Source organism: Collinsella sp. An271 (assembly GCF_002159695.1).
GTDB classification, from domain to species: Bacteria; Actinomycetota; Coriobacteriia; order Coriobacteriales; family Coriobacteriaceae; genus Collinsella; species Collinsella ihumii.
Genome location: NZ_NFJE01000008.1, coordinates 1 through 57,428 on the forward strand (window position 1 = coordinate 1; position 57,428 = coordinate 57,428).

The window sequence follows — 57,428 nt, forward strand, 5'->3', positions numbered from 1 at the left end:
GACTGCGGTGCGCGACCGCCGTTTGCGCTGACAACAACGATTGTCGCCCATCCCGCGGGCATCCGGGGAGGCTCCGACCGATCAGTTATCGGTCATATCTTCTAAGAGCTTTTACTGACCCCCTTTAGCGTGCCAAACGGTCCGTTTTGTGTCATCGGCGCCTCTCGCAAGACGCGGGGGCGCCTGTCGCGCGTTCCCACCGTGCGACAGGCAGATTCCGGGCCCCGTATACGCACGGTGGGGAAGCCGCACCGCAAAACCCCAGGAAAGAGGGTGCCAATATATTCTGAAAACGAATTTGGTATCAAATCGGGAGGTATGCAAGGAAAACGGCTATATCTGACAAGCCTGTGACCTGCGGTTTCTCCGTCCGGTTGATCCCGGAGGCCCCGGGAGGGGCCTCCGATTCGGCCCCAAGCCGTCTTTATTGCCCAAGAGTTGATACCAAATTCAAAACGGGTCTCTCACGTACCTTGATAAAACCTTTTATCAAGGTGCGGTTTCGCACGCGGGCGGATACGCGCACCCGCCATGGAACCGACCGCCACGAACGCAACCGATCAGCGTCTCCTTAGGGATATGCGCGAAATGTCGACGTTCCCACTTCGTCGGGATCGTCGGGCTACAATGGAGCGCGACGAATCCGCGTCTGCGAGGAGGCCCCATGCCCCATACCGTGCTGCCCGATATCCCCACCGGCGAGCTCAAAGAGCGCCTGTCGCGCGTGCGCTACGTGTTCACTGACCTCGACGGCACCATGCTCGCGCCTGGTTCCTGCGCGCTGGCAGATGCCGAGGGGAACCCGTGCATCGACTTCGTCGCCACGTTGCTGGAGCTCAAACGCGCCGGTATCGAGGTCATCCCGTGCTCGGGCCGCAATCGTTCCATGCTGCACGAGGACACGCGTCTGCTCGGTCTGAACTCCTACATCGGCGAGATGGGCGGCCTGCTCATGCTCGACCGCAGCGAAAACCGCTGGGAGTATTTCACCGCCGACATGCCCTTCAATCCTATCTGGGGCTACTCGCCGCATGAGTGCATCGAGGCGACGGGCATTCTCGACGAGTTCCAGAACCGCTGGCCAGGCCTGCTGGAATACCACAACGACATGTCGACCGGCTACAAGCACCGCGAGGTGACGGTGGGCATGCGCGGCGAGATTCCCGACGAGGACGCCTGCGACATCATTCGCCGCTCGGGCGCAGAGCTCGACTGGGGCGACAACGGCTACCTCAACTACATTTCCGCGCCCACCACGCTCAAGCTTCCCGAGGGCGTGAAGGGCCGCGCGTTCAACCTTATGCCGCAGGGCTTGAACAAGGGCCGCGGCATCGAGCGCTTCTGCGAGCTGCGCGGCATCGATCTGTCCGAGACCATGGCTATCGGCGACGCGACCTCGGACTTCCTCATGGCAGACTACTGCGATACGTTCTTTCTCGTCGAGAACGGCCTCAAGAACCCGACGGCCGAAGAGTTCCTGGCGACGCACGACAACGCGTTCGTGACGCGCGGCCGCATCGTCGACGGCTGGGTCCAGAGTATGCGCTGCCTGCTCGCGGCGCTCGCATAGGAGGGGATGCTCAGATGGCGGCTCAAGGAGACAACAGGCCTATCGGCGTTTTCGATTCCGGTATCGGCGGCCTGACGGTGGCGCGCTCGATCGCGACCTCGTTGCCGCACGAGTCCATCTACTATGTGGGCGACACCAAGCGCTGCCCCTATGGCGTGCGCTCGGAGAGCGAGGTGCGCTCATTCGTGCTGCAGGCCGGTCGCTGGCTTGCGGCCCACGACATCAAGATCATGATTATCGCGTGCAACACCGCCACGGCTGCCGGCCTCAAGATCGCGCAGCAGATGCTCCCGGTTCCGGTCATCGGCGTGATCGCCCCGGGCGCCCGCGCGGCGATCAACAGCACGCGAACGCGCAAGGTGGGCGTGCTGGCGACACCGCTCACGGTGCGCACGGGCGCCTATACGCGCGCCATCCGCGACCTAGATGCCGGCGTGTCCGTGTACGGCTGCCCCGCGCCGAGCTTCGTCGAGATTGTCGAGAACGAGCTGGCGACCGGCGCGCACCTGCAGGAGCGCTGGCTGCAAGACGGCGACGTGTTCGACACGCCGGAGAACCGCGAGGAGGTCGCGCGCACGCTCGGCCCCATCTTGGAGCCGGGCATCGGCATCGACACGGTCGTGTTGGGCTGCACGCATTTCCCGCTGCTCGTGAACCCGATTCGCCATGCGCTGGGCGAAGGCGTCCGCGTCGTGTCGTCGGCCGAGGAGACCACGCGCGAGCTGACCGACATCCTGGTCCGCCGCGAGCAGCTGGCGGAAGACAACGTAGTGCCCGAGCACCGCTTCGCGACCACGTCGGACAACATTGCGGAGTTCGCGGCGGCGGGCAGCTTCATCTTCGGCCAGCCGCTCAAGAGCATCGAGCACATCAGCCTGGATGAGCTTGACCGCTACTAACAGCAAGATAATGAGGAGTGCGAGAAACATGGACCACATGGAGATCAACCGCGTCGACGGGCGCGCTGCGGATAAGCTGCGTCCGGTCAAGCTGACGCGCGAGGTCATGAAGCATGCACAGGGGTCGTGCCTGGTGGAGTTCGGAGACACGCGCGTGCTGTGCGCCGCCACCATCGAGGAGGGGCTGCCCGCATGGCGCCGCGCGAGCCGACAGGGCTGGGTGACGGCCGAGTACGCCATGCTGCCCGCGGCCACCGGTCGCCGCAGCCCGCGCGAGCGCGCCAACCGCAAGGGCCGCTCCATGGAGATCGAGCGCCTGATCGGCCGCAGCCTGCGCACGGTCACGAACCTGCGCGCGCTCGGCGAGTACACCGTGACCGTGGACTGCGACGTTCTCCAGGCCGACGGCGGCACGCGCACGGCGAGCGTCACCGGCGCCTGGGTCGCGCTGCATGACGCCCTCATGGCGTGGGTTGAGGCGGGCAAGATCTCGCGCCTGCCGCTCACCGGCCAGGTGGCCGCCGTGTCCATGGGCGTGGTCGACGGGGCCGAGTTGCTCGACCTCAACTACATCGAGGATTCGCACGCCGAGGTGGACATGAACCTCGTGGCGACCGATACCGGCGAGATCGTCGAGATCCAGGGGACGGGCGAGCAGACGCCGTTCGACCGGGCGCGACTGGGCCGCCTGCTCGATCTGGGCGAGGCCGGCATCAAGCAGCTGATCGACCTGCAGAACCGGGTCACCGCGTTTCGCGACGAGGACTGACCGCACGCACACGGCATACCGAGGAGGATGACAGCAACATGGCGCTCGAGAAGATCGACATAGATGAACTGGATCCGGCGCGCACCATCGTGGTGGCGACCGGCAACATGCACAAGCTGACCGAGATCGAGGACATCCTGTCCCGCGTGCTGCCCGACGTGCGCTTCGTGGCGCTCGGCCAGCTGGGCGAGTTCGACGATCCGGAGGAGACCGGCACGACGTTTTTGGAGAACGCCCTCATCAAGGCGGAGGCGGCGGTGGAGCAGACCAGCTTTCCCGCCATCGCGGACGATTCGGGCCTCGTGGTCGACGCGCTGGACGGCGAGCCGGGCGTGTACTCGGCGCGCTACGCGGGCGTGCACGGCGACGACGCGGCAAACAACGCGAAGCTGCTCGAGAACCTGGCCGACGTCGCTGACGGCGAGCGCACGGCGCGCTTCGTGAGCGTCGTCGCCCTGATCGATACGGACGGCCTGGTCACCTACGGCGAGGGGACCTGCGAGGGTGTCGTGGGCCGCGAGGGTCGCGGCACGAACGGCTTCGGGTACGACCCGCTGTTTTTGCCGGACGACACGCCGGGCAAGACGATGGCCGAGCTCACGCCAGCCGAGAAGAACGCCATCAGCCACCGGTTCCATGCGCTCGAGGCCCTGTCCGCCAAGATCTCCGGCGAGGACGAATGAGGGCGGTCGTCCAGCGGGTGACGCGCGCGAGCGTGACCATCGAGGGCGAGCGCACCGCGTCGATCGGGCGCGGGTACCTCATCCTGCTCGGCGTGGGCGCGTCCGACACGCGCGCCGAGGCGGACAAGCTGTGGGGCAAGCTGCGCGGCCTGCGCATCAACGAGGACGCCGACGGCAAGACCAACCTCTCGCTTGCCGACGTGGACGGAGAGGTGCTCGTCGTCTCGCAGTTCACGCTGTACGCCAACTGCCGCCGCGGCCGTCGCCCATCGTTCACGGATGCGGCGGCGCCACAGCTGGCGCGCGAGCTCTACGAGTACTTCGTCGAGTTGGTCCGTGCCGATGTCGAGCATGTGGCGACGGGCACGTTTGCCGCGATGATGCAGGTCGAGCTCGTCAACGACGGTCCTTTCACCATCCTGCTCGATACCGACGATCTGTAGCGCGGTGCTGTATTGGGGGCGCGGCGCGCTCGGGAGGGGTAATGGCCCCGTCCGAACGCGTCGCGCCCCATTTGTCGCTTATTTGTCAAACCCTCCATATCTGCCGCGCTGACGTGCAATGTTGATGCGGGCTTGCTATACTCTGTCCGTTTGTTTGATATCTTGGGACAATTCTGTGCGTAGGCATCGCGCCCGCCTTTTGTCTCTGTAGGAGGCGTTATGGAAGAGCTGGAAGTCAATCACGTCGATGACATCCATGAGAAGTTGACCCAGATGATCGGCCAGCGCGTGAAGGTCAAGGCCAACATGGGCCGCACCCGCGTCGTCGAGCGCATGGGCACCATCAAGACGGTGCACCCTTCCGTCTTTATCGTCGAGGTCGATGAGCGCCGCGGCCGCAAGTCTCGTCAGTCCTACCAGTACGTCGACGTGTTGACGGGAACCGTCGAGCTGTTCGACCCCGAGACGAGCGAGCACCTGTTCACGCCGCTGGGAAATCAGCTCGAGGAGCATTAGACCATGGACGCCCCCTCCTTCATCATGGTGACGGCGCCCGCCAAGATCAACCTGTATCTGGGCGTCCATCCGCGCAAGGACGAGCGCGGCTACCATCGCGTGGACACGGTGATGACCGCGATCGATCTGGCCGACACGCTGGCGATCGCGCCGGCAGACGAGCTCATGGTCCGCACGGTCCCCGAAGCGGGCTTTCCCATGGAGGAGAACACGGCCTATAGAGCCGCCGTCGCGATGGGGGAGGCGTTCGGCCGCGAGCCGCGCTTCACGATCCTCATCGACAAGCACATCCCGATCAAAAGCGGGCTGGGCGGCCCGTCCACCGACGCGGCTGCGACCATCAAGGGGATCTGCCATCTGTGGAAGATCGACCCGGCTGACGAGCGGATCGACCGCGTCGCCCGCTCCATCGGCGCCGACGTGCCGTTTTTCCTCTATGGGCCGCCGGCGTACTTCACCGGGGCGGGCGATATCATGCGTGAGGTCTTCCGGCCGCTGACCGGAACGCCCGTCGCGCTGGTCAAGCCGCTCGACGGCGGCGTGTCGACGGGGGAGGCCTACGCGCATTTCGATGCGGACCCCCAGGATCTGCCCGAACTCGACCCGATGCTTGCGGCCATGCGCGAGCACAATGAGGCGTCGATCTTCGCGCATATCGGCAACAACCTCGCGCCGGCGGCGTGCGCCCTCATGCCCGAGATCGGAACCATCATGGCGTGGATGCGCGAGCAGCCCGGCGTGCGCGCGGTCGAGGTCTCGGGTTCCGGCGCCTCGGTGTTCGCGGTGTGCGATACCCAGATGGCGGCCGAGGCCATCGCGCTCTCCGCGCTCAACGAGCACGGATGGTGGGCCCAGGCGGCAAAAATGGAGAAGTCGGGGCCAAATATCGTTGTTGGGTAGATTTTCCCTAGCATTCGTTTTCGGAGTGTGGTAGGATAATCGAGCTTTCGGGTTGTGGCTCAGTTTGGTAGAGCACCGCGTTCGGGACGCGGGGGTCGCTGGTTCAAATCCAGTCAACCCGACCATTGCATGTGAGGACCGGGGCGAGAGATCGCTCCGGTCTTTTTTGTCGATAGGAGAGGCCCGTGGCCGCCTGCGCGCGGTTTCTCAGCTGCGCGATAAGGGCATGTCATATCCTTGTCAGACGTGTTTCGCGCTCGCGTGTAAAATATGGCGGTGTTGTTTGCGCCACATAGGCGCGGTATACTCTTTCGAGCTGGAAACGCCTTGTCTTGCGAGATGCGGCTTCCATCTCGACTGTACCTGAGTACCGTGGAAGGAAAAGTATGTTCCCTAAGGGTTTTGAGTGGGTTGTCATTCTGATCGTTGCCCTGCTGATCTTCGGCCCCAAGAATCTTCCGAAGCTCGGCGCCTCCCTGGGCAAGACGGTGAAGAACATCCGCGAGGGTATGTCCACCGAGGATGAGGCCACCGAGGAGGAGCCCGAGAGCGAGGAGGACAAGGAGATCCGCGAGCTCGAGGCCAAGCTTGCCGAGGCCAAGGAGGCCAAGGCCAAGAAGGATGAAAGCCCCATCGAGGAGGACTAGCTCAAACCCTGACAATCGGGGTGAGCGATGGCCGGCTGCCCCAGGGCATGCCGGTCATTTCCATGTTATGTGAGGATATCGGCCGCACCGGTGCTGCCGAGCAGACATAGACGAGGAGTTTGTGCGCATGGATGCAAGCGAGATCGTACTGACAGCCGATGGCCGCCAGAAGCTCATCGAGGAGCTTGAGTGGCGCGAGGGCGAGAAGAACAAGGAGATCATCGAGCACATCAAGGAAGCCCGCGCGTTCGGTGACCTTTCCGAGAACGCCGAGTACGATGCCGCCAAGGAGGAGCAGGCCAAAAACGCGGCCCGCATCGCCGAGATCCAGGCCATCCTCGCCAACGCGCGCGATGTCGCCGACGGCGATCACAACCTGATCGTCTCCATCGGCTGCACCGTCTCGCTGGTCGACGGCGACGGCGTCGCCACCGACGTCACGCTCGTGGGTACGACCGAGACCAACTCCCTGGAGCACAAGATCTCCAACGAGAGCCCCGTCGGCCGCGCCATCATCGGCCACGGCGCCGGCGAGACGGTGGAGGTCGTTCTTCCTTCCGGCAAGACCCGCATCTACACCATCACGAACATCACGCGCTAGGAATCACTGATCAATTGCTTTCGCACTCGGGCCTACGCGCCGGGTGCGAGATGGATTGAGCAGCGTTCTTTGGGCTCACGCGGACCCGCGCGCACCTGCCTGCTCGCTCCCTGGGACCGTGCGCCTCAGGGAGCGTTTCACGTTATATAAGAGGAGACACCATGGACCAAACCCAGGTTGATGCGGCTTCCACGCTCAACGACGAGCGTGCGCGCCGTCTGGCCGATCGCGCGGCGCTGTACGCTGCCGGCAAGAACCCGTATCCCGAGCACTCGGATGTCACCGATTACGTGGCTGACATCGAGAAGAACTACGCCGATCTGGCCGACGGCGAGGACACCGCCGATGTCGTGAAGATCGGCGGCCGCGTGGTCGCCAAGCGCGGCCAGGGCAAGATCATGTTCATCGTGCTGCGCGATCCCACCGGCGACATGCAGCTGTTCTGCCGCATCAACGACATGCCGGAAGACGCCTGGGAGCTGCTCGGCGAGCTCGACTTGGGCGACATCGTGGGCGCCGAGGGCGTCGTGGTCCGCACCAAGCGCGGCCAGCTCTCCGTGGCTCCGCGCAAGCTTACGCTGCTGTCCAAGGCCGTCCGCCCGCTGCCCGAGAAGTTCCATGGCCTGTCCGACAAGGAGACGCGTTATCGCCAGCGCTACGTCGACCTCATCGTGAACGCCGACGTCCGCGAGACCTTCGCCAAGCGCTCGCGCATCGTGTCGGCCTTCCGCCGCTACATGGAGGACAACGGCTACATGGAGGTCGAGACCCCCATCCTCCAGACCATCCAGGGCGGCGCGACGGCCAAGCCGTTCATCACGCACTTCAACGCGCTGAACCAGGAGAACTACCTGCGCATCGCCACCGAGCTGCATCTCAAGCGCCTGCTCGTGGGCGGCTACGAGCGCGTTTTCGAGCTCGGGCGCATCTTCCGCAACGAGGGCATGGACCTCACGCACAACCCCGAGTTCACCACCATGGAGGCCTATCGCGCCTACTCCGACCTCGAGGGCATGAAGGAGCTCGCCGAGGGCGTCATCAAGGCCGCGAACGCCGCCGTGAACGAGTCCGAGCAGATCGAGTACCAGGGCACGACCATCGACTTGTCCGGCACGTGGCCGAGCCGTCCCATGACCGAGATCGTCTCCGAGGTCATGGGCCGCGAGCTCACCCTTGACACGCCGATCGAGGAGCTGCGAGCCGCGGCGTCCGAGTGCGGTATCGAGGTCAACTCCGCGTGGGGCCCGGGCAAGCTCATCGCCGAGATCTACGACGAGAAGGGCGAGCCCTCCATCGTGAACCCCACGTTCGTGTGCGATTACCCGGTCGAGGTCAGCCCGCTCGCCAAGCGCCACGAGGACGATCCGCGCCTCACACACCGCTTCGAGCTCGTCATCGCCGGTCATGAGTACGCCAACGCGTTCTCCGAGCTGAACGACCCTGTCGACCAGGCGGAGCGCTTCCGCAAGCAGGTCGAGGAGAAGTTTGCCGGCGACGAGGAGGCCATGGAGTACGACGAGGACTATGTGCGCGCCCTCGAGTACGGCATGCCCCCGGCGGGCGGCATCGGAATCGGTATCGACCGCGTGGTCATGCTGCTCGCCAACCAGGCATCCATCCGCGACGTGCTGCTGTTCCCGCACATGAAGCCCGAGCGCGGTAGCGCCAACGGCGCGGCCGCAGCTCGCGCCAAGGAGGACGAGGAGGCTGCCCAGGCCGCAAGCGTCTATGCTCCCAACAAGGTCCCGACGATCGACTACAGCAAGGTCGCCGTGGAGCCGCTGTTCGCCGACTTCGTGGACTTCGACACGTTCTCCAAGTCCGATTTCCGCGCCGTCAAGGTGAAGGACTGCGTGGCCGTGCCCAAGAGCAAAAAGCTGCTCCAGTTCACGCTGGATGACGGCTCGGGTACCGACCGCACGATCCTGTCCGGCATCCGTGCCTACTACGAGCCGGAGGACCTCATCGGTCGCACGCTGGTCGCCATCACCAACCTGCCTCCGCGCAAGATGATGGGTATCGATTCGTGCGGCATGATCATCAGCGCCGTGCACAAGGAGGGCGACGAGGAGCGCCTGAACGTGCTGATGGTGGATGATTCGATTCCCGCCGGTGCGAAGCTGTACTAGGTTTCCTGCAGGCCCCGAGGGTTGCCCTCGGGGCCTTCTTTCTTTTCACGGTTGACGATGAGGATGCCCGCAGAGATCAGGGCGAGTGCCGCGAGCGTCTGCCGCCAGGGGAGGGTTGCGTTCTCGCCGAGCAGGGCGGCCGAGATGATGACGCCGAAGACCGGGTTCATGAACTCGTAGATGACGACGCGCGACGTGGGGTTGAACTTCAGCAGGATCGACCAGAGCGAGTAGGCGACGGCCGACACGCAGGCGAGGTAGACGAGCATGCCGATGCCGGCGGGGGTGAGTTGGGAAAGCTTGCCGCCGAGTGCTGCGCCCACCGCGGCGAGCACGGCACCGCCCAGGATGAACTGGGTGCCGGAGAGCGCGACGGGGTTCTCGCACTGGGAATAGATGCGGATGAGCGCTGCAGAAAACCCTGACGAGGCCGCAGCGATAAGGATGAAGCCCTCGCCAGTGAGCGTCATGGCGCCTTCGAGCGAGCCCGTGAGATTCACGAGCACCACGCCGGCAAAGCCGACGGCGCAGCCAACGATTTTGCGTGGGGTGAGTTGCTCCTGCCGGAAGATGAGGGCGGCGATGAGGATGGCGAGAAAGGTCGCCGATGCGTTCACGATCGAGCCCTTCACGCCCGAGGCGTTAGATACGCCGATGTAGAAAAACGCATACTGGACGATGGTCTGCGCGAGCGCCAGACACACGACCATGGGGGCAGAGCTGCGCTTGACGCGCACGAGCCTGCGCTCGGAGATCGAAGCTGCCGCAAGCGCGAGCACGCCGGCGAGCATGAAGCGCAGGCCGGCAAAGAAGAGCTCCGAGGGGACGTCGGCCGACGAGATGCCAAGCAGCGCATAACCGGTCTTGATGCAGGGGATGGCGCTTCCCCAGAGCGCACAGCAGACCAGGGCGAGCAGGCACACGCACCAGGTGCGGGTGAGGATGGGTTGTTCCTGCCGCTGCGGCTCCATGGGCGTCTCCTTGGGATTGGGGTAAAACGCACCCATGGTAGCGCGCGCTGCCCGACGCGGCAATGGCTCGCGAGGGAGCTGAAAAACCCCTGCCCTCCTTGCGGCACTGCACGTCCTTCATGCCTGAATGCGCCGGGCGAATCGCGTGGAGCAACAGACAGTCGATTGACGAGACGGCGATGTCGCCTGATGACAGATTCCGGTGAAGCATGTCGAGCACGGTGCCGCAAGGAGGGCAGGGGTTGGAGGGGGCGGGGCCCCGCGCGGTTGGGGTACCCCGCCCGGCAGATGTTAGGCGAGGTCCTCGCCGTTCGAGGCGATGACTTTCTTGTACCAGCCGAAGCTCTTCTTGCGGAAGCGCTTAAGCGAGCCGGTGTTGTCGTCGTTGCGGTCGACGTAGATGAAACCGTAGCGCTTCTTCATCTCACCGGTCGAGGCGGAGATAAGGTCGATCGGTCCCCACCAGAGGTAGCCCATCAGGTCGACCCCGTCGATCTCCGCCGCGTCCTTCATGGCCTTGATGTGCGAACGCAAAAAGTCGATGCGGTAGTCGTCGTCGACTGTGCGGTCCTCCTTCAGCGTGTCGACGCCGCCCAGACCGTTTTCCACGATGAACAGCGGCTTCTGGTAGCGGTCATACAGGTTGTCGAGCGCGTTGCGCAGGCCGACCGGGTCGATGGTCCAGCCCCAGTCGCTGACCGTGAGGTACGGGTTCTTGACCCCCAGGATCTCCTTCATGGGGGAGTCGGGGTCGACGAGCGGGGTGGTGGGGTCGGTCGAGACGGTGGTCGAGCGGTAGTAGCTGAAGCCGATGTAGTCGACGCACCCCTCGCGCAGGTCGCGCTCGTCCTGCTCGGTCATGCCGATGTCGATGCCCTCGCGCTCGTAGCGCTTGAGCTGGTAGCTCGGGTAGTACCCGCGCGCCTGCACGTCGGAGAAGAAGTAGCAGCGGTTCGCGAGCTCCCAAGCCTTGTGCACGTCCTCGGGCCGGCAACTGTAGGGATAGACCATACCCTGGCTGAAGGTGAGCATACAGCCGATCTGGTTTTGCGGGTCGATCTCGTGGCCCACCTTCACCGCACGTGAAGAGGCGACGAGCATGTGGTGCGCGGCACGCATGGTGACCTTGGGGTCGGAGGAGGCGAGGCCCGCGCCCAGCCATGCATTGGTGTTCATGACGTTGATCTCGTTGAACGTCATCCAGTAACGGACCTTGCCGCGATAGCGCTCGAACAGCGTCGTGGCATAGCGCACAAAGCAATCGATCGTTCTGCGGTCCGTCCAGCCGTTCCATTCGTTCACGAGCGCGAGCGGGGTCTCGTAGTGGCTGATGGTCACCACGGGCTCGATGCCGTGCTCGCGCAGGCAGTCGAAGACGCCGTCGTAGAATGCAAGGCCGGCCTCGCAGGGCTCTTCCTCCATACCGGTGGGGAAGATGCGGCTCCAGGAGACGGACAGGCGCAGGGCCTTGAAGCCCATCTCGGCCATGAGGGCGATATCCTCGCGATAGGTGTGGTAGAAATCGATGCCATCGTGGTTGGGATACCACTCGCCCTCGATGGGCGCGAAGGTGGAGCCTTGGGGCGGCTCGTGCAGGCCGCCGAAGAACTCGAGATGGCCGGGCTTGCCGTCGGGCCCCACATAGGTGAGGGTACGGCTGCGCTGGGCGGTGCCGCCGGTCATGACGTCGGCGATGGAGGGGCCGCGGCCGTCGGCGGTCCAGGCGCCCTCGAGCTGGTTGGCGGCGGTGGCGCCGCCCCAAAGGAAGTCATTGCGAAAAGACATGGGGTGCTCCTTGTCGGGCGGCATGCCGGCGGGCTGAACGTTTGGCCGGCATGCCGGAGTTTCGTGGGGACGAGCGAATGGGTCGGTGCTTTAGGCCTTCTTGGCCTGCGCGTCCTCATCGACGCCCAGGATGAACGAGACGATGAAGGCGACCGCGAACGCGATGGCGACCGTTGCGATGGCGATGACGATGTTCATCGGGTCGTCGCCTATGAAGGTCGGCAGCGCCGGGATGCCGGGGGTTGCGAAGGCATAGCGCTTGAGGTGCATGATGCCGGCGAACAGGCCGCCCACCGCGCCACCGATCATGCCGGCGATCAGCGGCTTGTGGAACTTGAAGACCACGCCGTAGAGGGCGGGCTCGGTGATGCCGCACAGGGCGGTGATACCGGTGGAGATGCTCATCTCGCGGTTCTTGGGGTTCTTCACGCGCAGGGCGGTGCCCAGGGTCGCGCCGGCGATGGCCATGTTGGAGGCGAGCATGCCCGGGCCGCAGACGGTCTCATAGCCCATAGCGGCGCGCTGGATGGTCTGGAGCGAGGGGAAGATGGCCAGGTGCATGCCGGCGAAGACGAGCAGCGGGCAGACGGCGCCGACGATGGTGGGCACGAGGATGGGTGCGTTGGTGTCGAGGAAGGACAGGATTGCAGCGAAGATGCCACCGATCCAGCTGCCGAGCGGGCCGATAACGATAAGGGCGACCGGCGCGGTGATACCGAGCGTCAGCAGGGGCTGCAGGACGGCTTTGACCACGTTGGGGGAGACCTTCTCGGCGAAGCGCTCGACAAACGACATGAACAGGATCGTGAGGATGATGGGCAGCACGCTCGAGGAGTAGTTGTAGAGGGTGACGGGGATGGAGAAGAAGCTTACTGGCTCGCCCGCGTTCACCAGGGCGGTCCAGTTGGGGTGCAGAAGCACGCCGCCGACGATGCCCGCGATGTAGGGGTTGCAGCCGAATTTGTTGGCGCTCGAGAAAGCGAGCAGAATCGGCAGGAAGTAGAAGACGGAGTCCGCGATGAAGTTCAGGATGTAGTACTCCTGCGAGTCCGAGGGCAGGCCGAACAGGCCCATGATGAGCAGGGCGGCCTTGACCATACCGCCAGCGGTGATCGCCGTGATGACCGGGGCGAAGATGCCGGTGACGGTGTCGAGCAGCATGCCGACGGAGAAGCCCTTCTTCTCGGGTTCGGCGGCGTCTGCGGCCTCGTCCTCGACGGGCGTGGGGTCGGCGACGCCGGCGCCCACGATCTGCTCGACCTCCTTGAAGACCTCGTTGACCTGTGGGCCGATGATGAGCTGGGTCTGCTCACCCACCTCGAGGGCGTCGAGGATGCCCTCGGTCTCCTTGGCGGCGGCAAGGTCGGCCTTGCTCTTGTCCTTCAGGCGGAAGCGCAACCGGGTGAAGCAATGCGTCACGGTCTCGACGTTTTCCTTCCCACCGACGAGACGCACGCATTCTTGTGCGAACGTAGTGTTGTCCATTGTTGCTCCAATTCGTCAGATGACCTGTCTGCCGCTCCCGGGTGCGGCTTTTTTCACACCTCGTATCCTACGGGGTGCGAGGGCGTCCGAAGGCGTCAGGGGGTTCCGTAAGCTGGAACTTGGTTCCATGGCGTGAAACCGCAGGCAAGAGACTTGTTATGACGAATTGGGCAAGAGAGGTCCCGATACGTTCGCGCGGCGAGCGGTCGGTTTTAGCGGGTGAGCGGAGCGGGGTAGCCGGCCGTCTCTGGATGATGCCGGTGCCAGTAGTGCATGACGATCGCGTTGGCGACGAGCTCCATGGCGAGGTTTCCGGCGGACAGGTCCCAGCCGAGCCCGCAGTCGATGATGGTGTCGATGGGGATAGTCGGCGGCAGGACCGCTTGCGAGGTGATCCAGCAGATCTTGCAGTGTTCGGGACGCTCGAAGGGGCCGATGTTGTCCATCACGCGGTGGAAGATGTTGCCGAATAGCGAGAAGACGATGAGAAGGGTATCAGAGTCCAGGCGGCTGAGGATTTCGCGCTGCTCTTTGCCGTAGGTGTAGGCCGTGATGACGCGGCCGGTGCCGAAGAGGTTGTGCTGGAGCATGCAGGCGATGTCTCCCGACTGCTGCCCACCCATGACGATGACGTGCTCGTATTCGTCAAGGTCGGCGGCGATCTGGGCGAGCACGGCATCGTCGACGTGCTCGGCGAGCTTCAGCGCGTTGCGTGCGACGCTCGCCGCGTAGTTCTCGAGCAACGTTCCGTCGGGGTTGGAGATCTCCGAGGCGGGGAGGTAGTACTTGGTCGCATACTGCCGCTGGAACCGGAGCACGTCGAGCTGGAACTGCCGGAACGTGTCGTAGCCGAGTTCCTTGCAGAACCGGTTGATCGAGCTTTTCGACACGTTGCAGGCGCGCGCCATCTCGGGCTCGGTCAGGTGGTCGATGCGCTCGAGGTTGCTTAGGGCCCACATGGCGATCTGATAGTTGGTCGTGTGGTAGGACGTGGTGTTGATCATGCCGAGCAGCGTGGTTCCGATATGGTTCACGTTCTACCTCCTACGTGCTATATTCCATCGTGCTGCTCAGTATAATCCCCCATGCGTTTCCATGCGGAGTGGGGGTTGTTTTCCGGTCGCCTTCCTGCTGTGGGCGGCGGATCCCACGGGTTTATGGTCGTTTGTAGCGTTCGGGTCCAGCGGGGTATCGGAAGATGAGCGCAGCGGGCATAACCGGCGCCCACTCTTCTCTTTGCTGAAGGGTAGAGGTTAATCGATGAGATCCAGGGCACGTAGCGACGGGCTCTCGATATGGCGGGCCACCTCGGTCGCTTGATCCATCAGCCAAGGTGATGCGTTGGAGCTCAGATGCGCCGCATCCAGCGCGTCGACGAGCATCTTGGCGACCTCTTCGATTCTGGCGACAGAGGCCGCCACATCGCCCCCGCGTACGAGAGCGGCGAGGTCTTCGAGATGCGCATGCGCCCGTGCGCCCACCTGTCCCAGATCGAGCAATTCCCTCGCCACCCATTTGTAAAACGGCCGGTATCGGCGGGCGAGGGCGTAGAGAACCCCGCAGACCGCCTCGTTGAAGCGGACGAGGGCCGACAGGGCGGCAAGGCTGTCGCCGCGCGCAGCCTGGCGCGGAAAATTGTATTGGCCCGCCTGCGCAGCGCGCGCAAGGTTGGAGGCGATGCGGTGCAGGCGCACGTCGTCGGGATAGTAGGCAAGCAGCTGCTTGCGGATGGCGGAAAACCGACCGCTTCCGTCGCAGAACACGCGGCCGTTGGTCGCTGCGGCGAGCATGGCCTCGCGCGCCTGTAGCCACCCGGTGGAGTCGTGAGGCATGCCGGATGGGAGGAAACGCTGGTAGAAGATCTCGATGTCGAAGACGCCGACGCGCGGCGGGGTTCCAGGAGGTGTGGCCGGGCGAGGCGCTATGCCTTCCATATACCGGCTTGCGACCATGTTATAGCGCCGCTGCAGCTCGCCTCCGAAGCGCTCCCAATCCGAACGCATGAGCCAGATGCAGCAGCCTGGTCCCCAGTCGTGATCGCGTGATATGGCGTCGTCGTAGCCCCAGCATTCTGAGCCCTCGCCCACGAGGCCCGCCGCGACACGGCGCCCAAGGCCGGCGAGCTCTCCTTCAAACAGCTCGGCTCGGTTGCGCTGCCAGAAGCGCTCGGCAAGGGCGAGCCCCGGTCCGGAGGCGCTCATCGCTCGAGTCCCGGGATGCGTCCATGCAGACTGCCCTCGGCGCCCTTGCTCGGGTGCGAGGCGAGCAGCTCGGGACCGAGGGCATCGCGTCCCGCTCTCAGGCGTTCGAGCAGTTCTGCCTTGTCGCGCGGCAGCCAGCCGGCCACAGGTACGGGGTTCGAGACGTGCAACCCGAAAAACAGACAGCCGTCGAGTTCGAGTCCCTCGAGGAACAAGATTTCCTCTTCAAGATACTGGCCGAGCGTGCACTCGGTGAAGCGCCCGGCGGCGACCTCGCGCTCCAAGCGGGAGCCCGGGTCGACGTGGAGCGGCGAGACGAACACAAGGGTCGGGTTCGTCTCGTTGACTAGGGCTGCGTTGGCGGTTGCATGCTCGGCGATTCGGTCGGGTCCGGCGGCGGCCGTGATAATGTTGGTGTTGAAGGGGAGGCCGGCGGCGGTGAGGCGCGCGAGCTCGCGCCGGGCCTTCTCGGCGGTGTGGCCCTTGTTCATGTAGGCCAGGACGTCGTCCAGCCCGGATTCGACTCCTATGTTGATTTCGGCATAGCCGGCCTGCGCGAGTGCGGCGAGCTCCCGGTCGGTCTTGTGTGCGATGTTGTCTACGCGCGCGTAGGCGCCGATGGATTCGACTTGTGGCAGATAGCGGTGAACGAGTTCGGAGATCTCAAGCAGCCGATCGCTGGAGAGGGCGAAGGCGTCGCCGCTGACGAGGAACACGCGGCGCGCATCGGGCCAGATGCGCGCCGCCTCGATCAGGTCCTCCTCGATCTCGGCGAGCGGCGATGCGGAAAACGGCGTGTCCAGGTACATGCTGCAGAACGTGCAGCGATTGTGGCTGCAGCCGCTCGTGGCCTGAAGGAGCAGCGAATTCGCCTCGTAAGGAGGGCGATAGGTTAATCCGGTGTAATGCATGTGTTCCCCCTTGGGATGTCGGCTACCCTTCGCCGAGTTCTCCTGCGCTCTTGTTCGGCAGACCCTTGAAATCGTGGGCTTTCTCTCCTAAAGTGAGTATGAAATGAATGTAGAACATTTGCAAGTAGTATGTTCTCGGGGCATTGCCCCGTCTGCGTAACGGAAGGAACACCGATGGACTACAGCAGCCTGTTCGCCGAGCTGCCAAAAGGCTCGCTTTCCGATATCATCGTCGACCGCATCACGAACGCCCTCATCTCGGGTGAGCTCAAGCCGGGCGATCGGATTCCCACCGAGACTGAGTTTGCGGAGAAGCTCGGTGTAGGCCGTAACGCTGTGCGTGAGGCAATCAAGGTGCTCGTCGCGTTCGGCGTGCTCGAGATTCGTCGCTCTGCGGGGACCTTTGTGGTCGACCACTACAAGACGAGTCTGCTGAACCCCATGATTTACGGTCTCATCCTGAGTGAGCACTCCATGAGCGAGCTGCTCGACGTGAAGATCGCGCTGTCGAATTCGGTCATGTATCTCGCCATGAAAGAGGCGTCGCCTGAGGACATCGCCCATCTGCGCGAGCTCGGCGAGACGTTCAGGACGGCGATGAACGATCCGGGGACCGACAACGAGGCGTGCTATCAAGCAAGCCTCGCATTCAACGAGTTCTTGGGGAGCATCACCCACAATCCCATGCTCGATCAGCTCGATAGTGTGGTACGCCGCATCGCCGCCTTTACGCGCCATGCGGCAATCGAGAAGTCTCGCGAGATCGGTGAACCCGACCTGCTTCCCGCAAACTACCTCAAGGAGGTCGACCTTATCGAGGAGGGCGGCCAGAGCAAGATCGCGGACTTTATGGACGAGCGCATGGAGCTCTGGAAGCGCCTGCTTCTGTAAACGCGCGACCTTGGCTGAGCGAGAGGGCGTCTGGGCGCATCATCTAATTACCGAAAGATGGTGTACCGAGACGCCCTTCTCTTATAGGACTGATACAATGGGCAGGAACATAGAACATAGGATGTAGGGAGAGACATCGTATGGCACGTTCCTCGCTTACGGGATCTTTGCGGACGAAGAACATATCCAAGATTATCATCGAGCGCGTTGCCACGAGCTTGGCGACCGGTGAGCTCCAACCGGGCGAACGCTTGCCCTCCGAGGAGGAGTTCGCCGCTCGCCTCGGGGTGGGGCGCAGCTCGGTGCGCGAGGCCATCAAGATTCTCGAGGCGTACGGCGTGGTTGAGATCAGGCGCGCCGACGGGACCTACATCGTCGACGAGTTCCATGGCGGGATGTTGAAGCCGCTGGTCTTCGGAATCCTTCTGCGGCGTGGCAACGGTCGAGACATGCTTGAATTGTGCGAGCGCGTGATCGGGCTCGCGGTGCCCGATATGGCGGCATCTCCCGATGCCTCAGCGATCGGTGCCGCGTTCTCAGAGTTGAAAGACGCCTCACTGAAGGCACCGGATGCGGTCGCTTCCGCTTTGACGCAGCTCGCATGCGCTTGTGCTCGCGGCGTCGCCAATCCGCTTCTGCGCGAACTCGTTTGCGAGGTCGTGCTGATCGCCTCCTATCAAAGCGCTGTCGCCATCGAGCGCATCTTCCAGGAAGATGGCCTCTCCACCATTTATCAGTATGGGCTGGAATTTGCGGAGTCCATCCTTATGGGCGATGAGAAGCTGGCAATGAGGGTGTTGCGGGACGGTGGCGCTCTGCTGCTTGCGGTTACCAAAGTCGATTAACACCTCTAAACACTGCATCTGACCTGTGATTTGACCGCTTACGGTCGGTGAACGGTCAATGTTCTATTGTTCTTGACTCAAATGTAGGACATTCTACAATGAACGTAGATTTAGGAAAGCGACTCGCTTTCAGTCGGATGCTTCGCGAAGGAGGAGCCATGGATCCCGAGAAGTACGTGGCGGAGTTCATCGAGCGCGCACGCGTGGCGCAAGCCGAGTTTGAGACCTATTCGCAGGAGGAGGTCGACCGCGCGGTCCGCGCGATCGGCAAGGCCGTGTTCGACGCGGCCGAGCCGCTTGCCAAGCTCGCCGTCGAGGAGACCCGTATGGGTCGCTATGAGGACAAGATCGCCAAGAACTCAGGTAAGACCAAGATCACCTGGGACCGTCTCAAGGGAGTGAAATCGCGCGGTATCATCGCACGCCATGAAGACGAGGGCATCGTCGAGGTAGCCAAGCCCATGGGCGTTATCGGCTGCATCCCGCCGACCACGAATCCGACCATGACACCGGCGCATAACGCCATGTGCGCTCTCAAGGGCGGAAACGCCCTGCTCATCAGCCCGCATCCGCGCGCCAAGAAGACGGGCGTGGAGACGGTGCGCATCATGCGCGAGGCGCTCGAGGCCATGGGCGCGCCTGCGGACCTCATCCAGATCATCCCCGATCCCACGCTCGAGATCTCGAGCCTCGTCATGAGCATGTGCGACTGTACGATCGCCACCGGCGGTCCCGGTATGGTCAAGGCAGTGTACTCCTCCGGCAAGCCCGCCTTCGGCGTGGGCGCCGGTAATGTCCAGACCATCGTCGACACCGATGCCGACCTCGAGCTTTCCGCCCAGCAGATCGTGCGCAGCCGTACCTACGACAACGGCGTGCTGTGCACCTGCGAGCAGTGCATCCACGTGCAGGAGGACATCTACGGCGAGATGGTTCGCCTGTTTCAGCAGGAGGGCGCCTTCTATATCAGCGAGCAGGCCGATGTCGACGCGCTGCGCGCCGCGCTGTTCCCCAACGGTGCCATCAACAAGGATGCGGTGGGCGCCTCCCCGCAGTTCATCGGCTCCCTTGCCGGTCTCGATGTGCCCGAGGACGCCAAGCTCCTCATGGTGAAGGTTGACGCCTACGGTGCCGACGAGCTTCTGTGCAAGGAGAAGCTCTGCCCGGTGATGTGCGTCGCCTCCTATGGCACATGGGAGGAGGGCGTGGCCAACGCCAAGACCAACCTGCTGCACGAGGGTGCGGGTCACTCCGCGATTGTGCGCTCGCACACAGCGGAACACGTCGACTACGCCGGCGAACAGCTCCCGGTGTCGCGTATCGGCGTCAACATGATCGGTTCTTCCGGCCTGGGCGGCGCCTTCGATAACGGGCTCAACCCGACGGCGACCCTCGGGTGCGGTTCCTGGGGCAACAACTCCATCTCGGAGAACCTCTGGTGGCATCACCTGGTGAATATCGCCCGCATCGCCGTGGCCCTGCCCGATGTACAGGTTCCGAGTGATGAGGAGGTCTGGGGCGAGTAGCCCTGGTAAGGCGACGCGGCGGGACCGGCCCTCTCGGCGGCCCCGCCGCCTGTGCGGGAAAGGAGGCCGCTGATGGTGCATTCGATGGAGGAGCTGCTGACGGCGGCGTGCCACGGCGAGCCCGGGCGGCTCGCCGTGGCGGTGGCGCAGGATTCCTACGTGCTCGATGCCGTGGTCAAGGCTGCAGATGCAGGCATCGCAGACCCGGTGCTCGTAGGTGATGCCAAGAAAATCGCTCAAATTCTGGAAGAGCTCGGGGCGGACCCGACTACGTATGCGATTGTCGAGGAGCCTGACAAGGCGGAGGCATGCCAGGTCGCCGCGCGCATGGTGCGCGACGGCGATGCCGATTTCATCATGAAGGGCATCGTCGACACCGCGGTCGTCATGCGCGCGATTCTGAACCGCGACAACGGCCTGCGCCTCGGCGGCACGATCAGCCATGACCTCGTGCTCGAGGTGCCCGGCTTCGACCGGCTCTTCCATGTGACGGATGCCGCCATGACCGTCTCGCCCACGCTGGAGCAGAAGGTGGACCTCGTGCGCAACGCCGTCCGGGTCGCCCATGCGCTGGGCAATGCGTGCCCCAAGGTTGCGGCGCTCTGCGCAGTCGAGAAGGTGAACGAGAAGATGCCCTGCACCGTCGAGGCGGCCGAGCTCGCGCGCATGAACGCAGAGGGCGAGATCTCCGGCTGCATCGTGGACGGTCCGCTCCAGTTCGATAACGCCGTGTCCGTCGAGGCGGCGCACCATAAGGGAATCGACTCGCCCGTGGCGGGCGTGGCGGACATCCTGCTCGTGCCCGATATCGAGGCGGGCAACATGCTCGTCAAGGCGGCCGAGTACTTCGGGCACGCCAAGAAGGCCGGCGTCATCGTGGGCGCTAAGGCCCCAGTGGCCCTGACGAGCCGTGCCAGCTCTGTGGAATCCAAACTCTACACTATTGCGCTCGCGCGTCTCATCGCGCGCGGCCTGGCGGCATAAGGGGGCATCATGCACCGTATCATCGTCTTGAATCCCGGGTCGACGTCCACCAAAGTGGCCGTCTATGACGGGGACGCGCGCGTGTTCCAGCGCACGATTGACCATCCTGCTGACGAGCTCGCCGGCTTCGAGCGCATCGTCGATCAGCTGCCCTATCGGCGCCGGATGATCGCCGAGATGCTCGACGCCGAGGGTATCGACCCCGCGACGGCCGATGCGTTCTCCGCCATCTGCACGGGTCTGCTCGCCATGCCGGGCGGCGTGTTCGAGGTGGGCGACGTCATGTACGAGCACGGCAAGATCGGGCCGGGCTCCAAGCATCCCGGCAACCTGGGCCCGCTTTTGGCGCGCGATTTCGCAGACGAATACGGCGCCCGCGCCTTCGTGGTCGATGCGAGCTCGGTCGATGAGTTTCGCGAGGAGGCGCGCATGACCGGGTTCGTCGAGATCCTGCGCACGAGCCGCGGCCATCCGTTGAACCAGCGGGCCGTTGCGCGCCGCTGGGCCGTCGACCATGGGCGCTCCTACGAGGAGGTCAATCTGGTCGTTGCCCATCTGGGCGGCGGCATCTCGGTCACCGCGCACGAGCGCGGCAAGATGGTCGACACCGTCGACTCCACGCGCGGAGAGGGTCGCATGGCGCCCACCCGCAGCGGCACCGCACCGCTCGCCGACGTGATCGAGCTGTGCTATTCAGGAACGCGGACGCGCGAACAGATGATCGAAGAGGTCATGAAGCGCGGCGGTTGGGTCGCGCATCTGGGTACCTCGGACGCGCGCGAGGTCGAGGCTCGCATCGATGATGGGGACGCCTACGCGGAGCTCGTCTACCGTACGACCGCCTATCAGATCGGCAAGGACATCGCCGCGATGGCGAGCGTGATGCGCGGAGCGGTGGATGGCATCGTTCTGACCGGCGGTATCGCCTACTCAGAGCGCATGTGCGCGCTCATCTCCGCCCAAGCCGGGTGGATCGCGCCGGTCGATGTGTATCCGGGCGAGTTCGAGATGGAGGCGCTCGCCGCCGGAGCGATCCGCGTGCTCGACGGTATCGAGGAGCCCAAGACCTATACCGGCGAGCCGGTCTTTCCGGGATTCGACAAGCTCTACGAGACGGCGCCCGCGGTGGCATAGGGGGGAGGTGGCTTTAGGGCTGCGTCCCGAGGCGATCGAGGAGGTCGTGTTCGGATGAATATCGGAATCGGGCATATCGTGGGCATCGTCGCGGTGCTTATCCTGATCGCCGCGGTGGGCGCCTGGTCGGGACGCAAGGTCTCGGATGCGTCGGACTTCACGACGGGCGGCGGCCGCGCCGGCACGGCGGTCGTGGCGGGCACGATCATGGGCACGCTCGTGAGCGGCCAGGCGACGGTCGGCACCGCGCAGCTCGCCTTCAGCTACGGGCTCGCTGCGTGGTGGTTCACGCTGGGATCAGGCATCGGATGTTTGATCTTGGGTCTCGCCTATGCTGTGCGCATGCGTGCCACGTCGTCGACGACGCTTGTGGGTGCAGTGGTTGCCGAGTACGGCGAGCGGATCGACTTCGTCGCCTCGATTTTTTCCGCTGTCGGCATCTTCATCTCGGTCATCTCCCAGATGATCTCCGCATCGGCGCTCATCACGACGCTCTTTCCCATGCCGGCACTCGCCGCCGCGCTCATCGCCGGAACCATCATGGCAGTCTATGTCATCTTCGGCGGCGTATGGGGAGCGGGCATCGGCGGAGTGGTGAAGCTGGTTCTGCTGTACGCCTCCTGCATCGTGGGCGCCGGTGTCGTCCTCATGCTGGCGGGCGGACCCGCTGGGGTCCTGGGCGGCGTGACCACGGCGCTCGCCGGCACGGACTTGGGCGCGCTGTCGGGGATCGCCGGCGCGGAGGATATCCCGGGCCGCTTCCTGTCGCTTGTTGCGCGCGGACCGTTCAAGGATTTGGGCTCCGGTCTCTCGCTCGTGCTCGGCGTGATTTCGACCCAGTCCTACGCCTCGGCGATTTGGGCCGCCAAGTCCGATGGGGCGGCGCGCAAGGGAGCTTTGCTCTCGGCTGCGCTCATCCCGCCCATCGGCATCGCCTGCATCCTGATTGGTCTGTTCATGCGCGGCGTATGCGTGACGGCCGACGAGGCGGCTGCGCTCGCGGCGATCGGCCAGGCGGTACCCGAGGGCGTGTTCGTCATCGATTCCACCGCCCAGGTGTTCCCGCAGTTCGTCATCCACTTCCTGCCCCAGCTCGCGGGCGGCATCGCTCTGGGCGCCTTCTTCATCGCGACGGTCGGTGGCGGCTCTGGCCTCTCGCTCGGCGTGGCCACGGTCGTCGTGGAGGACCTTTTGTCCCATATGGTGGACCGTCTGCGCGACCCCATCTTCAAGCTCGTCGTCACGCGCTCGCTCATCGTCATCGTGCTCGTGCTCGCCGGTGCGGCGGCGCTCGCCCTGCCGGGCTCGATGATCAACGACTTCGGATTTTTGTCGATGGGCCTGCGCGGCGCGGTGATCTTCATCCCGTTCACGTTCGCACTATTCGCCCCGGGCAAGATCCGCAGCGGCTGGGCCTTGGCGAGCGTGATCATGGGGCCGGTCGCCGTCATCGCAGGCAATCTGATCGGCCTGCCGTTCGACCCGTTGTTTCTGGGTGTAGCCGTCTGCCTTGTCATCATGCTCGTCGGTCTGTATGCCGGGGGCCGTACGCCCGCGCGCACCGGCGCCGTACGAACTCGCAGCTAAGGAGGAGCCATGCTCGATCAAACCTTCTATCAGGAACTTGACGCCCGCTATGCCGCGCACGACGCCGCGGGGGCGGAGACCTATCTGCGCGCCGCGCTCGACGAGGCGTGGTCCGATGAGCGCAACCACGAGGATCGCGCGACGGTCTTGAACGAGCTGCTCGGCCATTACCGCACAGCCGGCGATTTCGAGGCATGCGATTCCGTGCGCAAGGCCCTTCTGCGCGAGCTGCGCGCCCTCGACCTTAAGGACGGCCCCGTGTATGCGACTTTCGCGCTGAACATCGCCAACGCCTGCCGCGCCATGGGGCGCCTCGATGAGGCGGAACGGCTCTTCTTGCAGGTGCGCGACATCTATGCGCGCGAGATCGAGCCCGGCGACTTCCGTCAGGCGAGCCTAGCCAACAACCTGGGGCTCACCTATCGCGCAAAAGGCGACCTCGCCTCTGCGCGGCACTATCTGACCGAGGCGCTCACCATCGCCGAGGCCCTGCCCGATGCGACGGCAGCCGTTGGTGCCACCTGCTCGAATCTGGCGGACCTCGCAATCGAGCAGGGGGATTTGGATGAAGCGCAGGCATTCGCCGACCGCGCGGTCGCGACCTGCTCCGGCGATACGGGAGGTGTGGACCTGTCGGCAGCGCTCGCCGCATCGGCGCGCATCGCCTATCGACGCGGCGATTTCGCGGCGGCGGCGGATTCGTATGGCAAGGCGGCCGACGCTTACCGTCGGGCCTTTGGCGAGGGCGGTGCCTATGCGACCTTGGTGGGGAACCGCGATGCGGCGCTGGCGGCTCAGGCGAATTGATCGGTATCGGCAGCAAAGGGGTTTGATATGAACGTAATGGATGCGATCCAGGCCCGCTGGAGCGTGCGCACATATGCCCTGCGCGCGGTGGAGCCGGAGAAAATCGAGGCCATCATGGAGGCGGGCCGCCTGGCGCCGACGGCTTCTAACGAGCAGAAGTGGCGCTTGATCGCCGTCACCGATCCCGAATTGATTGCCCAGATGGTGCCCGCCTGCAAGGACGTGGCCTGGGTGGGGACCGCGCCGCTCATCCTCGTCGCCTGCTCCGAGGGCGACCGCACCATGGTCTGCGGCCAGAGCGCGCGCACCGTGGACTGCACCATCGGCATGAGCTACATGACACTCGAGGCCATCGAGCAGGGCCTGGGTTTCTGTTGGCTCGGCTGGTTCTACCCCGAGAAGGTGTGCGAGGTGCTGAACATCCCCGACGACTTCATGGTGGTCGCCGTCGCCACGGTCGGCTATCCCGCCAGAGAGGGGAAGCGCTCGCCCAAGAAAAGCACCGACGAGGTCATTGTGTACAACCGCATGGCATAGCGCTGTGCGAATAGTTTTATATCCCGTAAGGAGGCATCATGGGATATAGTTTTCTCGAACCGGTGAAGGTGGGCCCGCACACGCTGCGCAACCGCATCACCAAGTCGGCCATGGCCGAGTACATCTGCGCGGGCGACGGGACGGTTTCTGACCGCTACGTCGAGTTCTACCGCACGATTGCCGCGGGCGGGGCATCGCTTGTCGTGCCCGGCATCATCCCGCTGGTGGAGCCACAGGACCCGCCTATCTTCATGGGAACCTTCAACCCCTCGCTTGCAACCGATGAGGCGATCGGGCAGCTCGCCCGCGTGGTCGATGCGGTGCATGGCGAAGGCGCGCTCATCATGTTCCAGATCTGGCACTCCGGTTGCTACGCGACGCCCGACGGATTGAAATCGATGGTCGACGACTTCACGACCGAGGAGCTGCGCGCGCTTGAGGGTCGCTTCGTGGATGCGGCGCGTCGGGCCAAGGCGGCAGGCGCCGATGGCGTCGAGTTCCATATGGCGCACACCTATCTCGCCTCTCAGCTGTTGAGCCCCTTGTTCAACCATCGTACCGACGAGTACGGTTCTGATACCATCGAGAACGCAACACGGTTTGCCAAAAACGTCATCGAGCGCATCGACCGCGAGCTGTGCGACAACACGTTCACCGTGATCGTCAAGCTTCAAGGCTCGGACTGCACAACGGGCGGCATCACGGCAGATCGCGCCGCTGAGGCCGCGGCCATCCTCGAGAAGGCCGGCGCCACTATGTTCACGGTGAACGCGGGCGGCGCGCTCGTGGGCTACCAGTACATGTCGGATAACGGGCACCGTCCGGAGGGCTGGAAGGTCGACTTCGCCGCAGCGGTGAAGGAACGCGTCTCGGTCCCCGTCGCGACCTGCGGCAACATTCGCCATCCCGACTATATGCACGAGCTCATACGCGACGGCAAGGCCGATATCATCGCGCTCGGTCGCGAGCTGTACGCAGACCCCGAGTTCCCCGTCAAGTGCGCGACCGGCCGTGAGGATGAGCTGCGCTACTGCGTGAGCTGCCTGTACTGCTTCACGCCGGTGCCCGAGGATGACTCGATTCCCGGTTGTACCGTGAACCCCTGGTGCCGCTCGGAGCGCGCCCACCCCGAGTTGGTGCACGATGGGGACGGGCGCCGCGTGGCTATCGTCGGTGCGGGCGTGTCCGGTCTCGAGGCGGCGGTCGTGCTCGCTGGGCGCGGTTTCGCGCCGACCGTCTTCGAGCGCAGCACCCATCTGGGCGGCCTGGTCGACCTTGCCGCCAAGCCCCCGCACAAGGAGCGCCTCGCCTGGATCATCGATTATTACGAGCGCCAGCTGCGCCGTCTGGGCGTCGAGGTGCGACTGGGCGTCGAGGCGACCCCTGAGGTCGTGTCGCAGATCAACCCATATGCGGTCTTCGTGGCGACCGGCACCAACGAGGTCGTGCCAGGTCGTATCCCCGGCATCCACGGGCCCAACGTCGTCCGCGTGCGCGACGTGCTCGACCGCAAGGTCCGCTTCTGCGACAAGCGCCTCGCCATTATCGGGGGCGGTATGACGGGCATCGAGACGGCGCACATGCTGGCGTTGGGCGGAAACGAGGTCCATGTAATCGAGATGCTGCCCGAAAAGCCGCTCGGTATCGCCGACAAGCTGTCCTTCGGCGATGCGTTCACCGACGGCGTCCAGATCCACTACGAGCACCAGCTCGTTTTGATCGACGAGGGCGGCATCGACGTCCGCGACCTTGCATCCGACACCGACGTGCGTATGGATTGCGACGCGGTGATCCTGTCGATGGGCATCCGTGCAGACCCTGCGGTCATCAAGGCCTTTGAGGCTGCCTTCGAGCGCGTGGTGCCGGTCGGCGACGCGGCCGCGCTCGGTCGCATCCCGACCAACATCCGCTCCGGCGCCGATGCCGCCTACGCACTCGCGTAGCCCATCAGATGCCCCTGGGCTCCGTCGCGCACCCGATGCCTCCGTGCGCGGCGGCGCCCTTAGGCGATAGACCTACCTGAAATCAAGAAAGGAAGAACCATGTCTTTGTCCCTGAAGAAGCAGTTTGAGGTCCGTCTCGACCTGGTCGCCCCCTCCGAGGTCGTGGGCACCGACTTCGCCGGAGCCGGGAGGCGTATCCTCGTGCCGTGCCCCCAAGGCGAGCTCACCGGCCCCGATTTCCATGGCACCATGATGTGCGCCGGCATCGATCACCAGCTTGTGCGCGACGACGGGGTGACCGAGATCAACGCCTCCTACGGTTTCAAGCTCGATGACGGGCGCGCCGTCTACATCCACGTCGAGGGCATCCGCGCGGTGCCGGACGAGCTGGTGGAGACGGTCAAGGCGGGCGGCGCGGTCGACCCCAAGCAGTTCTACTACGTCACGACGCCCACGTTCGAGGTGTACGACGAGTCGCTCGCTTGGATGACCAAGAAGATCTTCGTGTGCGATGCCGTCCGCCTGCCGGATTGCGTCCTGTTGACCTATTATACGGTCGAGCAGGAAAACGACCATCCGGCGCTCGACTAGGCGAACTATACCGGGCACTCGGGGCGTCAAGGGCGCATACTGCGCCGACGCTTCAGCCCGTCACAAGAGTAAAGCATGCCACGGCTGCCTGCAGACCCCTTTGGGAGGGTTGCAGGCAGTCGTTCTATACGGAACATTCGTGTACATGACTTTGAAACATAGTCTCTGACCTGCGCTTCGACCGTATACCTCACGAATCGTACCGCTCGCCTAAACCCTGCTCCTTAATCGTATGTAGAACATAGAATGAATTACGACGTACAAAGAGGTACGTGCAGGGATCCCGCTCGGAACTCCGCGAGAAAGAGACACCCATGAACAACAAGGGATATATCAATTGGGCGATTTGGATCAGCGTCCTGTCCGGCATCTATTGTTTGGTCTACCTGTATACGGTCGGGACCTTCACGTCCGAGAACGTCCTGCCGGGCTACCAGATCGTCTACGGTACCTTCACGGCGCTCCCCATCTATTTCACGGCGGGTGCCAAGCGTGAGGATTTCTGGCGTTACATCTCCAGCTACCTCGTTGGCCTGCTGTGGTCGATGGTCTACCTGTGGATTATGGACCAGCTCTCCGCCATGGGCGTCGACCCGTGGGTGAACATCGCCCTGATCGTAGCGATCGTCTGCACCGTCGAGTGCGCCCTTCACTTCACGGTTCTGTCCAAGCTTCCGTTTTCCGTCGTGCCCGCCCACTTCGGCGCCATCTCCAACGCGTTTTGGCTGTCGAATCTGACCATCTCCATCTTGGGCCCGGGTGCGACCTCGGTGGGAGGCTTCTACAACTTCGCCGCCTTTCCGATTCTGGCACTCACGCTCTGCGGCGGCACGCTTCTGGGCCTCATCTGCAACGAGGGCTTGAACTTCATTAACCAGAAGACCGGAAAGTTCCAGCTTCCGAAACCGCAGCAGGATTAATCCTTAGGTAATGTTGACATGCGTGGCCGCAGGCGAGACGAGCGAGCCCGTCCCCGCATGTCTGAAGCTTGCAGGTTGCGACCTGCCAGATCACAAGAAAGAGGAGGAACATCATGGCCGAGGAAACCATCGAGGTCAAGGTCGTCGAGGGAGGCGCCAAGCTCGGTAACGAGCTGCGCGCCGGCACCGTCGCCAAGACGGGCTCCACCAAGCGCACCCAGGAGCTCAACGGCATGCTCCACGCCAACCGTCCCAACCTCGACATCACGCGCGCCCGTGCCTTCACCAAGGTGTATCGCGAGACCGAGGGCTACCCTGCGCTATACCGCCGCTACAAGGCGTGCGCTGAGGTCTACCGCACCCTGTCCGACACCGTGTACGATTACGAGCAGCTCGTGGGCTGGCCCACCAAGCGCATCCGCGGCGCGAACTTCGCCATCGAGCTCCATGCGCACTGGCTGGTCGACGACCTGCCCAATCTGCGCGACCGCACCTACGATCCGTTCGAAGTCACCGATGAGGACTACAAGGAACTCGAAGAGGACCTGTTGCCGTACTGGAAGGATAAGACGGCTGCGGCCCAGTGGAAGCACTACGTGACTCCCGAGGAGTGGGACCGCGCGCAGTTCGGCGGTGTGTCCGATGTCTCCAATTACATCTGCGCCAACGGCAGCCACTTCATCCCCTCGTGGACCGACGTCATCGCCAACGGTTTCCAGAAGTATTACGAGAAGGCCAAGAAGCTGCTGGCCGAGCTCGACCCCAACGATCCCGCCTCCATCGAGAAGAAGTACTTCTACGAGGGCATCATCGAGGTCTGCGAGGCCATCCACGACTGGGCCGACCGCATGAGCGCCTCGTGCCTGCTCAAGGCCAAAGAAGAGGCCGATCCCGTGCGCAAGAAGGAACTCGAGGAGATGGCCGCGATGATGAAGCGCGTGCCGTGGGGTCCCGCCACCAACTTCCATGATGCCATGGAGACCGCATGGGCCGTCTGCTTCTTCTTGTTCGTCGAGGGTGCCGGCCCGTCCATCACCTGGGGTCGCTTCGACCAGTACATGTACCCTTACTACAAGGCCGACATCGAGGCGGGCACGCTCACCCCGGAGAAGGCGCTCGAGCTGATCGAGGAGATGTACATCAAGGTCACCTCCAACGTGTGGTTCCAGTCCACCCAGATGGCCTACATCTTCGGCGGCTACTACCGCTATCCGCATCTGGACGTGGGAGGTCTGGACGCCAACGGCCGCGATGCCTCCAATGAGCTCTCCTACCTGTGTCTGCGCGCCATGCGCTATTCTCGCACCACGTCGCCGGCCGTCTCGCTGCTGCTGCACCAGAAGACCCCCGATTCGCTGCTGCGCGAGGCCTGCGAGCTCGCCGCCGACGGCATGGGCCATCCAAGCTTCTTCGATGTCGAGACGCTCTACAAGATGCTCGCCACCCGTGGCGCGGGCGCCGGTCGCTCCAACTACTCGCTGCAGGACATCATGAAGTACGGCAGCCCGATCGGCTGCGTCGAGCCCGGCGTGGAGGGCATGCAGTATGGCCATACCGACTCCGGCATCATCAACGTCGCGGGCTGCATCTACGCTGCCGTCACCAACGGCAAGAAGGCCAAGGGCGTGGACGGCACCCACTGCGGCAAGATCGTGACGTTCCCCTCTGGCGAGCCCGAGACGCTCGATACCTACGAGAAGTTCGAGCAGGCGTGCCTCGCCCAGATCGAGTATGCGATCAAGGAGGCCCACTCCAACCTGATCATCGTCGAGAAGCTTCTGGCCGAACAGTTCAACCTGCCCACCTTCACGATGCTGCTCGACGGGGCGCTTGAGCGCGGTGTGGACGCGACCGCAGGTGGCGCCAAGGTCAACATCGGCCCGACCATGCAGATGGTGGGCTTCGCGACCGCCGTCGACTCCATGGTCGCCATCAAGAAGGTCGTCTACGACGACAAGGCTGTGCCGCTGCGCTGCGTGGCCAACGCCATCGAGGCCAACTTCGTGGGCTACGAGGACACCCGTGCCCTGCTGATGGCTGCCCCCAAGTTCGGCAACGACGACGATTACGCCGACGACGTGGCCTGCCGCGTCTGGTCGTTCTTCGGCGACACGACCAACAAGCTCAAGATGTACCGCGGCAACTACTGCGATGCGGCCATCCAGATGGTCCAGTCCAACGTGGGCTACGGCGCGATGACCGGCGCCACCCCCAACGGCCGTCTTGCCGGCGCCCCCATTTCCGATACCATGTCGGCCTCTCAGCAGGCCGACACCCACGGCCCGCTGGCAGCTGCTCGCAGTTACGGCAAGCTGGACTATACGAAGTACAGCAACGGCACGCTGCTGAACATGTGGATCAGCCAGTCTGAAATGATGGAAGTCTAGAGTCCAGCAAGGGAGTGATGTGTTATGCAGACTATTCGCGAGACCGGTCTCGATTTGCCCGAGGCCACCTATCAGATGCCCACCTACAAGGAAGCGGGCATGAATAACTTCGTCAACCTGGTGCGCACCATGCTGAACGATTACGGCGTGTATCACGTCCAGTTCAACACCATCGATAAGGGAACGCTTATCGACGCCAAGGCGCACCCCGAGAACTATCCGACCCTGCTCGTTCGTGTCGCCGGATACAGTGTCTACTGGACCGACATCGCCGAGCGCGTGCAGGACGACATCATCAACCGTACGGAGCATACGTTCTAAATTCGGTTTTGATGAGATGACGTAACCGGTAAGGGCAGTCCACCAGCGGATATGCGGGGGTCGCAGGGAGCATAATCCTGTGGCCCCCGCTGCATGCTGCGGGCGGGCTTTCGTGGGGCGCCGGCATTCGGTGCAAGGAGGTTTTCGATGGCAGAGGGCAACGTCTCGGGGCGAGAAGCGACCGTGTTCGATTTCGGGCATTTTCGCAACACGGACGGAGCGGGTATCCGCACCATGATTTTTTTCAAGGGTTGTCCGTTGCGCTGCAAATGGTGCTCGAACCCCTGGGGGCTTTCGGTCGCCCCGCAGCTCGCCGTGAACCGCGAGCGGTGCGTGGGTTGCGGCGCGTGCGTGCGCGTATGCAAACAGCAGGTGAACTCGATCGGCGAGGACGGCAGGGTCGAGATGGATTGGGAGCGCTGCAGCGCCTGCGGGCTGTGCGTCGCCATATGTCCCGCCAGCTGCCGAAAGATCGCCGGCGAGCGCTATGATGCCCAGGGTTTGTACGAGCAGGTGCGCCGCGATCTCACCTTCACGCGCCGCGGACGCAGCGGTATCACCCTGTCCGGAGGCGAGGTCCTCATGCAGTGGGAGGTTGCCGCCGAGGTCTTGCGCCTGTGCAAGCGCGACTATATCGACACCTGCATCGAGACCTCCGCGTTCGGCCCTTGGGAGCACCTTGAGGCGCTTGCCGCATACTGCGACACAGCGTTCGTCGACCTGAAGCATATGGATTCCGCCCGCCATCGCGAGGTTACCGGCGCACCCAATGAGCTCATCTTGGAGAACATCGAGTGCCTGTGCGCCTATATGGAGCAGCGCGGACGCCGCGTCATCGTGCGCCATCCGGTGATCCCCGGGTACACCGACGATGAATCCAACGCGGAGGCCATCGCCCGTTTCATGGCGCAGCTGCCCGGAAAGCCCGATCTGAACATCCTGCCCTACCACAACCTCGGCGAGCTCAAATACACCATGATCGGTGAGGAGTGCGAGGTCACGGGCCTCGATATGATGAAGAAGACCGATGAGCGCATCGGGCGGATCGTGGAGGCCTGCGAGCGCCTGGCGCCCCAGGTTCGCGTCACCGTTGGCGGCGAGAACATCCATTGGGATTAGCCGATGCGTCGTGTGGGTCGGTTGCGAGAGGGGAGGACTGCGAATATGGCGGACGGAGAGGTGAAGCGCGCCGTATACGGCAAAGCTCGCGAGCTGGGTGTAAACCTCGTGAGAACCTGCTCTGCGGATGCGTGGGAGGAGCGTCCCGTTCAAGACCCGGAGTTTTGGCCTCGCAACATCTGGCCATGGGCCAGCCGTGTCGTCGTGCTCGGGATGCCGCTTTTCGCGCCCATGATGGCGACCGCGCCTTCGATGGTCTACCAGGAGCTCTACGATACAAGCAACCGGGTGCTCGATGATATTGCGTACCTGCTGTCGAACTATGTGACGACTCTTGGCTATCGGGCGATGTACTTCCCGCGGGACTGCTATTTCAACATCAACGTGCTCGAAGACGACCCTCGAGCCGCTTTTTCGCATGTCCTGGCGGCTTACTATGCCGGCATGGGCACGATTGGCGACTCGCACAACCTCGTCACGACACAGTTCGGTCCCCGGCTGCGTATCGTGTCGATTCTGACCGACGCGCCGATCGAGCCCGATCCCATGTTGGAGCACGACCTCTGCATCCACTGCGAGAAGTGCCTCAGGTCATGTCCGGTGCGCGCCTTCACGCACGCCTTACAGCAGGGGCAAGACGTCTACGACATGGATGCGATAGCCTGCACGAAGTATCACGAGGAGCTCGTCGGGGCACATCACTGGCCATGCGGCATCTGTGCCGCCGTGTGCCCGGTCGGCGAGGATGTGCGACGATATCAGATGGAGCCTATGGTGACGCCGGAGGGAATAGCTCACTGCCAGCGTTTCGGCTCGTGATATCGAGTGCGCGCATGGGGTCTCGCCATGCGCCCGAGTCTGCTTGCACCATGTGCCGGCTGTGCGGAAAAGCTTGGCACAGCCGGCGTTTTTCATAGGTCGTATAGGCCGCAAAGAGCCGCCCGTGCGTTCGACTGTAAGGTCAAGCGCACGGGCGGCTCTGGAGTGGCGCACGGTAATTAGGCAGGCACCGGCGCCGCCGGGCGAGAATGGGGGAGAAAGGTAAAGAGAGGGGTACTGAGCCCGGCTATGATGCTTCGCGCCTACAGGGCTTTGCGGTAGAGTGCGATGACATCCTTGATGGTGGTCTGTCGGGGATTGACGACGATGTTGCCGCTCGTCATGGCATCGGCGGCCATGGCCTCGATCTTGTCTTCCGTTACGCCGACCTCAGAAAGCGTCGCCGGGATGTCCAGCTGCTTGAGCAGGTGACGAACCTCATCGGCGAGCATTTGCGGGCGGAAGTCGATGACGGGATGTCGATCCTCGCGGATGTAGTTGAAGATGCGCTCGTAGCGGCCGTGGTCGGCGAGCGCGTTGTACTCGACGATCGCGGGAAGCAGGATGGCGTTCGCCATGCCGTGCGCGACGTGGAAAAAGGCGCTTACCGGATGGCTCATGGCGTGCACATCGCCGCAGCGGGCGAAACCGAAGGCGATGCCGGCGAACGTGGAGCCCACCATCATGGCCTCAGCGGCCTCGATGTCGGCGCGGTTGGCCACGAAACGGCGGATGTTGGCACCGATGAGCTCCAGGGCCTTCTCTGCCATCGCGTCGGTGAACGGGCTTGCGTCGAGCGATGTATAGGCCTCCCAGGCATGAATCATGGCATCGATGCCGCAGGCGGCGGCGACGCCCGCTGGGGCGGTCATGATGAGCTCGGGGTCGAGCAGGGCGAATGCGGGCAGAATTTTCGCGCTGTATACGGACAGCTTGTGGTTGCGGGCCTCGTCGGTGATGACGGAGAACGGGGTGACCTCAGAGCCGGTGCCCGCCGTGGTGGGAATGGCGATGAGCGGTTCGATATCGCCGGGAACCTTGCCGGTGCCCTCGTAGGAGGTGATGCTGCCCCCAAAGCGCACGAGCACGCCGACGGCCTTGGCAACATCCATGGGGCTACCGCCGCCGAGAGCGACCAAGCACGCGGCGCCGCTTGCCTTATACGCCTCGGTTGCGGCGTCCACGATCTCGACGGTCGGATTGGGCAGCACGTCGAGATAGGAGGAGACCGTGATGCCGGCATCTTCGAGGATGTCCGAAACGTGCCCGACTGTGCCGATCTTCTCAAGTCCGCGGTCCGAAATCAAGAACGCATGCTTGGATCCGAGTTCCTTGACCAGCTCGGGCAAGCGTTGCAGGCTGCCGGTGCCGAAGACGATTTTTTGCGGAATCCCAAATCGGAAATCCTTCATGTGTGCCTCCCTCATTCGTGTTCTACAAGAGTTGTTGGAATGTAGAACATAATATGAATTACGTCCATCTTACGACCAGTGAGAAAGAAGTCAATGGCTTGTTGCGGTTTTAGCGCGAATGCACCCGAGCGGTATCGGTTTGCCGGTGTACGGTCTATAAGACGTGCTGGCCGTCCAAGCCCCGGTCCCCCATGCTCCCCGTGGCGAGTACCCGTTCTACATCATCCAGACTTTGGTAGCCGTAGGCATGAACCTGAGCTACGGCGATCAGTTCCTGAAGGTTTCTGCCCTCCTGTGCTGCGGTGCGGTATGTGGCGAGCAGGGAGGTGAGCGTGCGAAGTGAGTACGTCGACATCTCTCCGCGGGCATAGGTCTCGACGGAGGTCTTGTCTGGCGTGTCGTCACGGGTATGCAGCACCCGTCCCCGCCCCATATAGAGCGGGTAGTGTTGGGCAAGCTCATCTGCCCAGCGGACCGTGAGGCCTACCAGCTCTTCGACCGCCTCGTGCGTTTCATTTGGGACGGGTGGCAGCATGGTGGCGAGTGAGGCAAACTCGTCCGGATGCGTCGATTCCATCATGCGCGCGTACTTGATGGTGACGGGATTCATGCCGCGCGCCCGGTAGTCGGCCAAATCGTCCAGCCAGCTCTCAAGTGCTTGTCTGTCCCAGCAGGTGTATTGCGCGCGGCGCATCGTCGAGAATGTGCGGGGCATCGATTGGCAGCTTGCAGGGCCTCCGACGTTATTCACCTCTTGGAAGAACTCCCATTCCCGGGCGATGATCGTATCGATAAGGTTGTCTCGGTTGCGCACGGTTTTCTCCAACCGCGAATATTACCAACTGAACTGTTCTACATTCTACAACAAAGCGGGAAGCACGATGTGGGAAGAAGGCGGAGCAGTCGGGTTTTCTGATTGGGTTCGTAAAGGCCTCTAAACGCGATGCGGTGCACATCTCATGGGAAATGAGAGCCTGAAAATCACGAGTGCGCCTTTGGCATGTGCCTTGCGGCAACGAAGATGCCAAAGGTACACCAACGATTGCGGGGGAAGGACCGCAAGTAATATTGAGACCGCTGGGGACGGCTAAGGGGCCGCTACAGGCGGGCGACACCCGTCTCGCGGGCAGCGGCGGCCACGGCGGTGGCGATCGCGCCTTTCACGCGCGGGCTGAACGCTTCGGGAATGATGCGGCTGGCAGAAGGCCATCGGCTCGGACAATCTCGGCGAGCGCGTCGGCTGCGGCGAGCTTCATGGCATCGTTGATGTCGCGTGCACGCACGTCGAGGGCACCGCGGAAGATTCCGGGGAGCGCGAGTACGTTGTTGATCTGGTTGGGATAGTCGCTGCGGCCGGTCGCCACCACGGCGGCCCCGGTGGCAAGGGCATCTTCCGGCATAATCTCGGGGGTGGGGTTGGCACAGCCAGATGGTCAAGGGCGGGATGAGCCTGGTCTTTGGCGGTGAGGGTGCGTTTCACACCGTGCTGACCGGGCCGGGCACCGTGTGGCTGCAGACCATGCCCATGGCAAGCCTGGTCGAAGCCATCCTGCCGAGTGCCAAGGGCAACAGGCGCTAAACGCGATGGGCGGTTGGACCAAGATCGATCTCTTCAGAGCTGTCAGGCGGCCAAACAATTATTCTGTTTGATTGTGAGGTCTTCCATGTTCACGGGGGCGATACCCCTCGATAAAGCCGCAGATGAATCCTGCGGAAATGACAACGGGTATCGCGCCTGCGGGGAGTGCTGCCTTAAAAATCAAACACTATTTTGCATCGGTTGCCATTCGGCTAGGTGGATAGTCCACTTTGTTCTTTATGGCAACTTGTGGGGCCTGTCGAGCCGAACGATTCGTTAGGTTTGTTGCGTTTTGGGTGGACCTTCACAAACTTAACGCTTACATGGCGGCTGAAAACTTGGTAGGGTAGTCCTCACAGCTGCTCAACCGCACATATTCAAGCTGGCGTGCCCGCGCGAATCGGTACGCCAGCTTTTTTGTTGCGCGCAGGCAGCGTTCTGTAACCGTCGAGAAGGGATTATCTGACCGCATGCCGACCAACAAGCGCGAAAGCTTCATCTTCACCATCATCATGTGCTTCTGCATGGTGCTGTGGATGTCCATCTACAACGTCGCCCGTGTGCACGGCTGGGACTTCAGCCTCACCACCATCGCCGACGCATGGTTGGGCTTCCCGCCCGCCTACATCGTGGCCATGCTGCTCGATGTGCTGATTGCCAGTCGCGTTGCCAAGTGGTTTGCGTTTCGTTTCCTGGTGACGCCGGGCAAGAGCTCAAAGCTTGCTATCACGCTTTCAATCAGCACGATGATGGTGTTCCCCATGGTTTTCTTCATGTCGCTCTACGGCGCCATCGAGGCGTTCACCCATGTGGGCGACCCGGCTATGATCCTGCCGACCTGGATCTCCAACATTCCCTGGAACTTCATCGCGGCCCTGCCGTGGAACCTTCTTATCGCGGGTCCCGTGTCCCGCTGGCTGTTCCGTCGCGCGTTTCCCGAGGGAACGGTTCTCGCCGAGCCGGTCGCCGCGTAAGCGCGTCTCAGTCTGACGCAACAGCAAGGCCCCGCTGCCGCCTGGAAGCATCTGCATCCGGGATGGCGGTGGGGCCTTTTCTTATGAGTGGGGGCGTGCGAACCGGTACGTGCTGCGGAATCGGCCTTCTGCATGATTTGATTTGAAGAGTCGGGAAAACCGCACACGCATCGTGCTATTACCGCAGGATTCTGCAGCCCCTTGGCCGCGGTTTTGCCGGCGTCGGAAATCAAGTCGTGCAAAGGGCCGTATCTGCAGCACAATTCGCCCAGCCAGCCTCCATCATGCTGTTTACCGTGCGGCGCGGGCGTTACTGCTCGCGGGCCTCCATGATGAGCATCTGGAGGCGGTTCTCGATGTTCGCCTGGCTCGTGTCGGGATCGTAGTCGAGCGGCAGGATCGAGACGTCGGGATAGCGCTCCTTCAGGCTCTTGACGATGCCGCGTCCCACGATGTGGTTGGGCAGGCACCCGAACGGCTGCAGGATGATGAACGCGCGGCATCCCCGCTCGGCATGGTGCAGGATCTCCGCGGGGATGAGCACGCCCTCGCCCGCGTCGAACGTGTGATGGACGATGTCGTCGCTCGCGCGGACCAGCTCCGGCATGCGCTCGGGCGGCTCGTAGAGCGGGTGCTTGCAGGCGATGCGGTCGGCCGCGCTCTGGGCGAATTCGAACACGTCGTCGGACAGCGCCCATTCCGCCTTCTGCGCGAACGGCTTGTGGATGCCGTATTCGCGCACCTGAGCGTGCTTGTAGAAATACGTCTTGCGGATGACATCGGTCATGCGCGCCTCGATGACCTCGAAGCCGTTGCGCTCCAGGTACAGCTCGATGTCGCGGTTGGCGCCCGGATGGAAGTTGAGCAGGTATTCGCCGACGATCAGCACGGTCGGACGCGGATGGGAGCGGTCGATCTCCACCTCCGACATCACCTGGATGCCGCGGCGGAAGCCGGCGAGCCCTCCGCGCACGCCGCGCCGTTTGATGCCCTCCATCACGTGGTCGAGCGCGATTTCGAAGGCGCGATCGGACGCGCCGGGCTCCTTCTCATAGGGGCGCATCTTGCGCAGCAGCTCTTCGAGCGCGTCGATCATCGGCAGGCCGTGCGCGATGCGAAGCGCAGTGGCGGGGCTCATCTTGATGCCCGGGTGCAGGTTGTGGTCGTCGGCGGTATCGTTGGTGACGATGGGGATCTGCGCGAAGCCGGCGTCGTCGAGCGCCTTGCGCAGCAGGGCCGAATAGTGCGTAAGGCGGCAGTCGCCCACGTACTTGGCCATCATGACCGCGGTATGGTCCAGGTCGTAGCGCCCGCTCATGAGCGCGTCGAGCACCTCGCCGATCACGATCTGCGCGGGGAAGCAGATGTCGTTGTGCACGTAGCGCTTGCCCAGGCGGATGGCGTTCTCGCGGCCGAGGTCCAGCGAAGCCGTCTTCAGGCCCTGCTTGGCGAATGCGGCGGCCATGAGGCGCGAGAACGCATGCGAGGTGTTGGGCACGAGCACGGTATAGGTGTCGCGCTCCTCGCGGGTGAACTTGACGGGATACGGATCGGGAAGCTCGCGCACCTCATCCATATCGGCATCGCCGCGGGCGCGGCGGATGCGCGTCGTCTCCAGGAAGGAGCGGACGCGGATGCGCAGGGCGCCCTCGGCCGCGCTCTCATCGACTTTGAGCAGCAGGGGCCGTTTGGCCGAGACCTCGTGCATGAGGCGCGCCGCCTCGTCTGCCAGGTAGGCGTCATGGCCGCAGCCGAAGCTCGCGATCTGTGCGAACTCGAGGCAGTCGGTGCGCGCGGCGATGAGCGCGCACGACAGGATGCGCGCATGGTAGTTGTTGGCGATGTCCAGACGGCTTCGCGTGAGGTCGACCTCGCGCATGCCGGGAACGGAATCCGCGGTGAGCACGGGGACGCCCTGCTCGATGAACATGCCCGGCAGGTTGTGGTTGACCAGCGGGTCGGTTTGGTAGGGGCGCGCCGCCAGGACCACGCAGGTGCCGCTGCGCTCCTGAACCTGCTCGAGCACCTCCGCGCCGCGCGCCTCGAGCTCATCGGAGAACGTGGCCTGCGCGCGGTCGGCTTCCGCCAGGGCCTCGTGCGTCGCCTCGGCGGGGATGTTGAAGGTCGAGGCGAGGTACTGCACGAGCTGGTGCTCGCGGTCCTCGGCGGTGTACCAGTGGAACAGCGGGGAGTCGAAGGGGATGTCGAAGCGCTTGGCGGGGTTATCCGAGGAGCGGATGACCATGGGGTAGCCCTTGACCACCGCGCACATGGACTCGGCGGTCTCGGCGGTGCCCTCGGGCGCCACCGTGGTGATGATGGGCATGAAGATGCGGCCGACGTGCTTGTCCGCAAGATCGCGGATGTGCCCGTGCACGAGCTTCGCCGGGAAGCAGATGGTGTCGGAGCTCACGGCGGAAAGGCCGCGCTCGTACATCTTGTGCGAGCTCATGGCGGAGAGCACGACGGTGAAGCCGAGCGATTCGAGAAGCGCGGTCCAGAAGGGTGCCGAGTCCCAGATGGCGAGCACGCGCGGGATGCCGATGCGGATGCCGTTGTCGGGAAGGATCTGCTTGTGGTCGCGCTTGGCGAACAGCAGCCGCGTGCGCTCCTCGAACAGGTTGGGGACGTTCGAGATGGCCGCCGCGGCCTGCTTGGCGCGCTCGCGCACGGCGTGGTCGTGGGGGTCGCCGATGACCTCGCCGCGCGAGCAGCGGTTTCCGGTCACGTAGCGGTCTCCCGTCGAGAAGCTGATGATGGTGCGGTTGCAGTGGTTTCCGCAGAACGGGCAGGTCACGTTGCCCTCGCGCGTGAAGGTGAGGTCGCGGACGGCATCGAACCCGATGAAGGACGAGACCGGTTCCTCGGCCGCATCGCCCCGGGCGCCCTCGAGCTGCTCCTTGGCGAGCAGCGCGGCGCCGATCGCGCCCATCAGTCCGGGATAGGGGCTGCGCGTGACCTCGCGGCCGACGTACTGCTCGAAAGCGCGCAGCACGGCGTCGTTCGCGAACGTGCCACCCTGAACCACGATGTGCTCGCCCAGCGCATCCATGTTCGGCACGCGGACGACCTTGGTGAAGACGTTCTCGATGATGGAGCGGCACAGGCCGGCCATGATGTCGGCGGGCGTCTTGCCGTCGCGCTGCTCAGAGATCACGCTGCTCGTCATGAACACCGTGCACCGGCTTCCGAGCGCCGCGGGGCTGGTGGACGAGAAGGCCGTCGACGCGATGTCCTTGACCGGGATCTTGAGCGAGCGCGCGAAGTTCTCGAGGAACGAGCCGCAGCCCGACGAGCACGCCTCGTTGACGATGACGTCGGTGATGACGCCGCGGTCGACCCACATCGCCTTCATGTCCTGCCCGCCGATGTCCAGGATGAACGTCGCGTCGGGGCAGTAGGCGAGGGCCGCGCGGGCGTGCGCGACCGTCTCGACGGTGTGGTAGTCCGCGCCGAATGCGCGCGCGAACATCTGCTCGCCGTAGCCGGTGGTGCCCAGCGCGCGCACCTCGAGCGTCACGCCGCGGGAGGCGTAGCGGTCGCGAAGCTCGTTGATGGCCTCGCGGGCGACATCGATGGGCTCTCCCTGGTTCGAGGCGTAGAACGAGTCGATGGGCGTGCCGGATTCGTCGAGCAGCACGAGCTTGGTGGTCGTGCTGCCGGCGTCGATGCCCATATAGACCGGCAGCACGGCGCCGTCGATGAGCCGGGGCGGCTCGATGGGCTTGAGAGCGCAGCGCTCCTCGAACGCCCGGCGCTCCTCGTCGGATGAGAAGAACGGCGGAACCGCGGCATGGTGGCGCAGGGGGTGCTCGGCCATCCCGTCAAGGGAGGCCGCGACCTCCTCGAGATCGCGCGGCAGCCCCGCATCCTTCTCGTTTCCGCTGCGCGCGAGCCAAAGCGCCGCGCCGCGCGCCACGATCGTCTCGGAATGCTCGGGGATGATGACCTGGTCGGGGTCGAGCCCCAGGCGCTCGGCGAACACGCGCACGAGGGTGCGGTTGAACGTGAGCGGGCCGCCCTGGAACACCACGGGCGGATCGATATCCAGGCCTTGGGCGAGACCGCCGACCGTCTGCTTGACCAGGGCGTGGAACGTCGACAGGGCAATGTCCTCCTTGGCGACGCCCTGGTTGAGCAGCGGCTGGATGTCGGTCTTTGCGAAGACGCCGCATCGGCCCGAGATCTCGTAGACCGTGGTGCCGCGGGAGGCGAGGGACTCGAACTGCTCGGTGGCGACGCCCAGCACCGAGGCGATCTCATCGATGAACGCGCCCGTGCCGCCCGCGCACGTCCCGTTCATGCGCATGTCGTCCACGCGCGACGTGCCGTGATAGGGGTCGGTCTTGAAGAAGATCATCTTGGCGTCCTGGCCGCCGAGCTCGATGACGGTGCGCGCCTGCGGATACAGGGTCTGCACGGCGTTGGCGCCGGCGACGACCTCTTGGACGAAGGGGGCGCCGCACGCCTCGGCGATGGGGGCCGAACCCGATCCCGTGACCGCCAGCAGAAACCTCCTGCCCGGCATCTCGCGTGCGACCGCGCGCAGCGCAGATGCGGCGCACGCGGCTTGATGGGCGTGATGGCGCTCGTAGCTCGTGTAGAGCGCTTCATGCGTGGTCGGCTCGACGACGACCGCTTTGACCGTGGTCGATCCGATATCCAGGCCGAGCAGCAGGGCCTCGGACTCGCAGGCGTTCTCGTGAGAAGAGCAGATAGGGGATTGGGGCATACGGACGAAACCTTCAATAATCTGTTGAGAATCGATGGGACAGAAAAATGCTACCCAATTGCGCTCGAAATGAAAGGGGGTCCAGCAAAACTACTTAGGTACAGTACAATCTCGCGACGGAGCCGACGGACGCCCGTCTTGCGCCCCGCGGCAGGCGCCGGCATCCGCCATCGGGGACGAGTGCGTTCGGCGGATGCATCCGAGCCTGAGCCGGCGATTCGGGTACCAGTATTCTATATATGTCTTTGAGAGGGGAATACGATGGCCGATGCCAAGGACATCATCATCGACTGCGACCCGGGCCAGGACGACGCGGTGGCGCTCCTGCTCGCGGTGGGTGACCCGCGCGTCAACCTGCTCGGCGTGACCACCGTGGGCGGCAACCAGAGCCTGCCCAAGGTGACGCGCAACGCGCGCGCGGTGCTGGAAGCGGCCCATGCCCGGGATGTCTGCGTGCACGCCGGAAGCCCCCGTCCCCTGGTGCGCGGGCTGCGCGTCGCGGCGGAGGTCCACGGGGAGACGGGCCTTGACGGCGCCCGTCTGCCCGAGCCGGTGCGCCCGCTCGACGAGGGTCATGCCGTCGCATGGATCATCGAGACCGTCATGGCGCGCGAGCCGGGTACGGTGACGCTGGTCGCCCTAGGCCCGCTCACCAACATCGCGCTGGCGGCGCGCATGGAGCCGCGCATCGTCGAGCGGGTGCGCGAGGTCGTGCTCATGGGAGGCGCCGTTCGCGAGGGGAACGCCTCGCCGGTCGCCGAGTTCAACATCGCGACCGATCCCGAGGCGGCGCATATCGTGTTCCACGAGGCGTGGCCGCTCACCATGGTCGGCCTCGACGTGACGCATCAGGCGCTGTGCACGCCGGAGGTGCAGCGGCGCATCGCCGGGCTGGGCAGCGATATCGCGTCCCATGTGTGCGGCATGATGGATTTCTTCCGGCGCGCGTACCATGCCAACAGGGCCTTTCCGGACCCGCCCGTGCACGATCCGTGCGCCGTGGCCTATGTCATCGACCCCGGCGTCATGGAGGTGCGGCGCTGCCCGGTCGATATCGAGCTCGCCGGCACCGTGACGGCGGGCATGACCGTGGCGGATCTGCGCGGGCCCGAGCCCGACGCGCGTGCGTGCCATACGCAGGTCGGGCTACGGCTCGACGTCGAACGGTTTTGGAATCTGGTCGTCTCTGCCATCGAGGCAATCGGTTAGGAGCAGCTCATGGGACGAGTCATCGTGTTCGGCAGCCTCAACATGGACCTCAGCATCGCATGCGAGCGGATGCCACGGGCGGGCGAGACCATCACGGGCGGGGATTTCCTCATCGGTGCGGGCGGCAAGGGCGCCAACCAGGCGTCGGCCGCCGCGCGCATGGGCGCCGAGGTGCACATGATCGGGGCGGTCGGCGCCGACGTGTTCGGCGAGCGGCTCGTCGAGGGCCTGCGGGCGGACGGGGTCGGGTGCTCGCATGTGACCGAAGCGAAAGGGGCCACCACGGGCGTGGCGGTCATCACGCGCTGCGAGGGCGACAACCGCATCGTGCTCGACCCGGGGGCAAACCATCTGCTCGATGCCGATGCGGTCGCCCGGGCGCTCGACGGCCTGGTCGGCGGCGACGGAGCGGGATCGGTGTTCCTCGTCCAGCTGGAGTGCGACGTGGCGGCCACGCTGGCGGCCCTGGCGTGCGCCCACCGGCGCGGCATGTGCACGGTGTTCAACCCGGCTCCGGCGCGCGAGCTGCCCGTCGAGGTGTGGCGGAACGTCGACGTCGCGTGCCTGAACGAGACCGAGTGCGAGGTCATCACGGGCACGGCTCCCGTGGACGACGAGAGCGCGCTTTGTGCGATGGAGCTCATGAGGGCGTGGGGCGTGCGCACCGTCGCGCTGACGCTCGGCGCCAAGGGGTCGTTGGTGCTCGGCGACGGCGGCCTGATTCGATCCGTGCCGCCGAAGGTCGAGGTGGTCGACACCACGGGTGCCGGAGACACCTACATCGGCGCGCTGGTCACCGGCCTTGCCGCCGGCCTTCCGCTGGAGCAGATCATATCCCGTGCAACCGAGGCGTCGGCTCTCGCCACGACCTATCTGGGCGCCCGCCCGCCCGCATAACGGGTCGGTTGGGGACGGGTTCGTTTCAACCCATGCCGACGCGACCGGCGCCGATCGCCCCGTTCGTTAAGCCGTCGAGGAGTTTTAGCCGGTGTTTCCGCGGGCTTCTTTTAAAAATTCACGTTTCGGTTAAGATAGTGCAACTTTGGGTACCACACTGGTCGAACGAACAAGTGTTAGCACGTAAGAGGTATTCGCATGCTAGATCGATTCACCGACCGTGCACGGCGCGTCATGTCCTTGGCCAAGGAGGAAGCGCTGGCACAGAATTCCACGAAGGTGGGCACCGAGCACCTGCTGCTCGCGCTCGCCAAGGAGCAGGAGGGCATCGCCGCGGAGGCGCTGCGCTCCCTCGATATCAGCTACGACGACATCTTGACGCAGCTCAAGGAGATCCGCACCACGGTTCCCGATGAGGAGCAGCCCGCGGAGGCCGCCAAGCTCGCGTTCACCCCGCGCGTCATCTCGGTCATGGAGCGCTCCTTCCGCCTGGCGCGCGAGAACAACCAGACCTACGTGTCGACCGAGCACCTGCTGCTCGGCGTGGTCGACGAGGGCGACGGCATGGGCATGGACATCCTCCAGCGCCTGGGCGTGTCCGCGGCCGCGGTGCGCGGCGCGGTGGACAAGCTCACGTCGAAGGACCAGGGGCGCAAGCGCCCCATGGCGGGCTCGGCATCCGGGCGTCCCGGTGCGGGCCTGCCGTTCTTCTCGGGCGAGTCGGCGCGCGCCGACGACGCGAACGCCAGCACGCTCGCCCAGTTCGGCACGAACCTCACCGCGCAGGCGCGCGAGGGCAAGCTCGACCCGGTCATCGGGCGCGAGAAGGAGATCTCCCGCATGATGGAGATCCTTTCCCGCCGCACCAAGAACAACCCCTTGATCCTGGGCGATCCGGGCGTGGGCAAAACGGCCATCGTTGAGGGCCTGGCCCAGCAGATCGCTTCGGGCGACGTGCCGGAGAACCTCGTCAACATGAACATCTGGACGCTCGACCTGCCGGGCCTTGTCGCGGGCGCCAAGTACCGCGGCGAGTTCGAGGAGCGCCTGAAGAACGTCATCCAGGAGGCCACCGAGGCCGACGACATCATCCTGTTCATCGATGAGATGCACACGCTGATCGGCGCCGGCTCCGCCGAGGGCTCCATCGACGCGAGCTCCATGCTCAAGCCGGTGCTCGCGCGCGGCTCGTTCCAGATCATCGGAGCGACCACGGCCGAAGAGTTCCGCAAGTACCTCACCAAGGACCCCGCGTTTGAGCGCCGCTTCCAGCCGATCGACGTCGAGGAGCCGAGCGTCGAGGACACCATCAAGATCCTGAACGCCTTGCTGCCCCGCTACGAGGAGCACCACCACGTGCGCTACACGCCCGCGGCGGTCGAGGCGGCGGCCAACCTGTCGTCCCGCTACATCCAGGATCGCTTCCTGCCCGATAAGGCCATCGACCTGATCGACGAGGCCGGCGCCCGCGCCCGCATCGCGGCCAATCGCGCCCCCGAGCCGGTTCGCGCCGCCGAGGCGCACGTCGGCGAGCTCAAGGCAGCGGTCGAGGCGGCCACGAAGGACGACGACATGAACCGCGCCGCCGAGCTCAAGGAGCAGCAGCACGCCGCCGAGATCGAGCTGTCCGAGGCCCGTGCCGCCTGGAACGCCGAGATGGACGCGAGCCCGCTTGCCATCGACGTGCCGCAGATCGCCGACATCGTGTCCGCGACCTCGGGAGTGCCGGTGTCCTCGCTGACCGAGGACGAGTCCCGTCGTCTGCTCGCCTGCGAGGACGTGCTCAAGACCCGCATCATCGGCCAGGACGAGGCGGTGCACGCGGTGGCCAAGGCAATCCGCCGCTCGCGCTCGCCGCTCAAGGACCCGCGCCGCCCGGGCGGCTCGTTCATCTTCCTCGGCCCCACGGGCACGGGCAAGACCGAACTCGCCAAGACGCTCGCCGAGCACCTGTTCGGCAGCAAGGACGCGCTGATCAGCTTTGACATGAGCGAGTTCGCCAGCGAGTACGAGGTCTCCAAGCTTATCGGTAGCCCTCCGGGATACGTGGGCCACGAGGAGGGCGGCCAGCTCACCAAGGCCGTGCGCCGGCATCCGTACTCCGTCGTGCTGTTCGATGAGATCGAGAAGGCGCACCCGGACATCTTCAACGTGCTGCTGCAGGTGCTCGACGAGGGCCGTCTGACCGATGGCCAGGGCAAGACCGTCGACTTCCGCAACACCGTGATCATCATGACGTCCAACGTGGGCGCGCGCGAGATCGCGCAGGACGCGAGCGTGGGCTTTGGCACCACCGGCGAGACCGGGCTTTCCGCCAAGGAGATCAAGAGCCGCGCCATGGGCGAGCTCAAGCGCCTGTTCAGGCCCGAGTTCTTGAACCGTATCGACGACATCGTAGTCTTCCAGAAGCTTGCGGGAGAGTCGCTCACCAAGATCGCCGAGCTTCTCGTGGACGACCTGCGCCAGCGCCTGATCGCCAACGGCATGAACATCGTGCTGACCGATGCCGCCATCGCCAAGATCGTGGCCGAGGGCACCGACCTCACCAACGGCGCCCGTCCGCTGCGCCGCGCCATCCAGCGCCTCATCGAGGATCCTTTGAGCGAGGAGCTGCTGGCGGGCGAGTGGCGCGAGGGAGACACGGTGCTCACCGATGTCGTGGACGACGAGTTCGTCTTCAGCCACGGCACGGGCGAGATTCCGGCTCCGCGGGCGACCGGCGTGCTGGGCGCGTCATTCGAGCCCGCGCCGCGCAGCGGCTCGGCGGGCGCCCGGAACTCTTCGGGCACCGCACGGCAGCTGGGCGCCGGGGCGCGCTCGTAGGGTTCGGGAACCGGCCCGCGCCCTCCTCAAAATCCTGAATAGGGTGACCTATCGAACGGCGTCCGCCATCGCGGGCGCCGTTTTCGTTGCGGAGCGCGCCAGCGTGCGGATGTGGTCGGGGACCTACGGCGACCTAGGCAACCTTGGTGGTGACATTTTTCTGTTTAACTTTGTAAAACGTTGTCGCAAAGCGGTGGTATCCATGAGAAAATATTTGCATGACTGAGAATGCGAGCAGATGGAGTAGCACATTGGATAAAAACGAGATTCAAAAGCGCATGGACCAGGCCATCAGGCTGACCGCTCCCGGTCAGCCCATCAGGACCGCCCTTGACATGATCATCGCCGGGCATCTCGGCGCCCTGATCTGCGTCGGCGATACCGAAAACGTGCTCGCCGCCGGCAACGACGGCTTTCCGCTGAACATCTCGTTTACCTCCAACCGCCTGTTCGAGCTTTCCAAGATGGACGGCGCGGTCGTGATCGACGAGGATCTGTCGCACATCCTGCGCGCCAACTTCCACCTCAATCCGGATTCCTCCATCACCACGAGTGAGACGGGCATGCGCCATCGCACGGCCGCCCGCATGAGCGTGCTGACCGACGCCATCATGATTTCGGTGTCGTCCCGCCGTTCGGTGGTGAACGTCTACGTCAAGGGCAAGGCCTACGAGATCCAGCCCGTCGGCATCATCATGAGCTCGGTCAACCAACTCATCGCCACGCTGCAGACCACGCGCGCCTCGCTCGACAAATCGCTGGTCCGCCTGACCGCCCTTGAGCTGGACGACTACGTCACGCTCGCCGACATCACCGGCATCTTCTCGAGTTTCGAGATCATGCAGCAGGCCAAAGAGGAGCTTCGCAGCTGCATCGTCAAGCTCGGCAACCAGGGCAAGCTGGTCCAGATGCAGATGGAGCAGCTCGCCGGCGAGAGCATGGATACCGAATACGACCTCATGATCCGCGACTACGCGAGCGATTCTTCGGAGGAGAACGCGCGTCGCATCCGTGAGCGCTTCAGCTCCATGACGCCCGAGGAGCTCTCCAATCCCGCGCGCGTCGCCGACGCGCTCGGTTTCGACGACCTGGATGAGGATTCCGTCATGACGCCGCTCGGCCTGCGCACCCTTTCGCGCGTGTCGGTGGTGCGCGACGGTGTGGCCGAGAAGATCGTCGACGAATACGGCTCGCTGCAGGAGCTCATGGGCGATATCCAGAAGGACCCCGAGCGCCTGGGCGACTTCGGCGTCAACAACCCTGCGATCCTGGCCGATTCCCTGGCGCGCATGCAGGGCAAGCAGGGTGCCTGACATGGGCGACGTGTGCGCGGTCATCGTTGCCGGCGGATCGGGGCAGCGTTTCGGCAACCCCGGCGGCAAGCAGCTCATCGATGCCGCGGGACGTCCGCTCATGACCTGGTCGCTTCTGGCGTTTGACGCCGCGCCCTCGGTCGGCCATATCGTGGTGGTCTGCCCGGCTGGGCGCACCGAGGAGGTGCGCCGCCGCGCGGTCGATCCGTTCGATCTCACGGTGCCCGTGAGTTTTGCCCCCGCGGGCGATACCAGGCAGGATTCCACGCGCTCCGGTCTGGCGGAGGTGCCTGAGACCTGCGATTTCGTGGCGATCCATGATGGCGCACGCCCCCTCATCACCCCGGAGGTCATCGAAGGCGCGGTGCGCGTCCTGCGTGAGGACGCCGAACTCGACGGCGTGGTGTGCGGACAGCCCGCCGTCGACACGCTCAAGCTCGTCGAAGACGGAATGATTCTCGACACGCCCGATCGAAGCCGCTTCTGGACCGTTCAGACGCCCCAGATCTTCCGCGTCGAGGCGCTCCGCCGTGCCGAGGACGCCGTGCGCGCGGAGGGCTTCGTGGGCACCGACGACGCATCGATCGTCGAGCGCGCCGGCGGCCGCGTCCGCTGCGTCGAGGCTCCGCGCGACAACCTGAAGGTCACGTTGCCCGAAGACCTGCCCTTGGTTGAATTCCTGCTGCGCTCTCGCGGCTGATCGATGGGTTGCTTGGGGACGGGTCCGTTTCAACCCATCCCGCCGTCCCGGTTCGGCGCTTTTTCATGAACGCCGTCTAGTGCTCCCTTAACCTTGCGCGCGCTCCACGAGGTCGGTAAACAGTCCGAGCATGCGCGGTTCGCTTTCGAGCAGCTCTTCAGGGTGCCATTGGACCAAAACGATCTGGCCGTCTGCAGATTCCAGTGCTTCGGGGATGCCGTCTGAGGTACGGGCGATCACGGTAAGACCGCGTCCCGCTTCTTTGACGCATTGGTGGTGGAGGGTGTTGGTGTACAGCGAGGTGGTACCGAGGATGCGTGCCACACGGCTTGCAGCGTCGATGTCGATGCGGTGCATCAGGTAGTCGCGGTTTTGCTTCTGGGCATGCAGCAGATGCCGGGGGTTCGCGTAAGCGAGGTCTTGGTACAGACTGCCTCCCAGGGCGACGTTGACAAGCTGCAGGCCACGGCAGATGCCGAGTATGGGAAGGCCCAACTCGAGGGCACGCATGCAGGCCGTCATCCAAAGTCGGTCGGTGTGCAGGTCGACTTCGCCCAGCTCGGGCAGGGGATCTTCGTGGTAGAGACGCGGATCGACGTCGATGCCTCCCGGCAGGAGCAATCCCTGGCAGCAGGCGAGAGGCCTGTCCACGTCATCGATGCCCGTCGTGGCGGGGATGATCAGCGGCACACCGCCGCCTCGCTGGACGGCCGCACAGTACGCGGCGTTGGTGAAGTCGCGCATGACGGGGACGTTTCCGCTCGCGTCGATCGTGCGCATGCCGAGAATGCCGATGACCGGCCGATCCATAGGGCTCTCCTTTGGCGGTTGAGTGCAACAAGCCAAACCGAGCTCTCGCGTCGGTTGGCCGCGCACCATGGTAGCAAGTTTGGTGTGCGATGTGGGTGCGATGGGCAGTGGTATGCCGCACCCCGCCATCGCTCGCTTTTCATGAAAAAGTGCGATGTCAGAAATCGCTTTCCTGGGCAAACGCCGAAAACGGTGTCCTTCGTTCATAAAAAACCGGGGAGCTGAAGTTCGGTCAGTCCAGGCTGCGCCGGCTGCGAGCGACCGGTGTGAAAGCGAGCGGTCGATACCCTATGCAATCGTGTCCTCACTCGGGGCCTTCCGGCAAACCTTCGCCTGCTGAGGTATGATGCTGGCAACGCAAACCGAGCAGGAAGGCAATCGCGCCATGCAGCAGCCCGCACTTCGCATAGGACACGGCTACGATGTTCACCGTCTGGTGGAAGGACGCCGCTGCATCATCGGTGGCGTGGACATCCCGTACGAGAAGGGCCTGCTCGGCCATTCGGACGCCGACGTGCTCGCTCACGCGCTGGCAGACGCGATTCTCGGCGCCTGCCGAGGAGGCGACATCGGGAAGCTATTCCCCGACACGGATCCCGCGTACGAGGGCGCGGACTCGCTTGTGCTGCTTTCGCGCGTCATGGAGTTCGCACGCGAGCGCGGCTACGAATTCGTCGATGCCGACTGCACCATTGCGGCGCAGGCGCCCAAGATCACGCCGCATCGCGACGCGATGCGCGCCAACCTCGCCCGCGCGCTCGGCGTCGATGTCGAGCAGGTGGGCGTGAAGGCGACGACCACCGAGAAGCTTGGCTGGGAAGGCGAGGGCGCCGGCATCGGCGCCTGGGCCGTGTGTCTGCTCGAGCGATGTAGCTCCCGCGACCGGGCCTAGGAGCCGGCGCATCGCCTGCCCCGAAGACCCCATCTCCGACCGACCGCACGACGGACGGGCGAGGTGCCGCATCGCGCCTCGCCGTCTTTGGACCTCCCTGAGAGGATGTTTGCCATGAAGATCTACAACAGCAAGACCCATACCAAAGAAGGGTTCCAGCCCATCGAGGCGGGCAAGGTGCGCATGTACGTGTGCGGCCCCACCGTCTACGACAACATCCACATCGGCAACGCGCGCACGTTCATCTCCTTCGACGTCATCCGCCGCTGGCTGATCGCCTCCGGGTTCGAGGTCACGTTCGCGCAGAACCTCACCGATGTGGACGACAAGATCATCAACCGCGCGAACGAGCAGGGCCGTACGGCCGAGGACGTGGCGAGCGAGTTCTCCGAGAAGTTCATCGCGGTCATGCACAAGGCCAACGTGATGGATCCCGACATCCGTCCGCGCGCCACCAAGGAGATCGGCCCCATGATCGGCATGATCAAGACGCTCATCGAGCAGGGTCACGCCTATGCGGCCGATAACGGCGACGTGTACTTCGCGGTCCGTAGCGACCCCAGCTACGGCGAGGTTTCCGGTCGCAAGATCGACGACCTGATGGTCGGCGCGCGCATCGAGGAGAACGAGGACAAGAACGATCCGCTGGACTTCGCCCTGTGGAAGGCCGCCAAGCCGGGCGAGCCCATGTGGAACTCCCCGTGGGGCAAGGGGCGCCCCGGCTGGCATACCGAGTGCGCCGCGATGGTGCACCGCTACCTGGGCACGCCGATCGATATCCACGGCGGCGGCTCCGACCTCGCCTTCCCGCATCATGAGAACGAGTGCGCGCAGGCCTCGTGCGCGTGGCATCAGGGCTTTGCCAACACCTGGATGCACACGGGCATGCTGCTTGTGGACGGCGAGAAGATGTCGAAGTCGCTCGGCAACTTCTTCACGCTCGAGGAGGTGCTCGAGAAGCACTCCGCGGCGGCGCTTCGCCTGCTCATGCTGCAGACGCACTACCGCAGCCCGCTCGACTTCAGCTGGGAGCGTCTCGAGGGCGCGGAGAACTCGCTCGCGCGCATCGCGGGAACGGTGAACAACCTCAAGTGGGCTGCCGACCACGCGGAGGGCGAGGCGGACGCCCAGCGCGCGGCCGCGCTCGTTGCCGCGACCGAGAGAGCTTCCGCGGAGTTCGAGTCCTGCATGAACGACGATTTCAACACTGCCGGTGCGCTCGCTGCGTACTTCCAGTTGGTGACGGAGGCGAACACCTATCTCGACCAGGCCGGCTCCGCCGTGGACGAGGAGGCGGCGACCGTGTGCGCCGTGTCCATCGCGGGCGCGTTCGCGATCCTGGGCATCGAGCTGCCGAAGCCGGAAGAGGAGCTGCCGGTCGGCCTGCTCGGCGTCGCCGCCGGGCTTGTCGGCTATACGGGCGATGACGTCGACGAGGCCGCGGAGAAGATCCTTGCCGCCCGTGCCGAGGCGCGCGCAGCCAAGAATTGGGAGCTTGCCGACGCGATTCGCGACCAGCTTCGCGACATGGGCCTCATGATCGAGGACACCGCCGCGGGATCGCGCATCAAGCACCTCTAGCGTCACCTTTTGGGACGGGGCCATCTTTAATCATCTGCGAGCAGGGGTTTCGATTGCGAAGCCCCTGCCGTCCTTTTAGGGCTCCGACGTCGTTCCCAACCGTGGAACATCTGCGCAACGTGCCGGCGTCGAGGACGTCTCATCTATACTGCAAGGTCGAATAACGATGAGAGTCAGATGGGAGCCGCATGGCACGACAGCAGAACAACAAGGGACAGCGCCCCGAAGCTCGCGGAGGGCGCGGTGCGAACCGCAAGGGGCCCGAAAGGCAGCGCGAGGCCGCTGGGCGACAGCGCCCGGGCGGACGCAGCCAGGCGCATCCCGGCAAGGGCGGCCAGCGCTCCGGGGGAGCGACGCGCCCTGCTCGCGCGGCCCAGCCCGCCCATGCACCGGCGGGCTCGTATCTCGAAGGCCGCCGCGCAGCCATCGAGGCGCTGCGCACGGGTTATCCCGTCAAGCGCGCGCTGGTTGCGGAGAGCTCGAGTAAAGACGTCGTCCTGACGCAGATCATCGAGGCGTTGCGCTCGGTGAACGCGCCTGTCAGCTACGTTGCCCGCGAGCAGCTCGATGCCATCTCGAGCCATGGTGCGCATCAGGGCATCGTGCTCGAGGTCGGCTCGTACCCGTACGCCGACCTGTCGGACATCATCGCGCGCGCCGGCGACGGTCCGGCGCTGGTGCTCGTGCTCGACCATGTGACCGACGCGGGCAATTTCGGTGCAATCGTGCGCTCGGCCGAGGTCGTCGGCGCCGCGGGCGTCGTCATCGCGAACAAGCGCGCCGCCGAGGTCACGGTTGCGACCTATAAGACGAGCGCGGGCGCGGTCATGCATCTGCCGATCGCCCAGGTTCCCAACATCGCGCGTGCGCTCGAGGACCTCAAGGAGGCCGGTTTTTGGGCGTGCGGTGCTTCCGAACGCGCCGAGCAGGTGTGCTGGGACGCTCCGCTCGAGGGCCGGGTCGCGCTCGTCATGGGCTCAGAGGGCGAGGGCATCTCCCGCCTGGTGCTCCAGACGTGCGATTTCCTGACCAAGCTTCCCCAGCGCGGTGAGACCGAGAGCCTGAATGTCGCCCAGGCGGCGACTGCCCTCAGCTTCGAGTGGATGCGCCGCAACCGCGCCGTGCTCGTTGACGGGGCGGGCGAGTAGCCCATGACCAAGAAGAACCGGGCCAAGGCCAAGGCGAAGCGCTTCGGCGAGGGATCGGCGCAAAAGTTCGTCGATGCGAGCACCTACGGCGTGGGCAACGCGTTCGCCTCGGCCTTCTCGACGCCCGACGTGCCGCGCGGGTCGAACGTGAGCGGGAAGCGCGAGCTTCTGGTCGTAGACGGCTACAACGTCATCCATGCGACGCCGCGCTACGAGCAGCTTATCTTCGACAAGTCGGACGACCCCTATTCGCACGATGTGTACGACCGCGCGCGCACGGCGCTGATCGCCGACGTCGCGGCGTTTGCCGGTCGCCGCTACGAACCGGTCATCGTGTTTGACGGCGCCGGCAACGTTTCGGCCGACCGGCCCAATCTGCCGCAGGCGGGCGTGCGCATCGAGTTCTCTCCCACAGGTGTATCGGCCGACACGGTGGTTCAACAGCTGTGCACCGATGCCCGTGAGGCGGGCCGTGCGTGCACGGTGGTTACCAGCGACGGCACGATCCAGGCGACCGTGATGGGGAAGGGCGTGGCGCGCATCTCGGCCCGCATCTTCGTGGAGGAGCTTCGTCACGTCGACGAAGATGTGCGCGAGGCGGAGGAGGCCCCCAAGATCAAGATGACGCTGGGAGGACGCCTGTCGCCCGAGTCTCTCGCGCGTCTGGAGGCGCTCCGCAACAGCTTCCGATAGGAAATGGGTTGGTTGGGGACGGGTTCGTTTCGACCCATTTTGCCGGCCCGTTGGCATGGCGGAATTCCATGTATAAAGCCCTGATAAACCCGCAGGTGGCGAGAAATCCCGTGCATAAAAATCGCCCGAAGTAAAACCCACCGGAGACATAGGCTGAGTTTGTCACTGTTTTTCGGTGCCCTTTCCCCACATGCGGCATACCCCTCGACATTCTCCCAGCTGTTTTCTGCGGAAACGTCGGGGGCTGTGGCGCATGTGGAGGAGCGACACCGAAAAACAGTGACAAACTCGTATACACGGTTTTCGGGCGGTTCGCTGGGGCGATCGCTTCGCACAAGAGCTCAAGCCGCTACGCCTCCAGCCGCCAGACACGGTTGGTTGAGGACGTGTTCGCTTCAACCTATCTGTCGCGGATTGACGGGGACGTTGCCCGCACTCTTTCATAACCCCCGTTGGACCGCTGCGAGTATGGTGGAGCAGCGGAAGTTATTCTGGGATGACGCTTCAAAGTCTTGCCGGATTCGAGGGGTTTCAGTATCCTGAAGAAGCTTCGCGCGCAAGCGCCAAGCGTGCCAGCGTGGCTCAACGGTAGAGCAAATGATTTGTAATCATTGGGTTGCGGGTTCGATTCCTGTCGCTGGCTCCATAGAAAACAGCAGGTCAGACACGGTAAACGGTCTGGCCTGTTTCTTTTTGTTGCCAGTGTTAATAAGAAGTGCCAGTAAATCGCCAGGAAACGGTCATGAACCAGTCATGAAATCGAGGCGGATACGGAACGCTGAACCTACGTCGGGGGAGCTCGAACATCGAAGCCGGGCTTACCAGTCGGTCGAGCGTCCCTCTGTCACTTGCGCCCATCCCTAATGGCAGAGGGCAGGCCGTGGGAGACGGGCGCGGGCGACGGGATGGGTTGAAATGAACCCGTCCCCAAACAACCCATCCCAGGCGCAGAAGCAGAAGGGGTATCCCCAGTTTGCAAAAGTGCAAGCGGAAGGTACGTCCCCAATTTGCACTTGTCAGGAATCCTGCGTCTTCACAAGCTCACCATGATAAAGTGCCACTAAAACCGCAGGTCAAGGCCTATGTGGCACAAATAGGATACGCCCGGTGGCGTGTATTAAGCAACTTTGCGTTGACATCCGGCCCCCTAGCGTCGTAATATCCTTCCTGCGCAACGGAGCGGCCAGCCGTTCCGAGCGCGTGAACACATGGGAGTTTGCCCGAGTGGTTAATGGGGACGGGCTGTAAACCCGTTGGCTATGCCTACATAGGTTCGAATCCTATAGCTCCCACCCGTTCACGCCTGTGTAGCTCAGTCGGTAGAGCACCTCGTTGGTAACGAGGAGGTCACCGGTTCAAGTCCGGTCGCAGGCTCCAGTACGGCGGTGTAGCTCAGCTGGTTAGAGCACACGGTTCATACCCGTGGCGTCACTGGTTCGAATCCAGTCACCGCTACCCAGGTAACACGGTGGCTTTCCTATATACTAGGGGAGCCACTAAGTTTATTGGTACGTCCCGCCGGGGACACCTTTAAGGAGGAGGCTTCATGGCCAAGGAAAAGTTCGAGCGCACTAAGCCGCATGTTAACATCGGCACCATCGGTCACGTTGACCACGGCAAGACCACGCTGACGGCTGCCATCACCAAGGTTCTCTCCGAGACCGAGGGCTGCAAGGCCGACTTCACCGCGTTCGAGAACATCGACAAGGCTCCCGAGGAGCGCGAGCGCGGCATCACCATCTCCGTCGCTCACGTCGAGTACGAGACCGCTACGCGTCACTACGCTCACGTCGACTGCCCCGGCCACGCTGACTACATCAAGAACATGATCTCCGGTGCTGCTCAGATGGACGGCGCTATCCTGGTCATCGCTGCCACCGACGGCCCCATGGCCCAGACCCGCGAGCACATCCTGCTCGCCCGTCAGGTCGGCGTGCCCTACATCGTCGTGTTCCTGAACAAGTGCGACATGGTTGACGACGAGGAGCTTATCGATCTCGTCGAGATGGAGACCCGTGAGCTCCTCTCCGAGTACGACTTCCCCGGCGACGACATCCCCGTTGTCCGCGGCTCCGCTCTGGGCGCCCTCAACGGCGAGGAGAAGTGGATGGATTCCGTCCGCGAGCTCATGAAGGCTGTTGACGAGTACATCCCGACCCCCGAGCGCGACGACGCCAAGCCGTTCCTGATGGCTGTCGAGGACGTCATGACCATCTCCGGCCGTGGTACCGTTGCTACCGGTCGTGTCGAGCGCGGTCAGCTCAAGCTCAACGAGCCCGTCGAGATCGTCGGCATCAAGGAGACCCAGTCCACCGTTGCTACCGGCATCGAGATGTTCCGCAAGACCATGGACTTCTGCGAGGCTGGCGACAACGTCGGCATCCTGCTGCGCGGCATCAAGCGTGAGCAGATCGAGCGCGGCCAGGTTCTCTGCAAGCCCGGTTCGGTTCACCCGCACACCAAGTTCACCGGCGAGGTCTACGTCCTCACCAAGGAGGAGGGCGGCCGTCACACCCCGTTCTTCGATGGCTACCGTCCGCAGTTCTACTTCCGTACCACTGACGTGACCGGCTCCGTCAAGCTGCCCGAGGGCACCGAGATGGCCATGCCTGGTGACCACATCACCATCGAGGGCGACCTCATTCACCCGATCGCCATGGAGGAGGGCCTGCGCTTCGCTATCCGCGAGGGTGGCCACACCGTTGGCTCCGGCGTTGTCAGCACCATCATCGAGTAACTTCGGTTAGTCGTAGCTGATTTGCTTCTTGAACCCGGCTCCTTTTCGGGGGAGCCGGGTTTTTCTTGTCTACTCCTTTGTACAGGTTGTGTAACGAATTTGCAGATGTCCACCAGATTTCAAAGGAGCATTGACACACTTCCGTATCTGCGGTTAAATGTTCCACCGTGCCCGCAGGGGACGGTAAATGGAGGTTATTAGATACATGCGTACTCTCGTTACACTTGCCTGCACCGAGTGCAAGCGTCGCAACTATACGACGACCAAGAACAAGGCAAACATGCCTGATCGCATGGAGATCAAGAAGTATTGCCCCTGGTGCCGTCGTCACACCGTGCACAAAGAGACTCGCTAGTCTCACGTACATACGCCAGTAGTTCAATTGGTAGAGCATCGGTCTCCAAAACCGAGTGTTGAGGGTTCGAGTCCTTCCTGGCGTGCCAGTTTGTAATCCGTAAGCCTCCTTGTGAGGCTTACGGTTTCTAATGTCTAGGTGGTTTAGGCCGGAGGTAAACGTCATGGCCAACAAGAAGTCCAAGAAGAAGAGCAACCAGGCTTCTCCTGCTGCTTCTAAGGCCCAGCCTGCGCAGGCAGCCGGCAAGAAGGCGGATGCCAAGAAGGCCGCTCCTCAGAAGGAGGAGAAGAAGTCTCTCTTCAAGAAGGGCGAGAAGGCCCCTGAGACGTCGAAGAAGGCTTCCAAGAAGACCACCAAGGCCAAGAACGCCAAGCCGGGTATCATCGCCCGTGCAAAGAAGTACCTTGGCTCCATCCGCTCCGAGATGAAGCGCGTTGTGTGGCCGTCCAAGAAGGAGCTCATCAACTACTCCGTGGCGGTCGTCGTTTCGCTCGTTGTCGTTGGTATCGTGATCGCCGTCCTCGATGTTGTCATCGGTGAGGGCCTTCTGCTCTTGTCGGGACTGAGGGGGTAGTTCATGTCTAAGCGTTGGTACGTAGTTCACACCTATTCCGGATACGAGAACCGCGTCAAGTCCGATCTCGAGCATCGC

50 protein-coding genes, 6 tRNA genes and 1 pseudogene (1 of these 57 running past the window's edge) are annotated in these 57,428 nt (G+C 64.0%); 46 read left to right on the top strand and 11 right to left on the bottom strand.

Translation table 11 applies throughout. The features are described from left to right. Window positions 1–664: 664 nt before the first annotated feature. The 11 genes from B5F74_RS07900 to lysS all read left to right on the top strand — a co-directional run bounded on the left by B5F74_RS07900 (window position 665) and on the right by lysS (window position 9,157). A complete protein-coding gene (locus B5F74_RS07900) occupies window positions 665–1,570 on the top strand; it encodes an HAD hydrolase family protein (RefSeq protein ID WP_087201479.1) in 906 nt (301 codons plus the stop codon). Window positions 1,571–1,584: 14 nt separating this feature from the next. Next, complete coding sequence (gene murI, locus B5F74_RS07905; RefSeq protein WP_087201481.1) at window positions 1,585–2,469, top strand: glutamate racemase; 885 nt, start codon at window positions 1,585–1,587, stop codon at window positions 2,467–2,469. A gap of 28 nt (window positions 2,470–2,497) precedes the next feature. Next, entirely contained in the window at window positions 2,498–3,238 is a 741-nt protein-coding gene (gene rph, locus B5F74_RS07910; protein WP_066829872.1) for a ribonuclease PH, read from the top strand. A 38-nt stretch (window positions 3,239–3,276) separates the two neighbouring features. Beyond that, entirely contained in the window at window positions 3,277–3,921 is a 645-nt protein-coding gene (gene rdgB, locus B5F74_RS07915; RefSeq protein WP_066829869.1) for an RdgB/HAM1 family non-canonical purine NTP pyrophosphatase, read from the top strand. Beyond that, window positions 3,918–4,364, top strand: a complete 447-nt coding sequence (gene dtd / locus B5F74_RS07920; RefSeq protein WP_066829866.1) for a D-aminoacyl-tRNA deacylase — start codon at window positions 3,918–3,920, stop codon at window positions 4,362–4,364. The genes rdgB and dtd overlap by 4 nt, the downstream gene beginning before the upstream one ends. Window positions 4,365–4,583: 219 nt before the next feature. Beyond that, window positions 4,584–4,880, top strand: coding sequence for a Veg family protein (locus B5F74_RS07925; RefSeq protein WP_066829863.1), 297 nt, complete (start codon window positions 4,584–4,586; stop codon window positions 4,878–4,880). Between the two features lie 3 nt (window positions 4,881–4,883). Further along, on the top strand, window positions 4,884–5,780 hold the full coding sequence (gene ispE / locus B5F74_RS07930; protein WP_087201483.1) for a 4-(cytidine 5'-diphospho)-2-C-methyl-D-erythritol kinase: 897 nt from the start codon (window positions 4,884–4,886) through the stop codon (window positions 5,778–5,780). 48 nt (window positions 5,781–5,828) lie between these two features. Then, a tRNA-Pro gene (locus tag B5F74_RS07935) sits at window positions 5,829–5,905 on the top strand. A 261-nt stretch (window positions 5,906–6,166) separates the two neighbouring features. After that, window positions 6,167–6,427 (top strand): twin-arginine translocase TatA/TatE family subunit, encoded by a 261-nt coding sequence (gene tatA, locus B5F74_RS07940; RefSeq protein WP_066829860.1) that lies wholly within the window; start codon window positions 6,167–6,169, stop codon window positions 6,425–6,427. Window positions 6,428–6,554: 127 nt separating this feature from the next. Next, window positions 6,555–7,028, top strand: a complete 474-nt coding sequence (greA, locus tag B5F74_RS07945) for a transcription elongation factor GreA (protein WP_066829858.1) — start codon at window positions 6,555–6,557, stop codon at window positions 7,026–7,028. 161 nt (window positions 7,029–7,189) lie between these two features. After that, window positions 7,190–9,157, top strand: coding sequence for a lysine--tRNA ligase (gene lysS / locus B5F74_RS07950; protein WP_087201485.1), 1,968 nt, complete (start codon window positions 7,190–7,192; stop codon window positions 9,155–9,157). Here the strand turns inward: lysS and B5F74_RS07955 are convergent. The 6 genes from B5F74_RS07955 to B5F74_RS07980 form a co-directional block, all read right to left on the bottom strand. Beyond that, window positions 9,154–10,128 carry a DMT family transporter gene (locus B5F74_RS07955; RefSeq protein WP_087201487.1) on the bottom strand — a complete coding sequence of 325 codons (975 nt, stop codon included), beginning with the start codon at window positions 10,126–10,128 and terminating at the stop codon, window positions 9,154–9,156. The genes lysS and B5F74_RS07955 overlap by 4 nt on opposite strands. Window positions 10,129–10,419: 291 nt before the next feature. After that, window positions 10,420–11,913, bottom strand: coding sequence for a family 1 glycosylhydrolase (locus tag B5F74_RS07960; protein ID WP_087201488.1), 1,494 nt, complete (start codon window positions 11,911–11,913; stop codon window positions 10,420–10,422). Window positions 11,914–12,003: 90 nt separating this feature from the next. Beyond that, a complete protein-coding gene (locus tag B5F74_RS07965; protein WP_087201490.1) occupies window positions 12,004–13,398 on the bottom strand; it encodes a PTS transporter subunit EIIC in 1,395 nt (464 codons plus the stop codon). Between the two features lie 212 nt (window positions 13,399–13,610). Continuing rightward, window positions 13,611–14,432 (bottom strand): MurR/RpiR family transcriptional regulator, encoded by an 822-nt coding sequence (locus tag B5F74_RS07970; RefSeq protein ID WP_087201492.1) that lies wholly within the window; start codon window positions 14,430–14,432, stop codon window positions 13,611–13,613. Window positions 14,433–14,651: 219 nt separating this feature from the next. Continuing rightward, on the bottom strand, window positions 14,652–15,599 hold the full coding sequence (locus B5F74_RS07975; RefSeq protein WP_087201494.1) for a DUF4037 domain-containing protein: 948 nt from the start codon (window positions 15,597–15,599) through the stop codon (window positions 14,652–14,654). Further along, window positions 15,596–16,510, bottom strand: coding sequence for a radical SAM protein (locus B5F74_RS07980; protein ID WP_087201496.1), 915 nt, complete (start codon window positions 16,508–16,510; stop codon window positions 15,596–15,598). The genes B5F74_RS07975 and B5F74_RS07980 overlap by 4 nt, the downstream gene beginning before the upstream one ends. Before the next feature lie 174 nt (window positions 16,511–16,684). Between B5F74_RS07980 and B5F74_RS07985 the strand changes: the two genes are divergently transcribed. From B5F74_RS07985 to B5F74_RS08055, 15 genes are all read left to right on the top strand, one after another. Further along, the gene (locus B5F74_RS07985) at window positions 16,685–17,401 is read left to right on the top strand and encodes a GntR family transcriptional regulator (RefSeq protein ID WP_066829813.1); all 717 of its coding nucleotides are present in this window, start codon (window positions 16,685–16,687) and stop codon (window positions 17,399–17,401) included. 140 nt (window positions 17,402–17,541) lie between these two features. Continuing rightward, complete coding sequence (locus tag B5F74_RS07990) at window positions 17,542–18,246, top strand: GntR family transcriptional regulator (protein ID WP_087201498.1); 705 nt, start codon at window positions 17,542–17,544, stop codon at window positions 18,244–18,246. Window positions 18,247–18,404: 158 nt separating this feature from the next. Further along, window positions 18,405–19,772: an aldehyde dehydrogenase family protein gene (locus B5F74_RS07995; protein WP_202615057.1), complete on the top strand. Its 1,368-nt coding sequence runs from the start codon at window positions 18,405–18,407 to the stop codon at window positions 19,770–19,772. Between the two features lie 72 nt (window positions 19,773–19,844). Beyond that, the gene (locus B5F74_RS08000; protein ID WP_087201500.1) at window positions 19,845–20,756 is read left to right on the top strand and encodes a bifunctional enoyl-CoA hydratase/phosphate acetyltransferase; all 912 of its coding nucleotides are present in this window, start codon (window positions 19,845–19,847) and stop codon (window positions 20,754–20,756) included. Window positions 20,757–20,765: 9 nt separating this feature from the next. Then, window positions 20,766–21,890, top strand: coding sequence for a butyrate kinase (buk, locus tag B5F74_RS08005; RefSeq protein WP_087201502.1), 1,125 nt, complete (start codon window positions 20,766–20,768; stop codon window positions 21,888–21,890). 54 nt (window positions 21,891–21,944) lie between these two features. Further along, the gene (locus B5F74_RS08010; RefSeq protein ID WP_087201504.1) at window positions 21,945–23,477 is read left to right on the top strand and encodes a hypothetical protein; all 1,533 of its coding nucleotides are present in this window, start codon (window positions 21,945–21,947) and stop codon (window positions 23,475–23,477) included. 9 nt (window positions 23,478–23,486) lie between these two features. Beyond that, complete coding sequence (locus B5F74_RS08015) at window positions 23,487–24,284, top strand: tetratricopeptide repeat protein (protein ID WP_066829799.1); 798 nt, start codon at window positions 23,487–23,489, stop codon at window positions 24,282–24,284. A gap of 27 nt (window positions 24,285–24,311) precedes the next feature. Next, window positions 24,312–24,821, top strand: a complete 510-nt coding sequence (locus tag B5F74_RS08020; RefSeq protein WP_066829796.1) for a nitroreductase family protein — start codon at window positions 24,312–24,314, stop codon at window positions 24,819–24,821. A 38-nt stretch (window positions 24,822–24,859) separates the two neighbouring features. Next, the gene (locus B5F74_RS08025; RefSeq protein WP_087201506.1) at window positions 24,860–26,764 is read left to right on the top strand and encodes an FAD-dependent oxidoreductase; all 1,905 of its coding nucleotides are present in this window, start codon (window positions 24,860–24,862) and stop codon (window positions 26,762–26,764) included. 99 nt (window positions 26,765–26,863) lie between these two features. Continuing rightward, window positions 26,864–27,355 (top strand): DUF3237 family protein, encoded by a 492-nt coding sequence (locus tag B5F74_RS08030; RefSeq protein WP_066829790.1) that lies wholly within the window; start codon window positions 26,864–26,866, stop codon window positions 27,353–27,355. A gap of 314 nt (window positions 27,356–27,669) precedes the next feature. Further along, window positions 27,670–28,275: a DUF1097 family protein gene (locus B5F74_RS08035; RefSeq protein WP_066829787.1), complete on the top strand. Its 606-nt coding sequence runs from the start codon at window positions 27,670–27,672 to the stop codon at window positions 28,273–28,275. 113 nt (window positions 28,276–28,388) lie between these two features. Next, the gene (locus B5F74_RS08040) at window positions 28,389–30,662 is read left to right on the top strand and encodes a pyruvate formate lyase family protein (protein ID WP_066829785.1); all 2,274 of its coding nucleotides are present in this window, start codon (window positions 28,389–28,391) and stop codon (window positions 30,660–30,662) included. Window positions 30,663–30,686: 24 nt separating this feature from the next. Beyond that, a complete protein-coding gene (locus B5F74_RS08045; RefSeq protein WP_066829782.1) occupies window positions 30,687–30,983 on the top strand; it encodes a glycine radical domain-containing protein in 297 nt (98 codons plus the stop codon). A 147-nt stretch (window positions 30,984–31,130) separates the two neighbouring features. After that, window positions 31,131–32,102 carry a glycyl-radical enzyme activating protein gene (locus B5F74_RS08050; RefSeq protein WP_158095727.1) on the top strand — a complete coding sequence of 324 codons (972 nt, stop codon included), beginning with the start codon at window positions 31,131–31,133 and terminating at the stop codon, window positions 32,100–32,102. 45 nt (window positions 32,103–32,147) lie between these two features. Beyond that, entirely contained in the window at window positions 32,148–32,921 is a 774-nt protein-coding gene (locus tag B5F74_RS08055) for a 4Fe-4S dicluster domain-containing protein (protein WP_066829776.1), read from the top strand. Between the two features lie 263 nt (window positions 32,922–33,184). Here B5F74_RS08055 and B5F74_RS08060 read toward each other — a convergent pair whose 3' ends face one another. The 3 genes and pseudogenes from B5F74_RS08060 to B5F74_RS08070 all read right to left on the bottom strand — a co-directional run. Further along, a complete protein-coding gene (locus tag B5F74_RS08060; RefSeq protein WP_087201510.1) occupies window positions 33,185–34,333 on the bottom strand; it encodes an iron-containing alcohol dehydrogenase in 1,149 nt (382 codons plus the stop codon). A gap of 154 nt (window positions 34,334–34,487) precedes the next feature. After that, window positions 34,488–35,147, bottom strand: a complete 660-nt coding sequence (locus B5F74_RS08065; RefSeq protein ID WP_158095728.1) for a DUF4125 family protein — start codon at window positions 35,145–35,147, stop codon at window positions 34,488–34,490. Between the two features lie 284 nt (window positions 35,148–35,431). Next, window positions 35,432–35,754, bottom strand: a pseudogene (locus B5F74_RS08070) (malic enzyme-like NAD(P)-binding protein); the annotation flags it as partial. Between the two features lie 8 nt (window positions 35,755–35,762). Here B5F74_RS08070 and B5F74_RS12230 point away from each other — a divergent pair. Further along, a complete protein-coding gene (locus B5F74_RS12230; RefSeq protein WP_143753830.1) occupies window positions 35,763–35,912 on the top strand; it encodes an AIM24 family protein in 150 nt (49 codons plus the stop codon). A 470-nt stretch (window positions 35,913–36,382) separates the two neighbouring features. Further along, the gene (locus tag B5F74_RS08075) at window positions 36,383–36,886 is read left to right on the top strand and encodes a DUF2798 domain-containing protein (RefSeq protein WP_087201514.1); all 504 of its coding nucleotides are present in this window, start codon (window positions 36,383–36,385) and stop codon (window positions 36,884–36,886) included. Window positions 36,887–37,196: 310 nt separating this feature from the next. Here the strand turns inward: B5F74_RS08075 and B5F74_RS08080 are convergent, their stop codons facing one another. Next, window positions 37,197–41,618 (bottom strand): acyl-CoA dehydratase activase, encoded by a 4,422-nt coding sequence (locus B5F74_RS08080; RefSeq protein ID WP_087201516.1) that lies wholly within the window; start codon window positions 41,616–41,618, stop codon window positions 37,197–37,199. A gap of 261 nt (window positions 41,619–41,879) precedes the next feature. Here B5F74_RS08080 and B5F74_RS08085 point away from each other — a divergent pair, with 261 nt between their 5' ends. The 5 genes from B5F74_RS08085 (at window position 41,880) to ispD (ending at window position 48,560) form a co-directional block, all read left to right on the top strand. After that, window positions 41,880–42,827 (top strand): nucleoside hydrolase, encoded by a 948-nt coding sequence (locus tag B5F74_RS08085; protein WP_087201518.1) that lies wholly within the window; start codon window positions 41,880–41,882, stop codon window positions 42,825–42,827. A gap of 9 nt (window positions 42,828–42,836) precedes the next feature. Continuing rightward, a complete protein-coding gene (locus tag B5F74_RS08090) occupies window positions 42,837–43,724 on the top strand; it encodes a ribokinase (RefSeq protein WP_087201520.1) in 888 nt (295 codons plus the stop codon). Window positions 43,725–43,922: 198 nt separating this feature from the next. Continuing rightward, complete coding sequence (locus B5F74_RS08095; protein ID WP_087201523.1) at window positions 43,923–46,547, top strand: ATP-dependent Clp protease ATP-binding subunit; 2,625 nt, start codon at window positions 43,923–43,925, stop codon at window positions 46,545–46,547. Window positions 46,548–46,798: 251 nt separating this feature from the next. Continuing rightward, on the top strand, window positions 46,799–47,860 hold the full coding sequence (gene disA / locus B5F74_RS08100; protein ID WP_066829741.1) for a DNA integrity scanning diadenylate cyclase DisA: 1,062 nt from the start codon (window positions 46,799–46,801) through the stop codon (window positions 47,858–47,860). Window position 47,861: 1 nt separating this feature from the next. Further along, window positions 47,862–48,560 carry a 2-C-methyl-D-erythritol 4-phosphate cytidylyltransferase gene (gene ispD, locus B5F74_RS08105; protein ID WP_087201525.1) on the top strand — a complete coding sequence of 233 codons (699 nt, stop codon included), beginning with the start codon at window positions 47,862–47,864 and terminating at the stop codon, window positions 48,558–48,560. 87 nt (window positions 48,561–48,647) lie between these two features. Here the strand turns inward: ispD and B5F74_RS08110 are convergent, their stop codons facing one another. Beyond that, window positions 48,648–49,370, bottom strand: a complete 723-nt coding sequence (locus B5F74_RS08110) for a gamma-glutamyl-gamma-aminobutyrate hydrolase family protein (protein WP_158095729.1) — start codon at window positions 49,368–49,370, stop codon at window positions 48,648–48,650. A 385-nt stretch (window positions 49,371–49,755) separates the two neighbouring features. Here B5F74_RS08110 and ispF point away from each other — a divergent pair, with 385 nt between their 5' ends. From ispF to nusG, 13 genes are all read left to right on the top strand, one after another. Further along, window positions 49,756–50,262, top strand: coding sequence for a 2-C-methyl-D-erythritol 2,4-cyclodiphosphate synthase (ispF, locus tag B5F74_RS08115; protein ID WP_087201531.1), 507 nt, complete (start codon window positions 49,756–49,758; stop codon window positions 50,260–50,262). A gap of 114 nt (window positions 50,263–50,376) precedes the next feature. Then, on the top strand, window positions 50,377–51,843 hold the full coding sequence (gene cysS, locus B5F74_RS08120; protein WP_087201533.1) for a cysteine--tRNA ligase: 1,467 nt from the start codon (window positions 50,377–50,379) through the stop codon (window positions 51,841–51,843). A gap of 188 nt (window positions 51,844–52,031) precedes the next feature. Beyond that, window positions 52,032–52,991: a 23S rRNA (guanosine(2251)-2'-O)-methyltransferase RlmB gene (rlmB, locus tag B5F74_RS08125; protein ID WP_087201535.1), complete on the top strand. Its 960-nt coding sequence runs from the start codon at window positions 52,032–52,034 to the stop codon at window positions 52,989–52,991. Between the two features lie 3 nt (window positions 52,992–52,994). Continuing rightward, window positions 52,995–53,684 (top strand): NYN domain-containing protein, encoded by a 690-nt coding sequence (locus B5F74_RS08130; protein ID WP_066829727.1) that lies wholly within the window; start codon window positions 52,995–52,997, stop codon window positions 53,682–53,684. Window positions 53,685–54,255: 571 nt separating this feature from the next. After that, window positions 54,256–54,330 (top strand) — tRNA-Thr (locus B5F74_RS08135). Window positions 54,331–54,894: 564 nt separating this feature from the next. Then, window positions 54,895–54,976, top strand: a tRNA-Tyr gene (locus B5F74_RS08140). A gap of 9 nt (window positions 54,977–54,985) precedes the next feature. Continuing rightward, a tRNA-Thr gene (locus B5F74_RS08145) sits at window positions 54,986–55,061 on the top strand. Window positions 55,062–55,065: 4 nt separating this feature from the next. Beyond that, window positions 55,066–55,139, top strand: a tRNA-Met gene (locus B5F74_RS08150). 91 nt (window positions 55,140–55,230) lie between these two features. Next, on the top strand, window positions 55,231–56,421 hold the full coding sequence (gene tuf, locus B5F74_RS08155; RefSeq protein ID WP_066829724.1) for an elongation factor Tu: 1,191 nt from the start codon (window positions 55,231–55,233) through the stop codon (window positions 56,419–56,421). Window positions 56,422–56,626: 205 nt separating this feature from the next. Next, on the top strand, window positions 56,627–56,776 hold the full coding sequence (gene rpmG / locus B5F74_RS08160) for a 50S ribosomal protein L33 (protein WP_079989048.1): 150 nt from the start codon (window positions 56,627–56,629) through the stop codon (window positions 56,774–56,776). Window positions 56,777–56,788: 12 nt separating this feature from the next. After that, window positions 56,789–56,864, top strand: a tRNA-Trp gene (locus tag B5F74_RS08165). Between the two features lie 75 nt (window positions 56,865–56,939). Continuing rightward, window positions 56,940–57,350, top strand: coding sequence for a preprotein translocase subunit SecE (secE, locus tag B5F74_RS08170; protein ID WP_087201537.1), 411 nt, complete (start codon window positions 56,940–56,942; stop codon window positions 57,348–57,350). 3 nt (window positions 57,351–57,353) lie between these two features. Then, a protein-coding gene (gene nusG, locus B5F74_RS08175; protein WP_066829720.1) for a transcription termination/antitermination protein NusG crosses the window boundary here: on the top strand, window positions 57,354–57,428 show its start. The gene runs 462 nt beyond the window's last position; the window shows 75 of its 537 coding nt (coding positions 1–75); its start codon is at window positions 57,354–57,356; its stop codon lies off the right edge, out of view.

Coding starts and splice junctions, on each gene's coding strand:
- B5F74_RS07900 (WP_087201479.1), top strand. CDS start 665: ATGCCCCATACCGTGCTGCCCGATATCCCCACCGGCGAGCTCAAAGAG.
- murI (WP_087201481.1), top strand. CDS start 1,585: ATGGCGGCTCAAGGAGACAACAGGCCTATCGGCGTTTTCGATTCCGGT.
- rph (WP_066829872.1), top strand. CDS start 2,498: ATGGACCACATGGAGATCAACCGCGTCGACGGGCGCGCTGCGGATAAG.
- rdgB (WP_066829869.1), top strand. CDS start 3,277: ATGGCGCTCGAGAAGATCGACATAGATGAACTGGATCCGGCGCGCACC.
- dtd (WP_066829866.1), top strand. CDS start 3,918: ATGAGGGCGGTCGTCCAGCGGGTGACGCGCGCGAGCGTGACCATCGAG.
- B5F74_RS07925 (WP_066829863.1), top strand. CDS start 4,584: ATGGAAGAGCTGGAAGTCAATCACGTCGATGACATCCATGAGAAGTTG.
- ispE (WP_087201483.1), top strand. CDS start 4,884: ATGGACGCCCCCTCCTTCATCATGGTGACGGCGCCCGCCAAGATCAAC.
- tatA (WP_066829860.1), top strand. CDS start 6,167: ATGTTCCCTAAGGGTTTTGAGTGGGTTGTCATTCTGATCGTTGCCCTG.
- greA (WP_066829858.1), top strand. CDS start 6,555: ATGGATGCAAGCGAGATCGTACTGACAGCCGATGGCCGCCAGAAGCTC.
- lysS (WP_087201485.1), top strand. CDS start 7,190: ATGGACCAAACCCAGGTTGATGCGGCTTCCACGCTCAACGACGAGCGT.
- B5F74_RS07955 (WP_087201487.1), bottom strand. CDS start 10,128: ATGGAGCCGCAGCGGCAGGAACAACCCATCCTCACCCGCACCTGGTGC.
- B5F74_RS07960 (WP_087201488.1), bottom strand. CDS start 11,913: ATGTCTTTTCGCAATGACTTCCTTTGGGGCGGCGCCACCGCCGCCAAC.
- B5F74_RS07965 (WP_087201490.1), bottom strand. CDS start 13,398: ATGGACAACACTACGTTCGCACAAGAATGCGTGCGTCTCGTCGGTGGG.
- B5F74_RS07975 (WP_087201494.1), bottom strand. CDS start 15,599: ATGAGCGCCTCCGGACCGGGGCTCGCCCTTGCCGAGCGCTTCTGGCAG.
- B5F74_RS07980 (WP_087201496.1), bottom strand. CDS start 16,510: ATGCATTACACCGGATTAACCTATCGCCCTCCTTACGAGGCGAATTCG.
- B5F74_RS07985 (WP_066829813.1), top strand. CDS start 16,685: ATGGACTACAGCAGCCTGTTCGCCGAGCTGCCAAAAGGCTCGCTTTCC.
- B5F74_RS07990 (WP_087201498.1), top strand. CDS start 17,542: ATGGCACGTTCCTCGCTTACGGGATCTTTGCGGACGAAGAACATATCC.
- B5F74_RS07995 (WP_202615057.1), top strand. CDS start 18,405: ATGGATCCCGAGAAGTACGTGGCGGAGTTCATCGAGCGCGCACGCGTG.
- B5F74_RS08000 (WP_087201500.1), top strand. CDS start 19,845: ATGGTGCATTCGATGGAGGAGCTGCTGACGGCGGCGTGCCACGGCGAG.
- buk (WP_087201502.1), top strand. CDS start 20,766: ATGCACCGTATCATCGTCTTGAATCCCGGGTCGACGTCCACCAAAGTG.
- B5F74_RS08010 (WP_087201504.1), top strand. CDS start 21,945: ATGAATATCGGAATCGGGCATATCGTGGGCATCGTCGCGGTGCTTATC.
- B5F74_RS08015 (WP_066829799.1), top strand. CDS start 23,487: ATGCTCGATCAAACCTTCTATCAGGAACTTGACGCCCGCTATGCCGCG.
- B5F74_RS08020 (WP_066829796.1), top strand. CDS start 24,312: ATGAACGTAATGGATGCGATCCAGGCCCGCTGGAGCGTGCGCACATAT.
- B5F74_RS08025 (WP_087201506.1), top strand. CDS start 24,860: ATGGGATATAGTTTTCTCGAACCGGTGAAGGTGGGCCCGCACACGCTG.
- B5F74_RS08030 (WP_066829790.1), top strand. CDS start 26,864: ATGTCTTTGTCCCTGAAGAAGCAGTTTGAGGTCCGTCTCGACCTGGTC.
- B5F74_RS08035 (WP_066829787.1), top strand. CDS start 27,670: ATGAACAACAAGGGATATATCAATTGGGCGATTTGGATCAGCGTCCTG.
- B5F74_RS08040 (WP_066829785.1), top strand. CDS start 28,389: ATGGCCGAGGAAACCATCGAGGTCAAGGTCGTCGAGGGAGGCGCCAAG.
- B5F74_RS08045 (WP_066829782.1), top strand. CDS start 30,687: ATGCAGACTATTCGCGAGACCGGTCTCGATTTGCCCGAGGCCACCTAT.
- B5F74_RS08050 (WP_158095727.1), top strand. CDS start 31,131: ATGGCAGAGGGCAACGTCTCGGGGCGAGAAGCGACCGTGTTCGATTTC.
- B5F74_RS08055 (WP_066829776.1), top strand. CDS start 32,148: ATGGCGGACGGAGAGGTGAAGCGCGCCGTATACGGCAAAGCTCGCGAG.
- B5F74_RS08060 (WP_087201510.1), bottom strand. CDS start 34,333: ATGAAGGATTTCCGATTTGGGATTCCGCAAAAAATCGTCTTCGGCACC.
- B5F74_RS12230 (WP_143753830.1), top strand. CDS start 35,763: ATGGTCAAGGGCGGGATGAGCCTGGTCTTTGGCGGTGAGGGTGCGTTT.
- B5F74_RS08075 (WP_087201514.1), top strand. CDS start 36,383: ATGCCGACCAACAAGCGCGAAAGCTTCATCTTCACCATCATCATGTGC.
- B5F74_RS08080 (WP_087201516.1), bottom strand. CDS start 41,618: ATGCCCCAATCCCCTATCTGCTCTTCTCACGAGAACGCCTGCGAGTCC.
- B5F74_RS08085 (WP_087201518.1), top strand. CDS start 41,880: ATGGCCGATGCCAAGGACATCATCATCGACTGCGACCCGGGCCAGGAC.
- B5F74_RS08090 (WP_087201520.1), top strand. CDS start 42,837: ATGGGACGAGTCATCGTGTTCGGCAGCCTCAACATGGACCTCAGCATC.
- B5F74_RS08095 (WP_087201523.1), top strand. CDS start 43,923: ATGCTAGATCGATTCACCGACCGTGCACGGCGCGTCATGTCCTTGGCC.
- ispD (WP_087201525.1), top strand. CDS start 47,862: ATGGGCGACGTGTGCGCGGTCATCGTTGCCGGCGGATCGGGGCAGCGT.
- B5F74_RS08110 (WP_158095729.1), bottom strand. CDS start 49,370: ATGGATCGGCCGGTCATCGGCATTCTCGGCATGCGCACGATCGACGCG.
- ispF (WP_087201531.1), top strand. CDS start 49,756: ATGCAGCAGCCCGCACTTCGCATAGGACACGGCTACGATGTTCACCGT.
- cysS (WP_087201533.1), top strand. CDS start 50,377: ATGAAGATCTACAACAGCAAGACCCATACCAAAGAAGGGTTCCAGCCC.
- rlmB (WP_087201535.1), top strand. CDS start 52,032: ATGGCACGACAGCAGAACAACAAGGGACAGCGCCCCGAAGCTCGCGGA.
- B5F74_RS08130 (WP_066829727.1), top strand. CDS start 52,995: ATGACCAAGAAGAACCGGGCCAAGGCCAAGGCGAAGCGCTTCGGCGAG.
- tuf (WP_066829724.1), top strand. CDS start 55,231: ATGGCCAAGGAAAAGTTCGAGCGCACTAAGCCGCATGTTAACATCGGC.
- rpmG (WP_079989048.1), top strand. CDS start 56,627: ATGCGTACTCTCGTTACACTTGCCTGCACCGAGTGCAAGCGTCGCAAC.
- secE (WP_087201537.1), top strand. CDS start 56,940: ATGGCCAACAAGAAGTCCAAGAAGAAGAGCAACCAGGCTTCTCCTGCT.